At 50.6% G+C, this 57,671-nt stretch carries 57 protein-coding genes and 1 other annotated feature (2 of these 58 cut by a window edge); of the genes, 25 read left to right on the forward strand and 32 right to left on the reverse strand.

Going from position 1 to position 57,671, the window contains the following annotated elements:
* From OGX86_RS08350 to pspA, 12 genes are all read right to left on the reverse strand, one after another.
* Nucleotides 1–921 carry the start of a glycoside hydrolase family 65 protein gene (locus tag OGX86_RS08350; protein ID WP_286639798.1) on the reverse strand. It extends 1,356 nt beyond the left edge of the window, so the window shows 921 of its 2,277 coding nt (coding positions 1–921); it begins with the start codon at nucleotides 919–921; the stop codon falls past the left edge of the window.
* Nucleotides 918–1,973, reverse strand: coding sequence for a D-glucoside 3-dehydrogenase (ycjS, locus tag OGX86_RS08355; RefSeq protein WP_286639802.1), 1,056 nt, complete (start codon nucleotides 1,971–1,973; stop codon nucleotides 918–920). The genes OGX86_RS08350 and ycjS overlap by 4 nt, the downstream gene beginning before the upstream one ends.
* Nucleotides 1,974–1,983: 10 nt before the next feature.
* The gene (gene ycjR / locus OGX86_RS08360) at nucleotides 1,984–2,772 is read right to left on the reverse strand and encodes a 3-dehydro-D-guloside 4-epimerase (RefSeq protein ID WP_048216275.1); all 789 of its coding nucleotides are present in this window, start codon (nucleotides 2,770–2,772) and stop codon (nucleotides 1,984–1,986) included.
* 16 nt (nucleotides 2,773–2,788) lie between these two features.
* Nucleotides 2,789–3,841 carry a D-guloside 3-dehydrogenase gene (ycjQ, locus tag OGX86_RS08365; protein WP_048216274.1) on the reverse strand — a complete coding sequence of 351 codons (1,053 nt, stop codon included), beginning with the start codon at nucleotides 3,839–3,841 and terminating at the stop codon, nucleotides 2,789–2,791.
* Nucleotides 3,842–3,868: 27 nt separating this feature from the next.
* Nucleotides 3,869–4,711: a carbohydrate ABC transporter permease gene (locus OGX86_RS08370; protein WP_003020474.1), complete on the reverse strand. Its 843-nt coding sequence runs from the start codon at nucleotides 4,709–4,711 to the stop codon at nucleotides 3,869–3,871.
* Nucleotides 4,698–5,579, reverse strand: coding sequence for a carbohydrate ABC transporter permease (locus OGX86_RS08375; RefSeq protein ID WP_003840754.1), 882 nt, complete (start codon nucleotides 5,577–5,579; stop codon nucleotides 4,698–4,700). Before OGX86_RS08375 ends, OGX86_RS08370 begins: the two co-directional genes overlap by 14 nt.
* 20 nt (nucleotides 5,580–5,599) lie before the next feature.
* A complete protein-coding gene (locus OGX86_RS08380) occupies nucleotides 5,600–6,892 on the reverse strand; it encodes an ABC transporter substrate-binding protein (protein ID WP_286639805.1) in 1,293 nt (430 codons plus the stop codon).
* Nucleotides 6,893–6,908: 16 nt separating this feature from the next.
* On the reverse strand, nucleotides 6,909–8,615 hold the full coding sequence (locus OGX86_RS08385; protein WP_103015358.1) for a sugar phosphorylase: 1,707 nt from the start codon (nucleotides 8,613–8,615) through the stop codon (nucleotides 6,909–6,911).
* 163 nt (nucleotides 8,616–8,778) lie between these two features.
* On the reverse strand, nucleotides 8,779–9,009 hold the full coding sequence (gene pspD, locus OGX86_RS08390) for a phage shock protein PspD (protein WP_003833267.1): 231 nt from the start codon (nucleotides 9,007–9,009) through the stop codon (nucleotides 8,779–8,781).
* 8 nt (nucleotides 9,010–9,017) lie between these two features.
* Entirely contained in the window at nucleotides 9,018–9,377 is a 360-nt protein-coding gene (pspC, locus tag OGX86_RS08395; protein ID WP_040093158.1) for an envelope stress response membrane protein PspC, read from the reverse strand.
* Nucleotides 9,377–9,601, reverse strand: coding sequence for an envelope stress response membrane protein PspB (gene pspB, locus OGX86_RS08400; protein WP_003020509.1), 225 nt, complete (start codon nucleotides 9,599–9,601; stop codon nucleotides 9,377–9,379). Before pspB ends, pspC begins: the two co-directional genes overlap by 1 nt.
* Nucleotides 9,602–9,655: 54 nt before the next feature.
* Nucleotides 9,656–10,324 (reverse strand): phage shock protein PspA, encoded by a 669-nt coding sequence (pspA, locus tag OGX86_RS08405; RefSeq protein ID WP_003020532.1) that lies wholly within the window; start codon nucleotides 10,322–10,324, stop codon nucleotides 9,656–9,658.
* A gap of 155 nt (nucleotides 10,325–10,479) precedes the next feature.
* On the opposite strand from pspA, the gene pspF reads away from it, so the two are divergent.
* On the forward strand, nucleotides 10,480–11,469 hold the full coding sequence (pspF, locus tag OGX86_RS08410; protein ID WP_161495982.1) for a phage shock protein operon transcriptional activator: 990 nt from the start codon (nucleotides 10,480–10,482) through the stop codon (nucleotides 11,467–11,469).
* 94 nt (nucleotides 11,470–11,563) lie between these two features.
* Nucleotides 11,564–12,208 (forward strand): quinolone resistance pentapeptide repeat protein QnrB6, encoded by a 645-nt coding sequence (locus OGX86_RS08415; protein ID WP_001749994.1) that lies wholly within the window; start codon nucleotides 11,564–11,566, stop codon nucleotides 12,206–12,208.
* A gap of 91 nt (nucleotides 12,209–12,299) precedes the next feature.
* On the opposite strand, the gene OGX86_RS08420 is transcribed toward OGX86_RS08415, so the two are convergent.
* Nucleotides 12,300–13,208, reverse strand: a complete 909-nt coding sequence (locus tag OGX86_RS08420) for an SDR family oxidoreductase (RefSeq protein ID WP_087878576.1) — start codon at nucleotides 13,206–13,208, stop codon at nucleotides 12,300–12,302.
* Nucleotides 13,209–13,456: 248 nt separating this feature from the next.
* On the opposite strand from OGX86_RS08420, the gene OGX86_RS08425 reads away from it, so the two are divergent.
* The 6 genes from OGX86_RS08425 (at nucleotide 13,457) to sapF (ending at nucleotide 19,471) form a co-directional block, all read left to right on the forward strand.
* A complete protein-coding gene (locus tag OGX86_RS08425) occupies nucleotides 13,457–13,849 on the forward strand; it encodes a YdeI family stress tolerance OB fold protein (protein WP_286639809.1) in 393 nt (130 codons plus the stop codon).
* Nucleotides 13,850–14,188: 339 nt separating this feature from the next.
* Nucleotides 14,189–15,832, forward strand: a complete 1,644-nt coding sequence (gene sapA / locus OGX86_RS08430) for an ABC transporter substrate-binding protein SapA (protein WP_048223989.1) — start codon at nucleotides 14,189–14,191, stop codon at nucleotides 15,830–15,832.
* Nucleotides 15,829–16,794, forward strand: coding sequence for a peptide ABC transporter permease SapB (gene sapB / locus OGX86_RS08435; RefSeq protein ID WP_003020545.1), 966 nt, complete (start codon nucleotides 15,829–15,831; stop codon nucleotides 16,792–16,794). Before sapA ends, sapB begins: the two co-directional genes overlap by 4 nt.
* Entirely contained in the window at nucleotides 16,781–17,671 is an 891-nt protein-coding gene (sapC, locus tag OGX86_RS08440; RefSeq protein ID WP_003833291.1) for a peptide ABC transporter permease SapC, read from the forward strand. The genes sapB and sapC overlap by 14 nt, the downstream gene beginning before the upstream one ends.
* Nucleotides 17,671–18,663 (forward strand): peptide ABC transporter ATP-binding protein SapD, encoded by a 993-nt coding sequence (gene sapD / locus OGX86_RS08445; protein ID WP_003020556.1) that lies wholly within the window; start codon nucleotides 17,671–17,673, stop codon nucleotides 18,661–18,663. Before sapC ends, sapD begins: the two co-directional genes overlap by 1 nt.
* Before the next feature lies 1 nt (nucleotide 18,664).
* Nucleotides 18,665–19,471, forward strand: coding sequence for a peptide ABC transporter ATP-binding protein SapF (sapF, locus tag OGX86_RS08450; protein WP_003020558.1), 807 nt, complete (start codon nucleotides 18,665–18,667; stop codon nucleotides 19,469–19,471).
* A gap of 38 nt (nucleotides 19,472–19,509) precedes the next feature.
* On the opposite strand, the gene OGX86_RS08455 is transcribed toward sapF, so the two are convergent.
* Nucleotides 19,510–20,202 carry an EAL domain-containing protein gene (locus tag OGX86_RS08455; protein WP_032943595.1) on the reverse strand — a complete coding sequence of 231 codons (693 nt, stop codon included), beginning with the start codon at nucleotides 20,200–20,202 and terminating at the stop codon, nucleotides 19,510–19,512.
* A gap of 442 nt (nucleotides 20,203–20,644) precedes the next feature.
* Here OGX86_RS08455 and fabI point away from each other — a divergent pair, with 442 nt between their 5' ends.
* The 7 genes from fabI (at nucleotide 20,645) to osmB (ending at nucleotide 28,774) form a co-directional block, all read left to right on the forward strand.
* Nucleotides 20,645–21,433, forward strand: a complete 789-nt coding sequence (gene fabI / locus OGX86_RS08460) for an enoyl-ACP reductase FabI (RefSeq protein ID WP_020996373.1) — start codon at nucleotides 20,645–20,647, stop codon at nucleotides 21,431–21,433.
* 213 nt (nucleotides 21,434–21,646) lie between these two features.
* Complete coding sequence (locus tag OGX86_RS08465; protein ID WP_198802323.1) at nucleotides 21,647–22,792, forward strand: carboxymuconolactone decarboxylase family protein; 1,146 nt, start codon at nucleotides 21,647–21,649, stop codon at nucleotides 22,790–22,792.
* A gap of 89 nt (nucleotides 22,793–22,881) precedes the next feature.
* Complete coding sequence (locus tag OGX86_RS08470; protein WP_239605265.1) at nucleotides 22,882–24,816, forward strand: exoribonuclease II; 1,935 nt, start codon at nucleotides 22,882–22,884, stop codon at nucleotides 24,814–24,816.
* A 265-nt stretch (nucleotides 24,817–25,081) separates the two neighbouring features.
* Complete coding sequence (gene pdeR / locus OGX86_RS08475) at nucleotides 25,082–27,073, forward strand: cyclic di-GMP phosphodiesterase (RefSeq protein WP_048216266.1); 1,992 nt, start codon at nucleotides 25,082–25,084, stop codon at nucleotides 27,071–27,073.
* A gap of 183 nt (nucleotides 27,074–27,256) precedes the next feature.
* The gene (locus OGX86_RS08480; protein WP_003833313.1) at nucleotides 27,257–27,439 is read left to right on the forward strand and encodes a YciZ family protein; all 183 of its coding nucleotides are present in this window, start codon (nucleotides 27,257–27,259) and stop codon (nucleotides 27,437–27,439) included.
* A gap of 95 nt (nucleotides 27,440–27,534) precedes the next feature.
* Nucleotides 27,535–28,287, forward strand: a complete 753-nt coding sequence (gene yciT, locus OGX86_RS08485) for a DNA-binding transcriptional regulator YciT (protein WP_136391937.1) — start codon at nucleotides 27,535–27,537, stop codon at nucleotides 28,285–28,287.
* Nucleotides 28,288–28,555: 268 nt separating this feature from the next.
* Entirely contained in the window at nucleotides 28,556–28,774 is a 219-nt protein-coding gene (gene osmB, locus OGX86_RS08490; RefSeq protein ID WP_003020583.1) for an osmotically-inducible lipoprotein OsmB, read from the forward strand.
* Between the two features lie 90 nt (nucleotides 28,775–28,864).
* Here the strand turns inward: osmB and yciH are convergent, their stop codons facing one another.
* The 5 genes from yciH to pgpB all read right to left on the reverse strand — a co-directional run bounded on the left by yciH (nucleotide 28,865) and on the right by pgpB (nucleotide 32,518).
* Entirely contained in the window at nucleotides 28,865–29,191 is a 327-nt protein-coding gene (gene yciH / locus OGX86_RS08495) for a stress response translation initiation inhibitor YciH (RefSeq protein WP_003833315.1), read from the reverse strand.
* Nucleotides 29,192–29,929, reverse strand: a complete 738-nt coding sequence (gene pyrF, locus OGX86_RS08500) for an orotidine-5'-phosphate decarboxylase (RefSeq protein WP_003833316.1) — start codon at nucleotides 29,927–29,929, stop codon at nucleotides 29,192–29,194. It lies immediately after the preceding gene.
* Nucleotides 29,930–30,119: 190 nt separating this feature from the next.
* Nucleotides 30,120–31,289 carry a lipopolysaccharide assembly protein LapB gene (gene lapB / locus OGX86_RS08505; RefSeq protein ID WP_003833317.1) on the reverse strand — a complete coding sequence of 390 codons (1,170 nt, stop codon included), beginning with the start codon at nucleotides 31,287–31,289 and terminating at the stop codon, nucleotides 30,120–30,122.
* A 6-nt stretch (nucleotides 31,290–31,295) separates the two neighbouring features.
* Entirely contained in the window at nucleotides 31,296–31,604 is a 309-nt protein-coding gene (locus tag OGX86_RS08510) for a LapA family protein (protein WP_003020595.1), read from the reverse strand.
* Between the two features lie 149 nt (nucleotides 31,605–31,753).
* Nucleotides 31,754–32,518 (reverse strand): phosphatidylglycerophosphatase B, encoded by a 765-nt coding sequence (gene pgpB / locus OGX86_RS08515; RefSeq protein ID WP_286639814.1) that lies wholly within the window; start codon nucleotides 32,516–32,518, stop codon nucleotides 31,754–31,756.
* Nucleotides 32,519–32,719: 201 nt separating this feature from the next.
* On the opposite strand from pgpB, the gene ribA reads away from it, so the two are divergent.
* Nucleotides 32,720–33,310, forward strand: a complete 591-nt coding sequence (ribA, locus tag OGX86_RS08520) for a GTP cyclohydrolase II (protein ID WP_003020601.1) — start codon at nucleotides 32,720–32,722, stop codon at nucleotides 33,308–33,310.
* Between the two features lie 49 nt (nucleotides 33,311–33,359).
* Here the strand turns inward: ribA and acnA are convergent, their stop codons facing one another.
* The 5 genes from acnA to topA all read right to left on the reverse strand — a co-directional run bounded on the left by acnA (nucleotide 33,360) and on the right by topA (nucleotide 40,760).
* Nucleotides 33,360–36,035, reverse strand: a complete 2,676-nt coding sequence (acnA, locus tag OGX86_RS08525) for an aconitate hydratase AcnA (RefSeq protein ID WP_286639816.1) — start codon at nucleotides 36,033–36,035, stop codon at nucleotides 33,360–33,362.
* 308 nt (nucleotides 36,036–36,343) lie between these two features.
* Nucleotides 36,344–36,514: a YciX family protein gene (locus tag OGX86_RS08530; RefSeq protein ID WP_165612489.1), complete on the reverse strand. Its 171-nt coding sequence runs from the start codon at nucleotides 36,512–36,514 to the stop codon at nucleotides 36,344–36,346.
* 2 nt (nucleotides 36,515–36,516) lie between these two features.
* A complete protein-coding gene (locus OGX86_RS08535; RefSeq protein WP_213732144.1) occupies nucleotides 36,517–36,657 on the reverse strand; it encodes a YmiA family putative membrane protein in 141 nt (46 codons plus the stop codon).
* Between the two features lie 322 nt (nucleotides 36,658–36,979).
* The gene (cysB, locus tag OGX86_RS08540) at nucleotides 36,980–37,954 is read right to left on the reverse strand and encodes an HTH-type transcriptional regulator CysB (RefSeq protein ID WP_003020610.1); all 975 of its coding nucleotides are present in this window, start codon (nucleotides 37,952–37,954) and stop codon (nucleotides 36,980–36,982) included.
* Between the two features lie 208 nt (nucleotides 37,955–38,162).
* Complete coding sequence (gene topA, locus OGX86_RS08545) at nucleotides 38,163–40,760, reverse strand: type I DNA topoisomerase (protein WP_048224009.1); 2,598 nt, start codon at nucleotides 40,758–40,760, stop codon at nucleotides 38,163–38,165.
* A 398-nt stretch (nucleotides 40,761–41,158) separates the two neighbouring features.
* On the opposite strand from topA, the gene OGX86_RS08550 reads away from it, so the two are divergent.
* Nucleotides 41,159–41,410 (forward strand): YciN family protein, encoded by a 252-nt coding sequence (locus OGX86_RS08550; protein WP_003020616.1) that lies wholly within the window; start codon nucleotides 41,159–41,161, stop codon nucleotides 41,408–41,410.
* Nucleotides 41,411–41,518: 108 nt separating this feature from the next.
* On the opposite strand, the gene sohB is transcribed toward OGX86_RS08550, so the two are convergent.
* Nucleotides 41,519–42,565 carry a protease SohB gene (gene sohB, locus OGX86_RS08555; protein WP_032934465.1) on the reverse strand — a complete coding sequence of 349 codons (1,047 nt, stop codon included), beginning with the start codon at nucleotides 42,563–42,565 and terminating at the stop codon, nucleotides 41,519–41,521.
* 221 nt (nucleotides 42,566–42,786) lie between these two features.
* On the opposite strand from sohB, the gene OGX86_RS08560 reads away from it, so the two are divergent.
* Nucleotides 42,787–43,548, forward strand: a complete 762-nt coding sequence (locus OGX86_RS08560) for a YciK family oxidoreductase (protein ID WP_168978223.1) — start codon at nucleotides 42,787–42,789, stop codon at nucleotides 43,546–43,548.
* Nucleotides 43,545–44,135, forward strand: coding sequence for a cob(I)yrinic acid a,c-diamide adenosyltransferase (cobO, locus tag OGX86_RS08565; RefSeq protein ID WP_003833333.1), 591 nt, complete (start codon nucleotides 43,545–43,547; stop codon nucleotides 44,133–44,135). Before OGX86_RS08560 ends, cobO begins: the two co-directional genes overlap by 4 nt.
* Before the next feature lie 83 nt (nucleotides 44,136–44,218).
* Here the strand turns inward: cobO and rluB are convergent, their stop codons facing one another.
* From rluB to rnm, 3 genes are all read right to left on the reverse strand, one after another.
* Nucleotides 44,219–45,094, reverse strand: coding sequence for a 23S rRNA pseudouridine(2605) synthase RluB (gene rluB / locus OGX86_RS08570; RefSeq protein WP_003020625.1), 876 nt, complete (start codon nucleotides 45,092–45,094; stop codon nucleotides 44,219–44,221).
* A gap of 100 nt (nucleotides 45,095–45,194) precedes the next feature.
* A complete protein-coding gene (locus OGX86_RS08575) occupies nucleotides 45,195–45,815 on the reverse strand; it encodes an L-threonylcarbamoyladenylate synthase (protein ID WP_003833336.1) in 621 nt (206 codons plus the stop codon).
* Nucleotides 45,812–46,690 carry an RNase RNM gene (rnm, locus tag OGX86_RS08580; RefSeq protein ID WP_008784938.1) on the reverse strand — a complete coding sequence of 293 codons (879 nt, stop codon included), beginning with the start codon at nucleotides 46,688–46,690 and terminating at the stop codon, nucleotides 45,812–45,814. The genes OGX86_RS08575 and rnm overlap by 4 nt, the downstream gene beginning before the upstream one ends.
* A 135-nt stretch (nucleotides 46,691–46,825) precedes the next feature.
* On the opposite strand from rnm, the gene trpL reads away from it, so the two are divergent.
* The 6 genes from trpL to trpA all read left to right on the forward strand — a co-directional run bounded on the left by trpL (nucleotide 46,826) and on the right by trpA (nucleotide 53,494).
* Complete coding sequence (gene trpL / locus OGX86_RS08585; protein WP_012905981.1) at nucleotides 46,826–46,870, forward strand: trp operon leader peptide; 45 nt, start codon at nucleotides 46,826–46,828, stop codon at nucleotides 46,868–46,870.
* Nucleotides 46,847–46,941: a sequence feature (Trp leader region), on the forward strand. It overlaps the preceding gene by 24 nt.
* 23 nt (nucleotides 46,942–46,964) lie before the next feature.
* Entirely contained in the window at nucleotides 46,965–48,527 is a 1,563-nt protein-coding gene (gene trpE, locus OGX86_RS08590) for an anthranilate synthase component I (protein WP_048224015.1), read from the forward strand.
* Nucleotides 48,527–50,122, forward strand: coding sequence for a bifunctional anthranilate synthase glutamate amidotransferase component TrpG/anthranilate phosphoribosyltransferase TrpD (gene trpD / locus OGX86_RS08595; protein ID WP_003020639.1), 1,596 nt, complete (start codon nucleotides 48,527–48,529; stop codon nucleotides 50,120–50,122). The genes trpE and trpD overlap by 1 nt, the downstream gene beginning before the upstream one ends.
* Before the next feature lie 3 nt (nucleotides 50,123–50,125).
* Entirely contained in the window at nucleotides 50,126–51,484 is a 1,359-nt protein-coding gene (gene trpCF, locus OGX86_RS08600) for a bifunctional indole-3-glycerol-phosphate synthase TrpC/phosphoribosylanthranilate isomerase TrpF (protein ID WP_458793790.1), read from the forward strand.
* Nucleotides 51,485–51,494: 10 nt separating this feature from the next.
* A complete protein-coding gene (gene trpB, locus OGX86_RS08605) occupies nucleotides 51,495–52,688 on the forward strand; it encodes a tryptophan synthase subunit beta (RefSeq protein WP_003020645.1) in 1,194 nt (397 codons plus the stop codon).
* The gene (trpA, locus tag OGX86_RS08610; RefSeq protein WP_128317142.1) at nucleotides 52,688–53,494 is read left to right on the forward strand and encodes a tryptophan synthase subunit alpha; all 807 of its coding nucleotides are present in this window, start codon (nucleotides 52,688–52,690) and stop codon (nucleotides 53,492–53,494) included. Before trpB ends, trpA begins: the two co-directional genes overlap by 1 nt.
* A gap of 32 nt (nucleotides 53,495–53,526) precedes the next feature.
* On the opposite strand, the gene OGX86_RS08615 is transcribed toward trpA, so the two are convergent.
* The 4 genes from OGX86_RS08615 to ompW all read right to left on the reverse strand — a co-directional run.
* Nucleotides 53,527–54,999 carry a GGDEF domain-containing protein gene (locus tag OGX86_RS08615; RefSeq protein ID WP_286639823.1) on the reverse strand — a complete coding sequence of 491 codons (1,473 nt, stop codon included), beginning with the start codon at nucleotides 54,997–54,999 and terminating at the stop codon, nucleotides 53,527–53,529.
* 186 nt (nucleotides 55,000–55,185) lie between these two features.
* Nucleotides 55,186–55,461 (reverse strand): hypothetical protein, encoded by a 276-nt coding sequence (locus OGX86_RS08620; protein WP_048224021.1) that lies wholly within the window; start codon nucleotides 55,459–55,461, stop codon nucleotides 55,186–55,188.
* A 602-nt stretch (nucleotides 55,462–56,063) separates the two neighbouring features.
* Nucleotides 56,064–56,780: a YebC/PmpR family DNA-binding transcriptional regulator gene (locus OGX86_RS08625; protein WP_003020658.1), complete on the reverse strand. Its 717-nt coding sequence runs from the start codon at nucleotides 56,778–56,780 to the stop codon at nucleotides 56,064–56,066.
* Nucleotides 56,781–57,213: 433 nt separating this feature from the next.
* On the reverse strand, nucleotides 57,214–57,671 hold the 3' portion of the coding sequence (gene ompW / locus OGX86_RS08630) for an outer membrane protein OmpW (RefSeq protein ID WP_003833354.1). Its footprint extends 181 nt past the window's final position; only the last 458 of its 639 coding nucleotides appear in the window; the start codon falls outside the window, past its right edge; its stop codon occupies nucleotides 57,214–57,216.

Raw genomic sequence — 57,671 nt, forward strand, 5'->3', positions numbered from 1 at the left:
CAAATGATAGAGCGCATAATCCAGCGCTCGCTGATCGCTCATATCATTACTGGTGACCTGAACACGATGGCTTTGCCACCAGGCATGCCAGTTAGCGGTCGATTCCGCCAGCAGCGCGTCATATCCCTGCTGGGCGCACGCTTCCAGATTACGCAGCGACTGGCGTCCCCAGGTTTCCAGCGACAGGCTGCGCTCGCTCGCCCAGTCGATCCAGCTAATTTTCGTCAGCGTAACGCGTTGTCCAGTTTTCGCCTGCACGCTATTGTGTTGTAACAACCGACGTTCTTTCGCGGTGAAGCAGCGCTGCGCCGTACCGTCTACGTCGCAAAACGTCGTGATCGCGATATCGTTGCGATTGTCCTGGGTGGTGTAAATGCCTTGCAGCAGATGCTGACCAAATACCCGGACCTGCGTTTCATCCAGATGCTGACGTCCATGATTGGTGATCGTGGCATCAATCCCGGTTGAGATGCCAATGCTCGCATCACCATCCAGCGGGGTAACGGCAACTTCCATAGCAAACAGCGGCAGTTTTTGCGCCGAGACAAACCGCCGACTCTCAATAGCGAAACGTGCGCCGCCGGGCGCTCGCCAGACCAGGGTACGGCGTAATTCTCCGCTGGCAAAATCCAGTTCACGATACCAGCGCTCAATCACGCCGCTGGTTAGTGAGAAAATCTCGCCATTAAGCGCGATCTCCACGCCCACCACATCAGGCAGATTAACCAGTTCATTAATTTCACCTTTCCCCGCCCGGTGATACAGTCCCGCCAGATACATGCCGCGAGTTTGTAAGGTGTAGGCTTCTTCGTGGCTGGCGCGAATCCCCATATAGCCGTTGCCAAGCGTCATCAGCGACGCATATTTGTTGAGGCTGTGTGGGCAAAAAGCCGGTTCGGTTAGCATTACTGGCTTCGTCATAAGTCTACATATGTTCCTGTTTCAGCCGATTCATACAGTGCGGCAACCAGTTGTTGAATAACGACGCCCTGCTCTGCGTCTGCAATAGCGACAGGCTCGCCCTGAACGTGATTCACGAAGGCCTCCATGCTGCGAAAATGACGATTGTCATCGGCTATTTCGCGCTGGAACAGCACATCCAGCGTCCCGTCACGATCGGTATAGACCTGCGCCGGAAATAAGGTCGCCCCGGCAAGATCGCCACAGAAATTGACGTTCATAATCGATTGTTCAGGAATATTCAGCGCGAAAGAGGTCTCAAGGCGCAGGATCCCGCCGTTATGAAATTCGATCGTGCCGAACAGAGAATCCTCAACGGTGTACGTCGCGGGATCCCATTCCCCAAACTGGCCGCTGTTCTTACGCGTACCAATACGTTGATAGCTATGCGCGTTAACGCGCTTTACCGCCGGGAAGCCCAACACATACATCGCGGCATCAAGCATATGGATACCGATATCAATCAGCGGCCCGCCGCCCTGCAGTTCCTTGTTGGTAAAAACACCCCAGCCGGGTACGCCGCAGCGGCGCAAGGCGCGGACATTAGTGACATAGATTTCACCCAACACGCCGCTCATTACCTGTTCGCGAAGCAGTTGTGTATCCAGTGCGAAACGATGATGAAAATCATAAGCCAGTACCTTCCCCATACGCCGCGCCGTTTGACACATCTCCAGCGCCTCGTCTGGCGTCATTGCCGGAGGCTTCTCGCACATCACATGACAGCCGGCGTTCAGCGCCAACATGGTGTGTTCGTAATGAAAACGATTGGGCGAACAGATGCTGACGATATCTGGCTTAGCCTCGCGTAACATCGTCTGAGGATCGTCCCAAACCTGCGGATTACCGTATTTCTCTGCCAGCACCTGCGCCTGTGACAGGCGGCTGTCACAGAAAGCCACCAGTTCCAGATCGTTGCGGGTGCAGTAGTACGAAGCATGAACTTTATCCGCTACCTGCCCGGCGCCGATAATGGCGACACGTAGCGGAGCGCTTGTCAGTGCACTTTTCACGGAAATCCTCTTAGCAGGTACGCAGCCAGGCCAGCGACTGACGGTATGCTTCCGGCAGGTTCTCCGCCCGTACGCGCCCTTCATACACTACATAGCCCTGATAATTATCTTCACGCAGTTGGTCAAAAAGCGCAGAGAAATCCAGCGTACCGCTCCCCGGCTGATAACGATGGTTATCCGCAATATGCACGTGTCCCAACAGATCGCGATTGTCATGCAGCGCCTGTGCCATATCATCTTCTTCGATATTCATATGGTAAAAATCACCAATGATTTGCACATGCTTCAGGTTGTTTTCCACGATATAGCGGCGAGCATCCGCCAGGGTGTTGATCATATGATCCTGATAGCGGTTGAGCGGCTCGAGATACACCACCGTCCCCGTACGCTCGGCAACTTTATCGAGATAAATCAATGAATCACTGACGGCTTTGCGATCGCCTTCCAGACTACGCGGAGAGGTCATCGGCGGTAGGCGGAAGGTAAACATACCCCAGGCGGCAGGGACAATAATGCCTTGCCCGCCTACTTCGGACAGCGCTTCGAGAATGCGGGTAATCTGCTGTAAACCATTCAAACGTCGTTCTTCGATAAAATCACCGATCCAACCGTCATACCCCCCGCAGGCGGTGGTAACAGGCAGACCCGTTTCTTTGATCGCCGCTTTCACTTCCTCAAGATTGTTGACCAGCAGTTTGCCGTCAATTTCAAAACCATCAAAACCCATCTCTTTGATGTAACGGAATTTCTCGAGAATATTTTCCGGGAAAAAAGCCTGATTCTGTGTTCCGATTTTCATTTTCTGTATTCCTTAATTAAAACGTCACGCCCATTTTGATGCTCTGTTCTGGATGGCGATCGACATACTGCATATAGCTTTCCGGGCTGCTGGCGAAGGTGACTACCGGATCGATAAGCTCTTCACAGTTCAGATAACCGTTCATCAACAGTTCCCAGCAGGTCTCCTCAATGCGCTTGCGGCTCCAGCGCGGATAATCTGGATTTGGTTCACTGCAGGCCCGGGAGAAGACTATTTTGGCGTTGTTGAAGTGCGCTTCACGGCCCAGGTTAAACCCTTCAGCAAAAGGTTTTGCGAAGGCGACATAGGAGATGGTTCCGCCATAAGCCAGACCGCGTAGCGCCGATTGCAGCGCATCCGCATAGCCGCTGGTTTCGATAATCACATCCGCGCCCTGTTTGCCGGTCAGCTTTTTAATTTCCATGCCCACGTCGGTGCCAATCGGATCCAGACAGAAATCAGCCCCATGGCGACGCGCGATATCACAACGATGGGCAATCGGATCCACGCCAATAACCACTGACGCACCCGCTTTCTTAGCCAGTTGTACGGCGATTTGGCCAATTGCCCCTAACCCGACGATGACAACAAAGTCGCCGACGCGCACATTGGCATCGCGCACACCGCTCATGGCGAACTGTGCTGGGTCATAGCACACGGCATTTTTCCACGAACTGCCTTCAGGCATTTTGCGCAGTTTGTAGTTGTTCACCGCATTAAAAATAACCGTCTCTGCCAGAGGACCGTAGCCGCAAACTGAATCGCCAACGGCGTATTCGGTCACATCGCTACCACATTCAATGACATCGCCCACTACCATGTTGCCAAGCTGGAACTTACCGAATTCGATCCCGCGCGGTGCCCCTTCCGGACGTGGCATGAACATTTGCCATTCACCGTTAAAATCTTCGTCAATAAACGGGCTGGCAGCGCGAAAATCGACCACTTCCGTGCCATGTTTCGGTGCGCCAAAACGTACGCGGACTTTCACTTCATTGGCGGATACCGCTCTGTCTTCATATTCCACCAGCGCTGCAACACGCGGTTCGGTGGCAACTAACTTCTTCATTTACAACTCCTTAATTAAACTGGCCGCTTAGCCTTTCACGCCGCCTGCGGTCAAACCACTTTTAATAAAACGTTCGGAAAGCGCATACATAATGACAACCGGCAATGCGGTGACTAACGACGCGGCCATCATGCGTCCCCAGATATAGTCAGGCGTACTGAACAGCGCGTTCAGACCGACCGGTAAGGTAAAATTGCTGGCGCTGGAGAGGAAAATCGAGGCGAACAGATAGTCATTCCACGCAACCATAAAGCAGTACACAAAGACTGAAACCAGACCGGACATGGCCAACGGCACGGTGATGCGAAAGATAATTTGCAGACGATTTAAACCATCCATCATCGCGGCCTCTTCTATCTCATCCGGAATGGTGTCGAAGTAGCTTTTCAGCATAAACACGGCTGTCGGCAGCGTTTGTGTCACCATGGTGATAATCAACGCCATTTCGGTGTCATAAATGCCGAGGGCCGTAATGATTTTGAAAAGCGGCACCACCAGCAAAATCCCCGAAAACATGTACACCGTGTAAAAACTGGCATTGATGGTCATCCGTCCCTTAAAACGCAGACGGGAAAGCGCATACGCCCCGAGCACGCCGAGAAACACCGCCACCACCGATGACGTGACCGATACCACCAGGCTATTACGGAAGTAGTCAACAAACGGGAAGATCATCGGGTTAAAAATGTCGATGTAATGTTCCAGCGTCCATTGCTGAGGTAACAGCGTGGGATGCAGCGAGATCGCCTCTTTTGCGCTTTTGAATGAGGTCATCAGCATCACAAAAAACGGAAATAACGTGATGCCCAGGAAGACAATTAATCCACAGTAAAAGCCGATGCGGCCAAGCGTGCGTTTATTTGTTGCCATTGAGGTTCACCCGTTTTCTGGTCAGCAGGATAACAGCGAAAATAATGACGAAGAGGACGACGGAAATTGCGGCCGCTTTGCCTAAGTCATTAAATGCAAACGCTGTTTTATAGAGATAGACCCCGAGAATATCGACTTTAGTGGTCAGCAGATAAACATCGGCGAACATATAGAACATCCAGATCGTACGCAGCGTGACTACGGTCGCCAGCACCGGCATGATCGCTGGCAGCGTGACGATACGAAACCGTTGCCAGGCGTTTGCGCCGTCCATTTCTGCCGCCTCATACAACGATTTATCAATGGTCTGTAAAATCGCCAGAAACGAGATAAAGGCATACGGGAAGTAGCGCCAGATGGCGAACAACACGACCAGCGCGAAGCTGCTACCGGGATTGTCGAACCACAACGGCGCCTGATCGTAGAGATGCAACAGATCCACGCCGAGGTAGTTCACAATGCCGTAGCCATTGTTGAACATGTATTTCCAGGCAAACACCAGCGAAATTGATGGCGTTACGTAAGAGAGGATGACCAGTGAGCGCGCCGTTTTCCGCAGACGAAACTCACGGTTAAAAAACATCGCCACTCCCAGCCCCAGTACCGTGCTCCCTGCTACAACCAGCGCGGTATACCAGACCGTCATCCACAGCGAATGCCAGAATCCGGGATCGGATAAGATACGGATATAGTTGCTCAGCCCGACAAACGTAGACTCAATTTGCGGATTAAGCGGCAGACGCATAAAGCTGATTTCGATGTTAGATATCATCGGCCATGCAACTAACCCCCCCAACAAGAGTAAGCTAGGCGCCAGCAGCAACATGGCAAATGGCATGTCCGATCGACCTGAAAAGAACTTATTCATCACGGCTTTCCATTTCCCCATTAGCGCTGTTCAACAAGGTCATCCAGTTTGGTCTGGCTGGCCTTCATCGTCGTTGAAAGGTCAGCTTTTCCTACCGTGACGTTGTGCACCATGGTGCTTATGACGCCGGAACCCGTAACGTCACCCATGCGGGTAAAGTTCTTATCACCGACGGCGCCAAAGACCTGAATATTTGGCAGTTCGGCAATCAGTTGATTGGGTAACTCACCCAGCGCTTTAATGACGGCGTTATCTTTCCACGTCGAAGTATTCACCACCGCTTTGTTGACCGGCAGCGCCGCCCCTGGCGACATCATGACCCAGTCCGCAATGTTGTCTGCCTGCTCCATAAAGGTGACAAATTTCTGTGCCGCTTCTGTTTCTTCGGTTTTTTGACCTGCGGTAATGGTTAGCGACGTCAGCATGCCGTAAACAGCGGAATCTTTTTCCGTCGGCACCATAAAGCCAACATTTTTAGGATCGCCCTCTTTGATCACCGCCGGGAGGATATAGGTGGAATAAATCGCCATTGGCGCCGTGCCGTTCATGAAAGCATCTTTGACTTCCATGATGTCGTTCGAGCCAGGCATGGTGTTCATGGCAAGTTGGCGGTAATACTGCAACGCCTGCGCCATTTCAGGTGTGTCGAGCGTAATCTTTCCCTGCGCATCAAAAACGTTGGCCTGGTTAGAGAGCGCGAACTGGGAGAATGACTGTTCGGTCAGAACGCTTTCTGCCGTAGGTAGCGCAATGCCGTATTTCTTACTGCCAGGATTGTTGAGCTTCTGCGCCACGTTCAGCAATTGCTGCCAGTCTTTTGGCTCTTCCAGTCCCGCTTTTGCCAGCACATCTTTGCGGTACCAGATCCCGCCAATCCAGGCGCTGACCGGAACCCCGGTCCATGCACTACCGTCTTCAGTGCGTACAATACGCAGGATGCCATCATAAAAAGTACCCTCACCTACGCCGTTGATGACCTGCGCTACCGCTTTACGGTCGATGAGGGACTCTTTGTCCATAACTTTCGCGTAGTCATGGCTGGTTTCAATGATTTCAGGCAGAGAACCACTGCGCGCCAGGGTGATGACCTTGGTGTTGTAAGCATCTTCTTCCACAGGGACCTGTTTGACGCTGATGCCCGGGTTTTCTTTTTCAAAACGCTCAATCAGTTTTGCGATAACCGCTTGCCGCTCCTGCTCAACAGAAGAGTGCATAAATTCAATCGCGACAGAGGACTTTTTATCATCCTTACACCCGGAAACCAGAGCGCAGGAAACCAGTGCTGAAATCAGCACAATTTTAGCTTTAAGCATGAAATGTTCCTTTTTATTACTTAACCCACATGACCTGCCAGGCGTACAACGTTAATTCCTTACCTGAAATAGTTTTACCGCTAATCAAATCAACTCCATTTTCAATGTCAATACGAATGGTTTGAGTATGACCGCTGACATTAAATAATCCGATAACTTGCTCACCTGTTTCCGCCATACGTTTAATTTGCATTACGGCCGGTGTAATACTGCTAATTTGAAAATCACTATCAGGATGAAATGCTTTATTATTGCGACGTATTACAATTAGTCGGGATAACTCATGATAAATAGCGTGACGCAAACTGGTTTCATCTTTCAGCTCCGTTTCTATTTGTCTTACCTGATATTTTTTGCGGTTAATCGCACGGTTATAACCGAACGTCTCAACACCTTTATAATCATTGCGTGACCCAAGGATGCTTTGAATGTAAACCGCCGGCACTCCTGGAAAACTCAGCAAAATGGCATGTGCGAGAATAAAGCGAGAAAACCGTTCGGCATCGCTACAATTACCAGGCGTTAGCGCATCCATATATGTCACGTTAATTTCATACGGACTGCGACTGCCATCAGGGTTATTTTTCCAGTTAACCAGCGCGCCTTCCTGTTGTAGTTCCGTCACCAGCCGCATGATCTCGTCTTCAGGCAACAAACCGCGTAATGGGTTGAGACCAATGCCGTCATGCGATGCGAGAAAATTAAACCAGGTCGTCTCACCAGACGGCAGCTGCAGTGATTGCGCCCACTGGCACAATGTCGACGTATCCTGGCGTTGTACCGCATGCAGCACCAGCGGCGGCAGCGAAAACTGGTACACCATATGCGCTTCATCATGGCCATTACCGTAGTAGGACACGTTATCCTTATGCGGGACGTTGGTTTCGGTAATAATCGCCGTACCAGGCGCCGCGCAGTCAGCAATAGCGCGTAATAGTTTGATAAGCTGATGCGTTTTTTCCAGATGAATACAGCTCGTTCCAGGCTCTTTCCACATAAAGCCAACCGCATCCAGGCGAACATAATCTGCGCCCTGCTCAAGATAACTTAGCAGCACATCAACCATCGCCAGTAATACCACCGGGTTGGCATAGTTGAGATCGATCTGGTCATCGCTGAACGTCGTCCATAAGTGACGCACGGTGTTATCTTTTAGCGTAAAAGGTGTCAGTAACGGTAATGCGCGTGGACGTGTGACGTTGCTCAGGTCCGTATCAGGATCCATTGCAATAAAGAAATTTTCATAACCGTCAAGCTGTTGCAAATAATTATTAAACCACTCGCTTTTAGCTGACATATGGTTACAAACAAAATCAAACATCAGTCGACTGGATTCACCTAATTCCTTAATATCATTCCAGTCACCGGTTTCTTTGGCAACCTGATGGTAATTAATCACGGAAAAACCATCATCCGATGACCACGGATAAAATGGCAGCAGATGCACATGAGAAAATGTCGACTTAAGCCATTCATTATAAAACTGATTAAACGTCGGTAGCGGTTTTTTACCAGCCCCGTGGAATTGATCGGCGTAGGTAATAAGCACCACATCGCCCTCGTCCCAATGCGCTTTACGGATTTTTTTAATTAATCCCTGTGATTTCTCTAAACGTGCAAACAGCGCTTCATAGTGGCATGAAGTAAATGTATGACCATAAACTTCTGTCAGGCATTTTTGGATTTTTTGGTTCACCTTCGATTCTCGTGGTAGCGGTCCCATGAATCAAGAGACTACTCTGCGGGAAATAAGCTGTCAATCAGCTAAGGTGGTCTTGAGGGGGGTAAAAAAAGAATTTTGGCAGCCAAAAATCGTATTTGTGAGCTGCCGCAAATTAACTGAGGGAATGTTGATTAATTGTTGCTTGCTTTTGCTGATTCAAATATCAGGGTTGATTACCTGAATAACGTTTCGACAATTTTGCCGCAGCCCGACTCAACACCGGTTCCAGAACCAACGCCAGCAGCATTTTTAGCGGGCGTCGGGCGACGGACTTCACCGCCCACCCTGCTACACCCGCCGGGCCGTAGCGCAGCGCGGTCAGAAGCACCAGCTTACCTGCTATTTTAAAGCCCGGCTTAACCCTTTGCCCGGCACGTTGCCAGCGATTGTTCATTTCTGTCCTCACAATTGACGGAAGCGACTACGTAAGGAAAAAGTATCGGACGTCACATAACGTTCCATTTCACGTAAACGCTTTTCACTTGCCGCCAGCTCGCGATCGACGGCATCCAACAGCTCACCGCTTGATGGCTGCTGCTCGCCGGAAACCACGTTGTCCGGCATCGGATCCAACACAAACGTCAGCACGATGTAGGCGACAAAGGTGAAAAAGGCCAGACCAAAAAAGATGGACAGTACCACCAGGATCCGCACCAGTTTCACAGGCACATCGAGATAATGCGCAATACCCGCGCAAACCCCTTTCACCATGCCCTGCTGCGGTATACGCCACAGTTTTTTATTCAGATTAACGCCTCCCATTAGCGGTCCCTCCAGTTTGGATGTTCAGCATCAAGAATGTCTTCCAGCGCCTGAATGCGCTCGCGCATCCGCTGTGCGTCATCGTTGAGTTCGACCAGACGTTGCTGTTCACTTTGCGACAGTTCACCACGACTGGAACGGTTGCTGTAATGCAGCCAGAGCCAAATCGGTAAAACGAACAACACAAAGATGGTTAACGGGATGGCCAGAAATAGCGCGCTCATGAGTACTCCTTACAGGTGATGAGCGGCGGCGCGTTCGGGCGCCGCCAGATGTTATTATTGCTTGTCTTGCTGCATTTTGGCTTTAAGTTGCGCCAGCTGCTCGCTGATTTCATCATCTGCTTTCAGGTCAGCAAATTGCTGATCCAGGGATTTCTGTTTACCGAAGTTATGGCTTTCAGCCTCGGCTTCCATCTGATCGATTCGACGCTCGAAAGATTCAAAACGCGCCATCGCTTCATCAAGTTTACCGCTGTCCAGTTGACGACGAACATCACGCGAAGAACTCGCTGCCTGATGACGCAGCATCAGCGCCTGCTGACGAGCACGGGTTTCACTGAGTTTATTTTCCAGCTCACCGATCTCTTTTTTCATACGCGCCAGCGTATCGTCAACCAGTGTCACCTCATGCTCCAGAGAGGCAATTAAATCGGTCAGTTTCTGCTTTTCAATTAACGCAGAACGCGCCAAATCTTCTTTCTCTTTACGCAGCGCCAGTTCAGCTTTTTCCTGCCACTCTGCCTGTTGCGCGCTGGCCTGTTCAATACGGCGAGATAATTGTTTCTTTTCTGCCAGCGCACGCGCTGAGTTGGAACGTACCTCAACCAGCGTGTCTTCCATTTCCTGGATCATCAACCGCACCAGCTTCTGCGGATCTTCAGCCTTTTCCAGCAACGCGTTAATGTTGGCGTTCACGATGTCGGCAAAACGAGAAAAAATACCCATAATGTAATCCTCACTTACTGTTCTGATATCGGGCAATGCCCTGCTGTTTTCGTAATGCACGGGGCGTGCCAACTTTTTATCTAATTGATTCTAATAATTATATCTAATTTTACCTGTTGCGAAAATTAGGGTAAATTGGTGAATAACACTAACAAATGGTGAATTTCATCATGGCAGGATACAAAGATAATCTTCTGGGCGAAGCGAACAGCTTTATTGAAGTGCTGGAGCAGGTTTCTCATCTCGCGCCGCTGGATAAACCAGTACTGGTTATAGGTGAGCGCGGGACCGGGAAAGAACTTATCGCCAACCGCCTGCACTACCTCTCCACCCGCTGGCAAGGCCCGTTTATTTCGCTTAACTGCGCGGCGCTAAACGAAAATTTGCTTGATTCCGAACTGTTTGGTCACGAAGCGGGTGCCTTTACCGGCGCGCAAAAACGCCATCCAGGACGTTTCGAACGCGCCGACGGCGGTACGCTGTTTCTCGATGAACTGGCAACTGCCCCGATGTTGGTACAGGAAAAATTGCTGCGCGTTATTGAATATGGCGAGCTGGAGCGCGTAGGTGGTAGCCAACCATTACAGGTTAACGTACGACTTGTTTGTGCGACCAATGCTGACTTACCTCGCATGGTTAGCGAAGGCACTTTCCGCGCGGACCTGCTGGATCGCCTGGCCTTTGACGTGGTGCAACTCCCACCGTTACGCGAGCGTCAAAGTGACATTATGTTAATGGCCGAACATTTTGCCATTCAGATGTGCCGCGAGATCGGATTACCTCTGTTTCCGGGTTTTAGTGCCGAGGCCAGAGAAACGCTCCTCCACTACCGTTGGCCGGGCAATATTCGTGAACTGAAAAACGTCGTGGAGCGATCCGTTTACCGGCATGGAACCAGTGATTACCCGCTGGATGAGATAATCATTGACCCCTTCCGCCGCCACACTACGCAGCCGCAGGCGCCGGAAACTAAACCGATGTCTGTAGGGTTACCGCTGGATCTGCGTGAATTCCAGCAGCAGCAAGAGAAAGACTTTCTACAAACCAGCTTACAGCAGGCAAAATTTAACCAGAAAAAAGCCGCTGAATTACTGGGGCTGACTTACCATCAGCTTCGCGCTTTGCTGAAAAAACACCAGATTTAACGCACATTTGCAGATGTCATATTGGCGGATTTGACGCATAACCCCATCAGGGTTTACCATGACGCCATTACTGTATAAAAAAACAGGTACAAATATGGCTCTGGCACTCGTTGGCGAAAAAATTGACAGAAACCGTTTCACCGGTGAGAAAATTGAAAATAGTACATTTTTTAACTGTGATTTTTCAGGTGCCGACCTGAGCGGCACTGAATTTATCGGCTGTCAGTTCTATGATCGTGAAAGCCAGAAAGGGTGCAATTTTAGTCGTGCGATGCTGAAAGATGCCATTTTTAAAAGCTGTGATTTATCCATGGCGGATTTTCGCAATGCCAGTGCGCTGGGCATTGAAATTCGCCACTGCCGCGCACAAGGCGCAGATTTCCGCGGCGCAAGCTTTATGAATATGATCACCACGCGCACCTGGTTTTGTAGCGCATATATCACGAATACCAATCTAAGCTACGCCAATTTTTCGAAAGTCGTGTTGGAAAAGTGTGAGCTGTGGGAAAACCGTTGGATGGGTGCCCAGGTACTGGGCGCGACGTTCAGTGGTTCAGATCTCTCCGGCGGCGAGTTTTCGACTTTCGACTGGCGAGCAGCGAACTTCACACATTGCGATCTGACCAATTCGGAGTTGGGTGACTTAGATATTCGGGGCGTTGATTTACAAGGCGTTAAGCTGGACAACTACCAGGCGTCGTTGCTCATGGAGCGGCTTGGCATCGCGGTGATTGGTTAGCATTCACGGAGCGGTAAGTACCGCTCCCGCCCTTATACAATAGTGTCCGCCCTTGCCTTAAAAGTCACTTTCGACGCACAGAGCGTAAACGTTAGAGGGTTCCGGTCCCCCCATCAGAACACCAGACCTGACCAGACGTATAGCTGTTCTCCCGAGCGGCCAGGGTGACATAAAGCGGCGCGATTTCCACCGGTTGACCAGGGCGTCCCAGCGGCGCATTTGCCCCAAATTTCTCCACCTTTTCCTGCGGTTGACCACCACAGCACTGCAGTACAGTCCAGTATGGACCCGGCGCGACGGCATTGACACGGATCCCTTTCGGGGCCAGCTGTTTCGCCAGCGATTTAGTAAATGCCACGATAGCTGCTTTAGTCTGAGCATAATCAAGCAAGATTTCACTTGGCTCATAAGCCTGTACGGAGGAGGTATTAATTATCACGCTGTCTGGTGAAAGATGGGGTATGGCCGCTTTGGTGATCCAAAACATAGCGTAAACATTGGTTTTGAATGTTGCGTCGAAGTCTTCTGTGGTGAGTTCCTCAATTGACTCACAAAATTGCTGACGACCCGCATTATTGACGAGGATATCCAACCCTCCCAGTCCTTTTACCGCCTGTGTTACCAGATGACCGCAAAAAGCCTCATCACGGATATCTCCGGGGATGGCCAAAACATTTCTGCCTGCTTTTTTTATCAGATCGACCACTTCACGTGCATCGTCTTCTTCTTCAGGTAAATAGTTAATCGCAACATCAGCGCCTTCACGAGCATAGGCAATAGCAACAGCACGACCAATCCCTGAATCCCCACCGGTAATTAATACCTTGCGCCCATTCAGGCGACCGCTTCCCTGATAGCTGTCTTCTCCATGATCGGGGCGCGGTTGCATTTTCCCCGCCAGCCCGGGAAAGGGCTGCTGCTGCTGTTGAAAAGGCGGCGCCGGAAAACGCGCAGAATTGCTTTTATTGATGGTCTTTTTTTCCTTGTTTAAGCCAGCCATTCAATTACCTCTCATTATTTATCACAAAGACTAATAAGCGTAGACCAAAATGAATGGCATGACCTATATTATCCAGCTACACTTAATTTTCTCGGAATATTACCCTCCCTACTTTCCTCTACCGTTGCGCTTATATCCACACCAACGTTAGATTTAATTTAAAAAATATTATTTGAGACTTATCCAGTTCGCAGTGTTAATAAATAGCAACCACACTTAACATCTCAATCTGGGCAAAAGGAGAACGTATGAAATTATCCATAACGCCATTATTATGTTGTTTTTTATTGTCGCCAGCGCTTGCTGATGATAATGGCGGGTTGAAAAATGATACAGCTCCACCGCCAGCCCACGCTCTGGATGAAGGTTATCGTGGGACTGAAGATGCAAGAATCATGACTGTCGAACAGGCCAAAACGATGCATGACGGTGCGACCATTTCTCTGCGAGGTAATCTCATCGAGGATCAAGACGGAGACAAATTTGTCTTTCGTGATAAAACCGGCAGTATCATGACTTTAATTCCACACGCGGTTTTCGATGGTCGAACGGTTAAACCCGATCAAATGATCAGTATTAACGGTAGCCTCGACGCTAAAATGCAACCACCAGTAGTACGCGTAAATAAGATCCAGAAGTAACGCAATAACCGGGAAGAAAGCCGCTCTTCCCGGTCGATTTTCTTTATTCCCACGATTTTGCGAATGCTCTCTTCTGCCCGTCATGGTCATTTCCTCCCTCTTTCCCCTCACATTTTTCTTTCTACCCGCGAATCACGCGTTTATAGCAAGTCAGATGGGCCATGAAAATGCTAAGATAGTTAACAGAGTAGATTCAAAGTGGATAGCGGGTATAAATTTTGACCATGTCGCGGTGTTGAACTCGCGCTTATCGAGCCTGTTACTCCCCAAAAACAAACGGTAATGGCAAATGTCATTAAGTATTAGTAAGATAGCCTCTTTATATAATCCATTAAAATTATGCGCCTGGTTTTATCATCTCTGATCGTGATGGCTGGATTTCTGAGTGGTCAGGCTGCTGCTGCGCCTGAGCAACCTCCGCACGCTGATATTCGTGACAGTGGGTTTGTCTATTGCGTCAGCGGGCAGGTCAATACGTTCAACCCACAAAAAACGAGCAGCGGTCTCATCGTCGACACGTTAGCGGCCCAATTGTATGACCGACTGCTTGATGTAGATCCCTACACCTATCGGCTGGTGCCTGAGCTGGCTGAAAGCTGGGAGGTGCTTGATAACGGCGCAACCTACCGCTTCCATCTGCGTCGTGACGTTCAGTTTCAGAAGACTGCCTGGTTCACCCCCACCCGCAAACTAAATGCAGACGATGTGGTGTTTACCTTCCAGCGCATCTTTGATCGCCACCATCCGTGGCACAATGTGAACGGCAGCAGTTTCCCCTACTTCGACAGCCTGCAGTTTGCCGATAACGTCCAAAGTGTGCGCAAACTGGACAACAACACCGTTGAATTCCGCTTAACGCAACCGGATGCCTCCTTTATGTGGCACCTTGCCACACACTATGCCTCCGTAATGTCGGCCGAATATGCCGCTAACCTGGCAAAACAGGATCGCCAGGAGTTGCTCGACAGACAACCCGTCGGCACAGGCCCGTACCAGCTTTCGGAGAATCGTGCTGGCCAATATATTCGGTTGCAGCGACATGAAAAATTCTGGCGTGGTACCCCCCTGATGCCGCAGGTCGTAGTGGATCTCGGCTCTGGTGGAACCGGACGATTATCTAAATTACTCACTGGCGAGTGCGACGTCCTGGCCTGGCCTGCCGCCAGCCAGCTCAGCATATTGCGTGATGACCCTCGCCTGCGTCTGACGCTGCGCCCGGGGATGAACATTGCCTATCTGGCGTTCAACACCAATAAACCGCCGTTGAATAATCCTGCCGTGCGGCATGCGCTGGCGCTAGCGATCAACAACCAGCGCTTAATGCAGTCTATCTACTACGGGACGGCAGAAACCGCGGCATCTATTTTGCCTCGCGCCTCGTGGGCTTATGATAACGAAGCTAAAATTACAGAATACAACCCGGCAAAATCGCGCGAGCAGCTAAAAGCGCTGGGTTTGGAGAATCTGACGTTACAACTTTGGGTCCCTACCAGCTCTCAGGCCTGGAACCCCAGTCCGCTGAAAACTGCCGAGCTGATTCAGGCAGATATGGCTCAGGTGGGTGTGAAAGTGAAGATCATCCCGGTAGAAGGTCGTTTTCAGGAGGCGAGATTAATGGATATGAACCATGATCTGACGTTATCCGGCTGGGCGACGGACAGTAACGATCCTGACAGTTTTTTCCGGCCGTTGCTCAGCTGTGCCGCCATCAATTCGCAGACCAACTTTGCCCACTGGTGTAATCCGCAGTTTGACAGCATTCTTCGCAAGGCCCTCTCTTCACAGCAGCTTTCATCGCGAATTGATGCCTATGACGAAGCGCAAAATATTCTTGCACAAGAGTTACCGATTCTGCCGTTGGCCTCTTCACTACGTCTGCAGGCTTATCGTTACGACATCAAAGGGTTGGTGCTCAGCCCATTCGGTAATGCCTCTTTTGCCGGCGTTTCCAGGGAAAAGAAAGATGAGGTGAAAAAACCATGATTATCTTCACCTTGCGTCGATTTTTATTGCTATTGGTAACCCTGTTCTTCCTGACCTTTATTGGCTTCAGCCTGAGCTACTTCACGCCTCATGCGCCGTTACAGGGTGCATCGCTGTGGAACGCCTGGGTATTCTGGTTCAATGGTCTCATTCACTGGGATTTCGGCGTATCCAGTATCAACGGTCAGTTAATCTCAGAGCAGTTGAAAGAGGTGTTCCCGGCCACAATGGAACTGTGCATTCTTGCCTTTGGTTTTGCACTAATGGTTGGGATCCCCGTTGGTATGCTGGCCGGTATCACGCGGAACAAATGGCAGGACCGCTGCATCAGCGCATTGGCTCTGATGGGATTTTCTATCCCCGTTTTTTGGCTGGCGCTGCTGCTGACATTGCTCTTCTCGCTGACCCTCGGCTGGTTACCCGTTTCCGGGCGTTTTGATCTTCTCTACGAGGTGAAACCCGTTACCGGTTTTGCCATTATTGATGCGTGGATCTCCGACTCGCCCTGGCGCGATGAAATGCTGGTCAGCGCTATCCGTCATATGGTGCTCCCGGTGCTGACACTCTCCGTTGCGCCCACCACCGAAGTCATCCGCCTGATGCGTATCAGCACCATTGAGGTCTTTGATCAGAACTACGTCAAAGCGGCGGCCACGCGCGGTTTGTCACGATTAACAATTCTGCGTCGTCACGTCCTGCACAATGCCCTTCCGCCGGTGATCCCGCGTCTGGGCTTACAGTTTTCCACCATGCTGACATTGGCGATGATCACCGAGATGGTCTTTAGCTGGCCAGGTCTTGGTCGTTGGCTGATTAACGCGATTCGCCAGCAGGATTACGCGGCGATTTCAGCGGGCGTGATGGTGATTGGTTCACTGGTTATCATCGTTAACGTCATCTCTGATATTCTGGGTGCTATGGCTAACCCTCTGAAACATAAGGAATGGTATGCCTTACGATAGCGTCTATAGCGAAAAACGCCCGCCAGGTACGTTGCGCACCGCATGGCGCAATTTCTATGGTGATGCGACTGCGATGATTGGCCTGTACGGCTGTGCGGGACTGGCTATTCTGTGTATTTTTGGTGGTTGGTTTGCCCCTTACGGCATCGATCAGCAATTTCTCGGCTATCAGCTTTTACCGCCGTCATGGTCGCGCTATGGCGAAGTCTCATTCTTCCTCGGGACTGACGATCTGGGACGTGACGTTTTAAGTCGTCTGCTCAGCGGCGCGGCCCCGACCGTTGGCGGCGCGTTTGTCGTTACTCTTGCCGCCACGCTGTGTGGCCTGGTATTGGGCGTAGTTGCCGGTGCGACGCACGGCTTGCGCTCTGCGGTGCTGAACCACATTCTGGACACCCTGCTGTCGATCCCTTCTCTGCTGCTGGCGATTATTGTGGTGGCCTTTGCCGGGCCGCATCTGACACACGCCATGTTTGCCGTCTGGCTGGCGCTGCTGCCGCGCATGGTGCGCTCCGTTTACAGCATGGTGCATGACGAGCTGGAGAAAGAGTACGTCATTGCCGCTCGCCTGGACGGTGCAACCACACTGAATATTCTGTGGTTCGCCGTTCTGCCCAATATTACCGCTGGCCTTATTACTGAAATCACCCGCGCACTGTCGATGGCGATTCTGGATATCGCCGCGCTGGGTTTTCTCGACCTTGGCGCACAGCTGCCGTCCCCGGAATGGGGAGCCATGCTCGGCGACGCGCTGGAGCTGATTTATGTCGCACCGTGGACGGTGATGCTGCCAGGCGCGGCAATTATGATAAGCGTGTTGCTGGTTAACCTACTGGGTGACGGCGTGCGCCGCGCAATTATTGCGGGGGTGGAGTAATGCCATTACTGGATATCCGCAACCTGACCATTGAATTCAGAACCGGTGACGACTGGGTTAAGGCTGTTGATCGTGTCAGCATGACCTTGAATGAGGGTGAAATCCGCGGGCTGGTCGGTGAATCTGGATCAGGCAAAAGTCTGATCGCTAAGGCCATTTGCGGGGTTGCTAAAGATAACTGGCGCGTAACCGCAGACCGTATGCGTTTTGATGATATCGATCTGCTACGCCTTTCGGCGCGTGAACGACGCAAATTGGTCGGTCATAACGTCTCCATGATCTTTCAGGAGCCGCAGTCATGTCTCGATCCGTCCGAGCGTATCGGACGTCAACTGATGCAAAATATTCCGGCATGGACCTACAAAGGTCGCTGGTGGCAGCGCATCGGTTGGCGCAAACGCCGTGCGATTGAACTCTTGCACCGCGTCGGGATAAAAGACCATAAAGACGCCATGCGCAGCTTTCCATATGAGCTGACCGATGGCGAATGTCAGAAGGTCATGATCGCTATCGCATTAGCGAATCAGCCGCGTTTGCTGATTGCCGATGAACCAACGAACGCGATGGAGCCAACCACCCAGGCGCAAATTTTCCGTCTGCTAACCCGTCTGAATCAAAACAGTAATACTACCATTTTGTTGATTAGCCATGACCTGCAAATGCTCAGCCAGTGGGCTGACAAAATCAACGTGATGTACTGCGGACAAACGGTCGAAACCGCGCCAAGTAAAGATTTGGTGACAATTCCGCATCATCCTTATACTCAAGCGTTGATTCGCGCTATTCCGGATTTTGGTAGCGCAATGCCGCACAAAAGCCGCCTGAATACCATGCCAGGAGCTATTCCATTGCTGGAGCAATTACCCATCGGCTGCCGTCTGGGGCCACGCTGTCCTTATGCACAACGCGAATGTATTGAAACCCCAAGACTGACCGGAGCAAAAAATCATCTCTACGCCTGTCATTTCCCGCTGAACATGGAGAGAGAGTGAGATGGTAGAAACCCTGCTCGAAGTTCGTAATCTGAGCAAAACCTTTCGCTACCGGACAGGTTTATTTCGCCGCCAGACCGTTGAGGCCGTTAAGCCCCTGAGTTTCACCCTGCGTGAACGTCAGACGCTCGCCGTCATTGGTGAAAACGGTTCGGGGAAATCTACGCTGGCTAAAATGTTGGCGGGTATGATTGAACCCACCAGCGGTGAGCTGCTGATTGACGATCATCCGTTAAAATATGGCGATTATTCATTTCGTAGTCAGCGGATCCGTATGATTTTCCAGGATCCGTCAACATCGCTTAATCCGCGGCAACGTATCTCGCAAATCCTCGATTTTCCGCTACGTCTGAATACCGACCTCGAGCCTGAGCAGCGTCGTAAACAGATCGTGGAGACCATGCGCATGGTCGGGCTGCTGCCCGATCACGTAAGCTATTACCCACATATGTTGGCCCCAGGGCAAAAACAGCGTCTGGGCCTTGCCCGTGCGCTCATTTTACGCCCCAAAGTCATTATCGCCGACGAAGCCCTGGCCTCTCTGGACATGTCGATGCGTTCGCAGCTCATCAATCTGATGCTGGAATTGCAGGAAAAACAGGGGATTTCGTATATCTATGTGACCCAACATATTGGCATGATGAAGCACATCAGCGATCAGGTATTAGTCATGCACCAGGGCGAAGTGGTAGAACGCGGCAGTACAGCGGATGTTCTGGCGTCCCCGCTTCATGAGCTTACCCGCCGCCTGATTGCAGGTCATTTCGGCGAAGCGCTTACCGCTGATGCCTGGCGAAAAGATCGTTAGCAAACGGCTGCCCTCCTCAACCGGGGGGCAATCTGCCATCAGTGACACAACGTAGGTAAGAGCAGCGTATCAACTTCAGTAAACGCGACTGACGGGTAAAGGGCACCACCCTGCATTGCCCAGACACCTGCGGTACTGGCCTCGTCGATAAGTCGTACTGTTTCTACTCCCTTCACCACAACACGGTCGCAATATTCCCTGATATTTTTGATCAGCACCGGGAACATCGGTTTTTCTACCTGTTCCAGGAAGAAACCGCGATCCAGTTTCACAACGTCAAAATGACCGCAAACCAGCGGACTGGCCCCTACGCTGCCGGAGCCAAGATCGCCCAACCACAATGCGTTTGGGCCGTCGCGAAGTGAATTAATCAGCAAATTATTCAGGCACACGGTATTCGACAGAAAACGTTCTGAAAGTTCCAGTGCAATAAATGGTAGAGCATGTAAGGCTGACTTAATGGCTGGATCACCAATCGCCAGCAGTGCCATTTCGTCAATGAGGTTCAGGGTGCAAATAAGGCTGTTGCGCTCAAACCAGTCACGCTTTTCGGCAATTAGTCGAATTTGCTCGAGCATGAAATTACGCTTTTGTTCGCTATCCCACGCTGAAATGATGAAATCTGGATGCAACGGGTGAACCGTATCTGAAGTAAACCGGGCATTAATCTCTACACCCAGTAATTTATCTGTTGTGTCTCTCATCGGTTCCGCGATGAAATGATAGTGCATAAGACCACTCCAATTGATCATAACATCCTGATAATGCACTTCTAATCACAATCAATCAATAATATCGATCAATGAATCGATATTGATCGATAAAAACAATATATCATAACAAGCTGAATATTGTCATATTTTTTGTTTTAAGAAAGTTCCTACCTTGCTATGTTTATTAACATCAGCTAGCAATGAAATAATACCATTTCAATGCCTTTGAAACCTCGTATTTTCTCTGATTCACCGACGTTAGATGCCTGAACGAAGCATAAGCGGAGGGGGATGATATACTCCTCACATGTAATGAAGTGACAGGTCACGTGAGGCGGATAACCATTCTCCAGGGAAAAAGCGTGGGATATAATTTCAGGCCAATTTCGAGTGTGTTTAATGTGTCAATCATAACTCATTGATTGATAAAAGATAAGTGTTAACCAAAAGGATTAAAGCCATGGGTTTTTTATCAGGTAAGCGCATTCTGGTGACAGGCCTTGCCAGTAAATTGTCTATCGCATGGGGAATCGCTCAGGCGATGCATCGCGAAGGTGCCGAACTGGCGTTCACCTACCAGAACGACAAGCTGAAAGGTCGTGTGGAAGAATTTGCAGCGCAGTTAGGCTCCAACATTGTTTTGCAGTGTGATGTAGCTGAAGATGCCAGCATTGACGCCATGTTTGCTGAACTGAGCAAAGCCTGGCCGAAATTCGACGGTTTCGTACACTCCATCGGCTTCGCACCTGCTGACCAACTGGATGGCGATTATGTGAACGCAGTTACCCGCGAAGGATTTAAAATTGCGCATGACATTAGCGCTTATAGCTTTGTTGCAATGGCAAAAGCATGTCGTTCCATGCTAAACCCTGGTTCTGCACTACTGACGTTGTCCTATCTGGGCGCAGAGCGTGCAATCCCTAACTATAACGTGATGGGCCTGGCGAAAGCCTCATTGGAAGCAAACGTCCGTTATATGGCTAACGCAATGGGGCCTGAAGGCGTACGCGTAAACGCAATTTCCGCAGGTCCAATCCGCACCCTCGCCGCTTCCGGTATCAAAGATTTCCGTAAAATGCTGGCCCATTGCGAAGCTGTTACGCCGATTCGCCGCACTGTTACCATTGAAGATGTGGGCAACTCTGCGGCATTCCTGTGTTCCGATCTTTCTGCCGGTATCTCTGGTGAAGTCGTACACGTTGACGGTGGTTTCAGCATCGCTGCAATGAATGAACTAGAACTGAAATAATCTTCCACTCTTTCTGGGCGGCCCACTGTCGCCCATGATGCTCGTTTTTAATTCCCCTCTACCCTGTCCCATATATGCTTTTCTGATATTTATTATCACGTAACAATCTTTCATCCCCTCTTCTGCTTACGTCAGGATATTGCAGCGCAAACGATCCGGCGTAGTGGTATGACGACGTGTCCGGGTCGCCACTTTTTAGACCAAGGACCGCCCATGGAACAACGCCGAATTGAAGGCAAAAGCCACTGGTATCATGAGACGCAATCCAGCATGTATCCACAAGATGTTCTGCCGCTGGTGCCGGAAGCCGCTCATGTCGACGACTGCTTTTTACTGGATCTGGCGATATCTGATGACGCCCTTTTACCTTTTCAATCTTGGTTAATCCCTGCCCGTAAACTTGCACAGATCCTCTTCCCGACCCACGTAAATCTGAGTCAGATGCACACATTCAGTGCCTATGAACGGATGAGTACGGCGTTAACCGTCGCTCAGGTATATGGCGTCCAGCGATTATGTAATCACTATGCCGCGCGTCTAACACCGCTTCCTGGGCCGGACTCCTCGCGGGAAAGTAACCATCGACTGGCGCAAATCACCCAATATGCTCGTCAACTTGCCAGCTCTCCAGCCGTGATAGGCGCGCGCGATCGCCAGCATCTGGATGCAGTCGGGCTAACCACCAGCGATAGCATTCTGATGAATCAAATTATCGGATTCGTCGGTTTTCAGGCCCGTATCGTGGCCCTGTTTCAGGCCTGGTGTGGACATCCGGTGCGCCGAATTCCGGGTCTCGATATACAACAATTCGCTCACGCTGCGCCATTTAATGCAACAAACACAACCTGGCACGCTGCGCCATTCCCGATAGAAAAACATCTTAATCATGATGAGTCGATAGACAGACGTTATCCCGAGGAACTGCAAGCGTTACTGCCATTACTGATACATTCCCCCGTCATTTTGGATTTACTCGGGTCACTCATTTCCAGCACGCAACATAGCGGAATACCAGTGCAGGCATTTTCATTGGCGACGCTGATGACTTCACGGATTAATGGCAGCGTGGCCTGTTTTAATGAACATGCGTATTCAGCTCATGAATTAACCGAGGCCATTACCTTTCTTCGTCAGGATGAACGTGAATTACAACGTTGGGAACAACGACATCCGGTTGAGCGCGTCACCCTACAGGCGGTACAATGGCTGACCCGGGCGCCCGACCGCTTTAGCACCGCACTGTTAACGCCTTTGTTCGATCAGGGAATCTCTTCAGAGCAGGCCATTAACCTGCTAGCCTGGAGTGGATTGTGCGGATGGTTGAATCGCTTGAAAATCGCGCTGGGCGACACTGATTAACCGATCCACTTACTGAAAGAGCGCTTGCTGCCACTGGCAGAATCGCGTAAAACTGTCAGCCGCTCTTTTAGCCACGAAAATAGACAATTATGCTTCAGGACAACCCGCTGCTAGCGCAGCTTAAACAGCAACTACATTCCCAGACGCCACGTGCTGAAGGGGTGGTAAAAGCCACGGAAAAAGGCTTTGGCTTCCTGGAAGTCGATGCACAAAAAAGCTATTTCATTCCACCGCCGCAGATGAAAAAAGTGATGCATGGCGACCGTATTGTTGCGGTTATCCATACAGAAAAAGATCGTGAGTCTGCTGAGCCGGAAGAACTGATCGAACCCTTCCTGACGCGCTTCGTGGGTAAAGTTCAGGGCAAAAATGACCGTCTGTCCATTGTGCCGGATCATCCGTTACTGAAAGATGCTATTCCTTGTCGTGCAGCCCGCGGCGTTGAACATGAATTTAAAGAAGGCGACTGGGCTGTTGCAGAAATGCGCCGCCATCCGCTGAAAGGCGATCGCACCTTCTACGCCGAGTTAACTCAATTTATCACTTTTGCTGATGACCACTTTGTCCCGTGGTGGGTCACACTGGCACGCCATAATCTGGAAAAAGAAGCCCCAGACGGTGTAGCAACCGAAATGCTGGACGAAGGCCTGGTTCGTGAAGATTTAACCGCCCTCAATTTCGTCACAATCGACAGCGCCAGCACCGAAGATATGGACGATGCGCTGTATGCTGAAGAACAAGCTGACGGCACGCTACAATTAACCGTCGCCATTGCCGACCCAACAGCCTGGATTGCAGAAGGCAGCAAGCTGGATAAAACGGCAAAAATTCGCGCGTTCACCAATTATTTACCGGGGTTCAATATCCCGATGTTACCACGTGAATTGTCTGACGATCTCTGCTCTCTGCGCGCGAACGAAGTGCGCCCGGTTTTAGCTTGTCGTATGAGCATTACCGCCGATGGCACGATTGAAGACAACATCACCTTCTTCGCCGCAACCATCGAGTCTAAAGCGAAGCTGGCCTATGACAATGTTTCCGACTGGCTGGAAGGTACTGGCGAGTGGCAACCAGAAAACGACGCGATTGCGGAACAAATCCGTCTGCTACACCGTATTTGCCTGAGCCGAGGAGAGTGGCGTCATAACCACGCGCTGGTCTTTAAAGATCGCCCGGATTACCGTTTCGTTCTCGGTGAAAAAGGTGAAGTACTGGACATCGTCGCTGAGCCACGCCGCATCGCAAACCGTATCGTGGAAGAATCCATGATTGCGGCAAATATTTGCGCCGCCCGTGTGCTTCGCGACAAGCTGGGCTTCGGTATTTATAACGTCCATATGGGATTCGACCCGGCCAACGCCGACGCTCTGGCCTCGCTGCTGAAAACCCACGGTATGCACGTCGATGCCGAAGAAGTACTAACACTGGAAGGTTTCTGCAAACTGCGCCGCGAACTAGATGCTCAGCCATCCGGTTTCCTCGACAGCCGAATTCGCCGCTTCCAGTCTTACGCTGAAATTAGTATTGAGCCAGGTCCACACTTTGGGCTGGGTCTGGAGGCATATGCCACCTGGACTTCCCCAATCCGTAAGTACGGCGATATGATCAACCACCGTCTGCTTAAGGCTGTCATCAAAGGCGAAACCGTCGCTCGACCTCAGGATGATACCACTGTGCAAATGGCGGAACGTCGTCGCCTGAACCGGATGGCTGAGCGTGACGTGGGTGACTGGCTATACGCCCGTTTTCTGAGTGATAAAGCCGGAACCGACACCCGCTTTGCGGCCGAGATCATCGACGTCAGCCGCGGCGGCATGCGCGTACGTTTGGTTGATAATGGCGCTGTTGCCTTTATTCCTGCCCCCTTCCTGCACGCCGTGCGTGACGAACTGGTCTGCAGCCAGGAAAGTGGTACCGTACAAATCAAAGGTGAAGTGGTTTACAAAGTCACAGATGTGATTGACGTAACTATCGCCGAAGTTCGCATGGAAACCCGCAGCGTTATCGCACGTCCCGCTATGTAAAATGTCGTAACCCAGCGACCTTTCTCATTTTGTGAAAGGTCGTTTTCTTTTTTCCGCCCAAATTCCCACCAGGCACTACACTTCTTTCAATCGGTCAAAATTATTTTTTTACTATTTTCAGTTCCGTTTGCTTTGCTTTTTACGGATTCTGGATTACACATAAATATATAAAAAAAACAATACGTTCAGCCATAATCACCCTGAATGAATCATGGTTACCCTTACTTTTGAGGCTCTATGCGCTTTAAACGGGATAGTACACATCATGAAAGACGTCCGGGAGCTGGTTACGTTGTATAGCTATGTGGGCACTCATAACCCCTACTGGCGTTTGTCAGAGGATTGCAACATCCTGCATTTCTCTATTGATGAAACAGCAGAAGCTGAGCAGACCATCGAATTATCACCCGAGCAGGCCGACCGCATTCGCGAGATGACGGTGATTACGTCAAGTCTGTTAATGACGTTACCCATTGAAGATGACGACATATCTGTGCATCTGGTCGGTCGAAAAATCAATAAACGCGAATGGGCCGGTAGCGCATCCGCCTGGGATGACACCCCTTCCGTCGCCCGCGACCTGGCTCACGGGCTCTCTTTTGCCGAACAGGTAGTTTCTGAAGCCAATTCCGTTATTGTCATTCTTGACCGCATGGGCAACATTCAGCGTTTTAATCGCCTGTGTGAAGAGTACACCGGCCTCAAAGAACGTGAAGTTATTGGCCAAAGTGTATTCACATTATTTATGAGTCGACGTGAAGCCGCAGCCTCCAGACGCAACATCGAGGTCTTTTTTCGCGAAGGTAACTCATATGAGGTCGAACGATGGGTGAAGACCTGCAAAGGTCAGCGCCTGTTTCTTTTTCGCAATAAGTTTGTACATAACGGTAGCGGCAAGAACGAAATATTTCTGATCTGTTCCGGCACCGATATCACTGAAGAACGTCGCGCGCAGGAACGCCTGCGGATGTTGGCTAATACCGACTCCATCACCGGATTACCGAACCGCAACGCCATTCATGAGCTGATAAGCGATGCGATTGAGAACGCAGGTGATACTCAGGTTGGGATTGTATATCTCGATCTGGATAACTTCAAAAAGGTGAACGATGCCTACGGGCACATGTTTGGCGATCAGCTGTTGCAGAGCGTGTCGCTGGCAATTCTCAGTTGTCTTGACGACAACCAGCTATTGGCTCGGTTTGGCGGTGATGAATTTATCGTCCTTGCCACCGAAACGTCCCAGAGCACTCTGGAAGCTACCGCATCGCGCATTCTGACACGCCTGCGTCAACCCTTTCGCATTGGCCTGATTGAAGTCTATACCGGCTGCTCTATTGGTATTTCCCTCGCTCCACAGCATGGTCAGGACTGCGAGAGCGTCATTCGTAACGCCGATACGGCCATGTACACCGCGAAAGAAGGCGGCCGCGGACAGTTTTGTGTTTTCTCTCCGGAAATGAATCAGCGGGTATTTGAATACCTGTGGCTGGATACTAACCTGCGCAAGGCGCTGGAAAACGATCAACTGGTTATCCATTATCAGCCAAAGATAACCTGGCGAGGCGAAGTGCGCAGCCTGGAGGCGCTGGTACGCTGGCAGTCTCCGGAACGCGGCCTCATTCCACCACTGGAATTTATCTCCTACGCCGAAGAATCAGGGCTTATTGTTCCGCTGGGTCGCTGGGTTATTCTGGACGTTGTGCGTCAGGTCGCAAAATGGCGCGCCAAGGGAATCAATCTGCGCGTGGCGGTAAACGTTTCTGCCCGCCAGCTCGCCGATCAGACACTATTTACCGATCTCAAACAGGTGCTTCATGAACTCGACTTTGAATATTGCCCCATTGATGTCGAGTTAACGGAAAGCAGTTTGATTGAAAATGAGCAGTTGGCACTGTCCGTCATTCAGCAGTTTAGCCAGTTGGGGGCGCAAATCCATTTGGATGATTTTGGTACTGGATATTCGTCACTGTCTCAACTGGCCCGCTTCCCGCTTGATGCAATTAAATTGGATCAAACCTTTGTCAGGGATGTACACAAACAACCTATTTCGCAGTCGCTGGTACGTGCCATTGTTGCGGTCGCACAAGCACTCAATCTGCAGGTCATCGCCGAAGGTGTTGAAAGCGCGAAAGAGGATGCCTTTTTAACCAAAAATGGCGTCAACGAACGTCAGGGTTTTTTGTTTGCCAAACCAATGCCAGCGGCTGCATTTGAACGTTGGTATCGACGACATCTGAATAAAAAAACGCGCTAACGCAGTGGGATCAAACGTCGTTAATAGCCATAAATGGACATAACGTAACGATCCTATCTGCATGTAATCACGGAATATATAATATTCTTCTATCATTGATAGTTAATACTATTTTTCCCTTCTCTTTTGCCATGAAATTCTGCATCATGAAATTCAAACTCGATTGCCATTAGGATGATAACCATGTCTGATATCGACGCTCAGCGTCTGGCCGAACGCATTGATACCGTGCTGGATATCCTCGTTGCAGGTGATTACCACTCAGCCATCCACAATCTCGAAATTCTGAAGGCTGAGCTGCTAGACACGGCCAAAGAAGATGCCGAGTCTTTGCCCAAAAAGCACAAGGCTCCCTGGGAGATCTGATGACATTAACCCTTTAATGTCGCTGCTATCAGCAAACTGCATATGAGGCAGTTTCCGTTTAATTTCCGATACGATATCGCAATAAAATTAATATTATGAATTCCCGACAACAATCTATTTTGCAGATGGTGACTGATAAAGGTCAGATGAGCGTTGCCGAACTGGCAAAAATCACCGGTGTCTCAGAAGTGACGATTCGACAGGATCTGAACACACTGGAGAAACAGAGCTATTTACGCCGTGCGCACGGTTTTGCTGTTTCATTGAACAGTGATGATGTGGAAACGCGCATGATGACTAATTTTACGCTGAAGCGTGAGCTGGCCGAATTTGCCGCATCTTTGGTAAGCCCTGGCGAGTCCGTATTCATTGAAAACGGCAGCAGCAATGCGCTCTTGGCCAGAACGCTGGCGGAGCAAAAAGATGTCACCATCATTACCGTCAGCAGCTATATAGCCCATCTGCTGAAAGAAACCTCCTGCGAAGTGATTCTCCTTGGCGGCATCTATCAGAAAAAAAGCGAAAGCATGGTGGGGCCCTTAACTCGCCAGTTCATCCAGCAGGTACACTTCAGCAAGGCCTTTATCGGCATTGATGGCTGGCAGGCTGACACCGGCTTCACCGGACGCGACATGATGCGTTCTGATGTGGTTAACGCGGTGCTGGAAAAAGGTGCAGAAGTTATTGTACTTACTGACAGCTCAAAATTCGAAGCCATTCACCCTTACACACTGGGTCCATTAGAGCGATTCAGCCGCGTAGTCACGGATTCCAGACTCAGCGCCAGCGTACAAATGCAGCTCGAGCATTCAGGATTAACCGTCAATATCATTGATGCGCACGCATAAAATCTTCAGCAGATGATTTGTCAGTCGGCAAATCATCTCCTCTCTGAGAGTTATCTGACAGTCCAATTAAGACTTTTTACCTGTCGTTAACAGGATTAAGTCGTAAAATTAATGTTAGCGATATAACAGGAACGAACCTCCAATCTCAGGATAGTGTTTGTCATGCCTTCGCTAAACGGTTTCACGGAAATATCTTCGTTAGCCTAAATTTAGCGCTATTCTTAAAGAAAACTGGATTCCGTGAATCAATAATTCAGGAGAAAGTATTATGTTAGTAACGAGCAAAAAAATGACCGCTGCCATTTTGGCGATTACTCTGGCAATGTCGCTGAGTGCCTGCTCTAACTGGTCCAAACGTGACCGTAACACCGCAATTGGTGCTGGTGCTGGTGCAATCGGTGGTGCAGTCCTGACTGACGGCAGCACGCTGGGCACGCTGGGTGGTGCTGCAGTAGGTGGTATTATTGGCCACCAGGTGGGTAAATAATTTACGGTTAAACGGCTCGATATAATAATACGTTTACTTTTTCAGGTCTGTATTATTAAAAAGCCACGGAAAATTCCGTGGCTTTTTTTATTAACCGCCAGCCAATTTAACTTTCATTCCTTTGGCTTCCAGCAGCGATTTAATCAGATCGCGTTTATCACCCTGTATCTCAATCACGCCATCCTTCACTGCCCCGCCGCAACCACATTTTTTCTTCAGTTCCGCAGCTAATTTGGTCAGTTCAGCATCGTCCTGATCTATTCCAGTAATCAGGCACACGCCCTTACCTTTGCGGCCACTGGTCTGTCGCTGGATACGGACAATGCCGTCGCCTTTGGGACGCTCTGGGACGGCTTTCGGTTCATCAATACGCCCGGTGTCAGTTGAGTAGACCAGACGAGAATTTGAGTCGTTCATTTACGCACCTCGTTTCAGGGAGGCATTGATCATCTTCAGCGTCTGCGCCGGATCTGCCGACTGCGTAACTGGACGACCAATAACCATATAATCCACGCCAGCTGACTGTGCCTGTTCCGGCGTCATAATGCGACGCTGGTCGCCTGCCTCGCTACCTTCAGGGCGAATACCCGGCGTTACCAGTTTAAATGCCTGGCCAAATGCCTGCTTGAATCGCACTGCTTCCTGCGCGGAGCATACGACGCCATCCAAACCACAATGTTGGGTTAAGCGCGCCAGCCTTTCCGCATGCTCCGCAGGTGACAACGTCACGCCAAGGTCGGCAAGATCGCTGGCTTCCATACTGGTCAGAACTGTTACTGCAATCAGCAGCGGCGCATCCTTACCAAAAGGCACCAGGGCTTCACGTGCAGCGGTCATCATACGCGCCCCACCTGAAGCATGAACGTTAACCATCCACACGCCAAGCTCGGCAGCTGCCGCAACGGCATGCGCGGTAGTGTTGGGAATATCATGAAATTTCAAATCAAGAAAGACGTCAAAGCCACGCTGTTGTAGATCGCGAACCAACTGAGGTCCAAAAAGCGTGAACATCTCTTTGCCCACTTTCAAACGGCAATCACGAGGATCAATTCTGTCGACAAAAGCTAATGCTTTATCACGATTGGAATAATCGAGAGCGACAACGACAGGAGAATCAGTAACAGCACGAGAAGAAGATGAAGCAGTAAACGTCATGACCAGACCTTCCTGAGGATGGGCGCCATCAGCGGCGCAAAATGGGTAAACGGCGTGCATTCTACCTGCGGCAATAGAAAATTAACAGGCGCGATTACATTTCTGCCAGGCGAATTTGGCAACGGAGGTTGAGGATGGATTGGTTACACATCATTAGTATGTTGTAACTAAAGTGAAGTTTTTTTAAAAATTACAGCCCATCAAGTCCGCGAATAGGCTTAATGGTTGACCATGAGCGACAGGATGGGCAGTGCCAGTACAGTGTATATGCGGTAAATCCGCACTTCTGGCAACGGTAGCGCGGCTTGCTGCGCACCTGCTCCCCAACCATATCGCGCAGAACCATCAGGCTCTCTTTCGCGCGCCCTTCTTCTGCTTCGTTAAGATGGTAATCCATCAACTTGTGGAACACGCGCATCGTAGGATGGCGTTGTAGCTGGCGGGTAATATAAACCTGAGCGGTATCAGTCCCCTCACGCGCTTCAAGAATATCGGCCAGCATCAGCTCGGCGGCGGCGCCAGTATTCTCCTCAACAGCCCGACGTAAAAACTCGGCCCACTCATCGTTTTTCCCAAGATGCTGGTAACAGCTTTGCAGCATTTCCAGCGTTTCGCTGACCAGTTCTTTATCCTGAGAAATCACGCGTTGTAGACATTCAACGGCCTTCGCATAATCGCCTTTCACCATGTACACCCGACCCATCATGATGGAAACCCGTGCACTATTTTTGTCTGCCGCAGCCCCTTTTTTCAACAGCGTCATGGCGCGATCCATATCGTCGCTGCCCATCTGCTGTAAGGCCAGTTCGCAGTAGAAGTGGGCGATCTCAATACGCTGTTTATCTTTACCGAGCTTCACCAGGCGTTCTGCGACATCAATCGCTTTCTGCCATTCGCTGGTCGCCTGATAAATTTGCAGCAGTTGCTGTAATGCACCGACGCGAAAATCTGTTTCATCGGTAAGCTGATTAAACATGTCTTCCGCGCGGTCGTACAGACCTGCGGCCATGTAGTCGCGCCCCAGCTGTTGTACGGCCAACAAACGCTGCTCGTAGGTCAGCGAAGCACTTTCCATTAACGTTTGATGGATGCGGATTGCGCGGTCGACTTCACCGCGCGAGCGAAACAGGTTTCCGAGGGTGAGATGAGCCTCAACGGTGCCCGTATCCTCTTTTAGCATATCGAGGAACAGATCCACCGCTTTGTCTTGTTGGTTGCTCAGGAGGAAGTTAACCCCGGCGACATAGTCACGGGAAAGACGGTTAGCTTCATCCTGCTTGGTTTGTTGCGCACTTCTGCGACCCATATACCACCCATAGGCAGCGGCTACAGGCAAAAGCAGAAACAACAACTCCAACATAAATAATTATTCCTTCACAACCGACGAATCGGCAGAAACCGCAACGTCGGTCGCAGGCGTAAGCTGGTTTTCCAGTCGTTTGATTTTACGTTCGGCACGCGCAAGAGACACACGAACCTTCAGCCAGAAAAGGCCGCAAATTAACCAACCAATCGCAAAACCTGCGGCAAACAATACAGCAAGCAGCGTAGAGATACGATACTCACCCTGAGCCAGCAGGTAATTAAACGTAACCTGTTGATCGTTTTGCGCACCTAATGTCACCGAAATAACAAAAATCGCCAACACCAGTAAGAAAATGAGTAAATATTTCACATTACTTCCCGTTATGTGGTTTGAGCGAATAAATCGTGTACAACTTACCGCGTTGAGCCCTTTAAATTACCATTTTCACAACGAGTGCGAAACGGAAAAGCGCTTTCCCCTTTCTGATTTAAGGGCAAAATTCGAAAAATCAATCATGGCTAACTTTCTTGTTCACGCTGAGCGATTTCTTTTTCCTCCTGCACAGGCGGCGTTAATGGTCCGCATACCCGCTGCGCAAGCCATGTCGCCAGCGTTACCAGCAACCATGAAATCAGCGTTGCAACAACCAAATCACGGGGCCAGTGCATGCCTAATAGCAAGCGACTGCCCATAACGCCCGTAGCCCAGATAAGTAAAAACACAATTGTCAGCGTACGTCGGCGTGGCCATAACAGCCCTACGGCCAGTAAAGCCCAACTGGCGGCAAACATCGTATGCCCTGACGGAAAGGCAAACCCTGTTTCTTTTTGCCAGTGCTTACGTAGAAACGTCGGAATATCCTGTTGTTCGGCCAATTGCTCTTTAACTAAGTGACCACGTTCTTTACGTTTTAAAGTGTAGAACTCATCAACCGGAATATGGTGCGTTTTTTCCAGCCACACGACAAAGGGCCGAGGTTCCTGCACCCTGTCTTTAACCCAGGACTTCACGCCCTGACCGACTAAAATGGCCGCAGCCAGGATCGCAAACAGCATTACCGCAGCATTCAGACGAAAACGCAGACACCACAGAAACCATGCACAGAGAACAACGTGAGTGATAATGCCCCACGGCTGCGTCACCGTTTCCGTTATCCAGTACAGAGATTTTAGCCACCAAACGTTATGTCCCGGCTGCCAGCTCCAGCCCGATACCCATACGGCAACCGGCATAATAAGTAGCAGCCCGGCCCCGACCGCAGTGCGCTTTGCAATTGACAGCATTGCCTCTCCTTTCGTCGATAAGTCTCACAATCATAACTGAAAAAAGCGCATGCCGGGGAAATTGACAATTTTGTGCCATTCCAAAAGCGAATCCGTTGTCGCGACTAGGTGAACATCGTTGCCTTATGGCAAAATAGTGCAATATAGAACAGAAGCCAACAGGCGACGGCACGACAGTGCCAGCATAATCTGGAGAATTACATGCAGCTTAAACGTGTGGCAGAAGCCAAACTGCCAACCCCCTGGGGTGATTTCCTGATGGTGGGATTTGAAGAACTGGCAACCGGACACGATCACGTCGCACTGGTTTTTGGCGATATCACAGGCCAAACGCCTGTCCTGGCCCGTGTCCACTCCGAATGTCTGACTGGCGATGCATTGTTTAGCCTGCGTTGCGATTGCGGTTTCCAGCTCGAAGCGGCTCTCACCCATATTGCTGAAGAAGGGCGCGGTATCCTGCTTTATCATCGTCAGGAAGGACGCAATATCGGCCTGCTCAATAAAATCCGCGCCTACGCGTTGCAGGACCAGGGTTATGATACCGTTGAAGCTAACCATCAGTTGGGCTTTGCGGCAGATGAGCGTGATTTCACGCTGTGTGCGGATATGTTCAAGCTGCTTGGTGTGGACGAAGTTCGTTTGCTGACCAATAACCCGAAAAAAGTGGAAATTCTGACCGAAGCGGGAATCAATATTGTTGAACGCGTGCCGCTGATTGTGGGTCGTAACCCGAACAATGAACATTACCTGGACACCAAAGCCGCCAAGATGGGACATTTGCTGGGCAAGTAATAGTTGTTACCGCCGATAATAAAGCCTGCTCTCGCAGGCTTTTTACATTCTAGCTCAACATATTACGAATCACGTAGTGCAGAATGCCATCGTTTTGGTAGTACGTTAGCTCCGTCGCGGTATCGATACGGCAGCGGCATAAAACAACTTCTTTACGTCCATCCGAGCGAACCATACTCACCGGCACTGTTGCACCCGGTTTGATGTTTTGCAGATCCGTAATATCGATCGCTTCCTCACCGGTTAGTCCCAGCGTTTTACGCGTGACGCCCTGTGGGAATTCCAGCGGCAAAATCCCCATACCAATCAGGTTAGAACGGTGAATTCGCTCAAAGGATTCAGCGATAACCACGCGAATCCCCAGCAAGCGCGGGCCTTTTGCCGCCCAGTCGCGACTGGAGCCAGAGCCATACTCTTTCCCGGCAATAACCGCCAAGGGAATATTCTCCTGTTGATATTGCATAGCCGCATCATAGATAGCCACTACCTCAGTTCCCGGCAAATGACGCGTCATCCCACCTTCCACGCCGGGCACCATCTCATTGCGAATACGAATATTGGCAAAGGTACCGCGCATCATTACTTCATGATTCCCGCGCCGCGAACCGTAGGAGTTAAAATCTTTACGCTCTACGCCGTGGCTTTGCAGATAACGCCCCGCCGGGCTGTCCGGCTTAATACTACCTGCAGGAGAAATATGGTCGGTGGTGACGGAATCTCCAAGCATTGCAAGGATACGCGCACCATGAATGTCCTGGACCGGATCCGGCGTCGCCTGCATACCATCGAAGAACGGCGACAAGCGGATATAGGTTGAGTCAGACTGCCAGCCATAGGTATCAGCCCGATCTACCTGGATTGCTTTCCATTCTGGCGTGCCTTCAAACACTTCAGCATACTCTTTATGGAACATGGCGGTAGAAACCTGCTCCACGGCACGGGCAATTTCCTGAGCCGTCGGCCAGATATCTTTCAGATATACGGGATCGCCCTTTCTGTCATGCCCTAACGGATCTTTAGTCAGATTGATATTCATATTCCCCGCCAGCGCATAGGCCACCACCAGCGGCGGAGACGCCAACCAGTTGGTCTTCACGAGCGGATGGATACGCCCCTCAAAGTTTCGGTTGCCGGAAAGCACAGCACCAACGGTGAGGTCGCCTTTTTTGATAGCAGTCTCGATAGGATCGGGTAACGGACCCGAGTTACCGATACAGGTGGTACAGCCATAACCTACAAGGTTAAATCCCAGCTCATCAAGGTACGGCGTGAACCCTGCCTGCGCCAGATAATCAGACACCACCTTCGATCCTGGCGCCAGCGAGGCTTTCACCCATGGCTGACGTTTCAGACCAAGCGTCACTGCTTTTTTCGCCAGCAGCCCCGCCGCCATCAATACGCTTGGGTTAGAGGTGTTGGTACAGGAAGTGATCGCTGCAATAACCACAGCACCATCCGGCAGCTGGTACTGGTGACCGTTCATTGTATAGTCCACTGGTTGGCGATCTTTCAGCGAGCTATTCACTTCGAGTTCATTACTCGCCGAAAACGCTTTCGGGACATCAGCCAGTGCCACCCGATCCTGCGGACGCTTCGGTCCGGCAAGGCTAGCTTCTACACTGCCCATATCCAGCTCCAGTGAACTGGTAAATACGGGTTCATCCCCAGGATTACGCCACATTCCCTGCGCTTTGGCATAGGCGCTGACCAGCTCAACCTGCTCCTCACTGCGCCCACTCAGACGCATATATTCAAGAGTGATGCTATCGATCGGGAAGAAACCGCAGGTTGCGCCGTATTCCGGTGACATGTTCGCAATGGTTGCCCGATCGGCCAGCGGTAAGGTGTCCAGCCCATCACCGTAGAATTCAACGAATTTACCGACCACGCCGTGCTTACGCAGCATCTGGGTGACGGTTAAAACCAGGTCAGTAGCGGTGATGCCTTCCCGCAGTTTTCCCACCAGTTTGAAGCCCACAACATCCGGGATAAGCATAGAGACCGGTTGACCCAGCATTGCTGCTTCGGCCTCAATGCCTCCAACGCCCCATCCCAGCACACCGAGACCATTAATCATTGTCGTATGGGAATCGGTTCCGACCAACGTGTCAGGGTAAGCCACCCACTCACCGTCCTGTAACTCGCTCCAGACGGCTTTGCCGAGGTATTCAAGGTTAACCTGGTGGCAAATCCCCGTTCCTGGTGGTACAACGCTGAAGCGACTAAATGCCTGCTGTCCCCATTTCAGGAACACATAACGCTCATGGTTACGTTCCATTTCCAGGCGTACGTTTTCTTCGAAAGCATCATCATCACCAAAACGGTCCACCGTTACCGAGTGGTCAATGACAAGGTCCACTGGCGAAAGCGGATTCACCTTTGCTGTATCTCCGCCCAAACGTTTCACCGCTTCGCGCATGGCGGCCAGATCGACCACCGCCGGCACGCCGGTAAAATCCTGCATCAGAACTCGAGCGGGTCGATAGGCAATTTCACGATCGGCATGGGCAGTCTTCAGCCAATGCGCGAGCGCATGAATATCATCTTCGGTTACGGAATTACCATCCTGCCAACGAAGCAGGTTTTCCAGTAACACTTTCAGCGATTTGGGTAGTCGGGTGATATCACCCAGTGATTTAGCGGCCAGAGGTAAACTGTAGTAGCGGTAGGTTTTATCTTTAACCTGCAATGTGTCCTTACTGGCTTCTCGTAGGGTCGACGACATAGCTCCTCCTTAAATGACAGGGTTGGATCCCCTGATTTCCTCAGGGTTAGTATTAAAGATAACACAAACAAAATGTAACGCTTTGATAACAACTCAAATTGATAAAAGTAGCGCGCGATACAAAAGCGCGAAGTGAGGTCAATGGTAGGGAGTAAGGTCTAGCCGTGTAGATGAATAGGATGAATATTCAGCAGGCAATAGCGCAATCGATAATACGTTGATTAGGTGGCTGATGGTGAATACATGGGATAAACGATTCGATATTTAAGGCCACGAGGTAATCGTTATTATTATAAAATACGTACGAATTATTGTTTCTGTTTATCATCATCGGTTAACAGATCAATAAACGCCCGTTGTTCAGGAGAAAGATTCCAGGATTCGGGTATCTTTGGATCTTTCTCGGCTACGGTTTTGCTCTCTTGCTCATGGTCATGAGACGCTGGCGTCACGGTAGAGTGCTGCTCCGGTGCGGACATACTTACCCCCACACGTTCCAGGCCACGAGTGCGACAATAATCCAGAATATCGCAGAGCCAAGAAACACGGCGAACCAGGCTTTACGTTTCATCGCGGGATCCCGGCGTGCAGGCTGGTTTCCTGAAGGCATCGCTAACCTCATACTATCGAAATCACTTATCATTTAGGCACCAAACAATTGGTACAATTAATCATCAGATAGGAGGAATCCTAATAAAAAAGGCGAAAAAAAGCCAGTTAATTTTCGGACTCGATCTGATAAATAAATCAATTGTTTGATCAATTATGAATATTTGAGAGTGATTTTTGGCAAGCTGACTAATTTGAAACTACTTTAGAGAACTTTTTCCATAAATAATATATGGTTAATATATAGGAGGAGAAATAATGAATAAATTAAGACTCTCCCGTCGGTATCACTTTATGCTTACGGCTTACGGATACCGACAAGGTAACAACCGTTATTATTTCTCAGGCAATTTAATATCTTTAAACATGGCTTCAATATCATCGTTGGAACGTAGAGCCACCGCCGTGTCCACCACATCACGCGTCAGATGCGGCGCGAAACGTTGAATGAAATCATACATGTAACTGCGTAAGAAGGTGCTGCGACGAAAACCAATTTTGGTGGTGCTATGGCTGAAGATATCGTGCGCATCCACACGTACCAGGTCAGGATCGGAAACAGGATCAACCGCCATACTGGCAATTACACCCACGCCGAGCCCCAGACGGACATAGGTTTTAATAACATCGGCATCGGTCGCGGTAAAAACAATACGCGGCTCCAGACCCGCACGGTTAAACGCGGTGTCCAGCTCCGAACGCCCGGTAAATCCAAAGGTGTAGGTTACCAGTGGATACTGTGCCAGTTCCTCAATAGAAACCGAGGATTTTCCCGCCAGCGGATGATCCGGCGTGACGACAATCGAACGGTTCCAGTGGTAGCAAGGTAACATCACCAGATCGTCATACAGATGCAGGGCTTCCGTCGCGATGGCAAAATCCGCATTCCCTTTCGAGACGGCTTCGGCAATTTGCGTCGGCGATCCCTGATGCATATGCAATGAAACACGAGGATATCGCTCAATAAAACCTTTAATCACGTTCGGCAAAGCGTAACGTGCCTGGGTGTGCGTGGTGGCGATATACAGCGAGCCTTTATCCGGCCAGGTATGTTCGCCAGCAACGGACTTAATAGCATCTACCTTAGACAGTACTTCGCGCGCAATACGGATAACTTCCTGCCCCGCAGGCGTAACCTGGGTCAGATGCTTACCGCTACGGGCGAAAATCTGGATGCCAAGTTCATCTTCCAGCATACGAACTTGCTTACTGATACCGGGCTGAGAGGTATAAAGCCCTTCCGCCGTTGAGGAGACATTAAGGTTGTGGTTCACCACCTCAACAATGTAGCGAAGCTGCTGTAATTTCATGTTATGCCATCCCGATTCGCGCCATCAAGTCATCGTTTCAGTGCAGGCTCGTGGGCGCTGCTAATACGATTTAATAATAAAAAGTCTGTTAACTATAACCACTATATCATTTATATGTACGCTGTATAGGTATGACAAAAAATAATATGCCAGAAACAAAAAGGGCCGCTTACGCGACCCTTTGAGGAGAAATTCAGCCGAAACGCTGTTATTTCTTCCCTTCTACCCATTTACCGTCAACGAAGAACGCGGACCAGCCAGTCGCCTTACCGTCTTTCTCAGCGGTAACGTATTGCTGCTTGGTTTTACGGCTGAAACGAACCATAGACTTGTTACCATCCGGGTCAGTTTGCGGCGCATCTGCCAGATAACGCAGTTTTTCCGGCAGGCGATCGCGGAAGCGGTACAACTCTTCCACCAACGGCGCACGAGTCTCACGTGATTTCGGGAACGTATTGGCCGCCAGGAAGATACCTGCAGCACCATCACGTAACACGAAATACGCGTCAGATTTTTCACACGGCAGTTCCGGTAGCGGAACCGGATCTTCTTTCGGCGGAGCAACTTCACCGTTACGCAGGATCTTACGGGTATTTTTACACTCGTCGTTGGTACACGCCATGTATTTGCCGAAACGTCCCATTTTCAGGTGCATTTCAGAACCACATTTTTCGCACTCTACGATAGGACCGTCATAACCCTTGATACGGAATTCACCCTCTTCGATCTCGTAGCCGTCGCAGGTTGGGTTATTACCACACACATGCAATTTACGCTTAGGATCGATGAGATAACTGTCCATTGCCGTACCGCACTTCTGGCAGCGGCGTTTGGCGCGCAATGCGTTCGTTTCCGCGTCATCGCCTTCCAGCACGTTCAATACTTCGTTTTCCGGCACCAGGTTAATGGTGGTTTTGCAACGCTCTTTCGGGGAAAGTGCGTAGCCGGAGCAACCAAGGAAAACGCCGGTACTGGCGGTACGAATACCCATCTTGCGTCCGCAGGTCGGGCAATCAATGCTGGTCAGCACCATCTGGTTCGGACGCATACCGCCTTCTTCAGGATCTTTCTCGGCTTTATCTAACTGCTGAGTAAAATCAGTGAAGAAGTTGTCGAGTACGCCCTTCCATTCGGCTTCGTGATTCGCCACCTGGTCGAGGCTGTCTTCCATCTGCGCGGTAAAATCGTAGTTCATCAGCTCGCGGAAGTTTTCTTCCAGACGATCGGTGACGATTTCACCCATTTTTTCAGCGTAGAAGCGACGGTTTTCAACGCGAACATAACCGCGATCCTGAATCGTAGAGATGATCGACGCATAGGTGGATGGACGACCAATGCCACGCTTTTCAAGCTCTTTAACCAGCGAAGCTTCACTGAAGCGTGCAGGCGGCTTGGTGAAGTGCTGCGCAGGTGTCAGCTCGATAAGCGTCAAGGTATCGCCTTTGTCCACCGCCGGTAAGATGCGATCTTCATCGCCCTTACGCAGTGCTGGCATCACTTTGGTCCAACCATCGAAGCGCAGAATACGACCACGCGCTTTCAGACGGAAATCACCCGCACCCACGGTCAGGGTGGTAGAGTCATATTTCGCTGGCGTCATCTGACAAGCTACAAACTGGCGCCAGATCAGCTGATACAGTTTTTGCGCATCGGCTTCCATATCTTTCAGCGACTCCGCCAGTACGGCGACATCGGAAGGACGGATAGCTTCGTGTGCTTCCTGCGAGTTCTCTTTGCTGGCGTACTGGTTCGCGCTCTCCGGCAAATATTTTTTGCCAAAATTATCACTGATGTAATCGCGAACCATGGTGACAGCATCCTGGCTCAGGTTGGTTGAGTCAGTACGCATGTAAGTGATGTAACCCGCTTCATACAAGCGCTGCGCCATCATCATGGTTTTCTTCACACCAAAGCCCAGACGCGTGCTCGCAGCCTGCTGTAGCGTGGAGGTAATGAACGGTGCGCTCGGCTTGCTGCTTGTCGGTTTATCTTCACGTTCCAGGACGCTATAGCGCGCTTTTTCCAACAGGCTAACGGCGGCAAGCGTTTGTTCCCGATTTACAGGGCGGAACGGTTTGTCATTTTGATGCGTCACCTCAAGCGGCAACGCGTCGCCGCCCGGCGTGGTCGTGTTAGCATCAATTTCCCAGAACTCTTCTGGAACAAATGCTTTGATTTCGCGTTCACGCTCAACCACCAGACGCACAGCCACAGACTGTACGCGACCGGCAGACAGACCACGCGCAATTTTTTTCCACAGCAGTGGCGACACCATATAGCCCACAACACGGTCCATAAAGCGGCGCGCCTGTTGCGCATTAACACGATCGATGTTCAACTCGCCCGGTTTTTCAAACGCCTGGCGAATAGCATTTTTGGTAATTTCGTTAAACACCACGCGGCTGTAGCGGGTGTCGTCGCCACCGATGACTTCCCGCAGGTGCCATGCAATGGCTTCCCCTTCGCGGTCAAGGTCGGTTGCGAGATAGATGTGGTCGGCTTTTTCAGCCAGTTGCTTCAGTTCAGAAACAACTTTCTCTTTACCAGGCAGCACTTCATAGCGCGCATCCCAGTTGTGCCACGGGTCAACACCCATACGGTTGACGAGAGCGCCACGTTCATCCTTTTTGGGCTTTTTAGCCGTTTTGGTGGAGGTTGAGTCGGCGCTCTTTTTAGTTGCTGAGCCACTGGTCGGCAAATCACGGATATGACCGACGCTGGATTTCACCACGTAGTCATTACCCAGATACTTGTTGATCGTTTTGGCTTTTGCCGGGGACTCAACGATGACAAGAGCTTTACCCATATTCACCTTTACCTAATTTGATTCTTCCAGAATGCGTCGCACGTTGATTCACCTTCCACTGGCGACGAGACATCGATATGGTCTCTGCGTCGGCGGATATCAACCCCTTAAACTGTTTCGCGCTTGTAATGTAACTCTCATGTGACTGAGTTAACAGGCTTTTTTTCTCACAAACGCTCTAGCACGACGAAGTATTGGTCGAATGTCAAGCAAATCTGTTGCCAGATTGACGAAAGCGTCACACTGTACCTGATAAAATGCGTTACGCAACTTTATTAGCATGCAAAAACAAATCTCGCCAGTTGTAACACTGTCGTAAAACCTTCATTTATGTCAGGGAATATTTGCCCATAAGGCGGGCTCAGCGTAGACTAATGTCCTTGTTTAAGGAGTAAATCATGCATAAAGACACTCAACCCATCGATCGCGAAACACTGCTGATTGAAGCCAACAAAATCATTCGTGAGCATGAGGACACGCTGGCGGGGATTGTCGCCACCGGCGTTACGCAGCGAAACGGCGTGCTGGTTTTCAGCGGAGATTACTTTTTAGACGAGCAAGGGCTACCAACGCCCAAAAGTACGGCTGTGTTTAATATGTTTAAACACCTGGCGCACGTACTTTCTGAAAAGTATCACTTGATCGATTAACTCGAGGAATAATTTGCCGGATGGCGGCAACGCCTTATCCAGCCTACATTGATGCATATTTGTAGGCCGGATAGGATATGTGAGCATCGCTATCCGGCAATGACAATTTTACATCAGTGGCTTCTGTCCCCGCTGCCACCAGCGCATCAGCAAACGATCGGCGCTCTCCGCCGCACTACCGGTAAAACGATCCATCAGCTTTTTACGCTGCAGATAGCGAACGTTCAACACTTCACGACCTTCCATCAGCCCGAGGATCACCTCATCGCTGGTATTGATCTCATCCACCAGCCCATTTGCCAGCGCCTGTTGACCAAACCAGTGTTCACCCGTGGCAACCTGCTCAATGTCCAGAGTCGGGCGCATACGATGGACAAAATCTTTAAACAAATGATGTGTTTCGTTCAGATCTTCACGGAATTTCTGCCGCCCTTCTTCCGTGTTCTCGCCAAGCAACGTCAGCGTACGCTTGTACTGTCCGGCGGTGTGCAGTTCGATATCAATATCTTTCCCTTTCAGGAAGCGGTTAAAGTTCGGGATCTGCGCCACCACGCCAATTGAGCCGACGATAGCAAACGGCGCCGAAACAATTTTATCTGCCACGCAGGCCATCATATATCCGCCGCTCGCAGCGACTTTATCTACCGTGACGGTCAGTGGGATCTGCTTATCGCGCAGGCGTTGTAACTGGGACGCAGCCAGGCCATAACCATGTACCACACCGCCCGGGCTTTCCAGACGAACCACCACCTGATCCTGAGGTTTAACAACCGCCAGCACCGCCGTCACCTCTTCGCGTAATGCGCTGACCTCATGGGCATCCATACTGCCTTTAAAATCCAGCACCCATACACGAGGTTTATCTGATGACGTACTGTCACCCAGTTTCGCTTTTGCCTTGGCGGCCTTCGCCTCCAGCTTCTGTTTCTTTTTCTGCGCCTTATGCCAGAATTTTTGCTGATGCCCATCCAATAAGGCCAGCGACAGATCTTCCTTCATCTCTTTATATTGATCGCTGAGGTTAATAACCCGCAATTCCCCACGCTGACGTTTGCGTTGTGTCGCGTTTACGATCAGCATCACCACCACTGCAATAGCCACCACGACAGTGACAATTTTTGCCAAAAACAGCCCATATTCAGACAACAATTCCACAAGACCCACCTTGGTTAAACAACGCGACTTCCGCTCAGTGTACAACAGGTGTGTCACCTCGTCTTGCTTCATACATCCAGTGCTGAATCAGTAAAAAGCATGACAAAGCGTTCATTTTGCGGTGTTATTGCCTTTGGCTGATTGAAAAAGAACAGGGTTTAAGGCATAAAGCCCAAAAGTTATTGCGAACGAGATGGCCAGGGCGTCGCCGAGGAGTAGCCGTGCATTACCAACCTAAACAAGACCTTTTACAGGGCCGCATTATTCTTGTCACCGGTGCCAGCGATGGTATCGGACGCGAAGCCACGCAGACCTATGCACGCTATGGCGCGACCGTTATCCTGCTTGGGCGTAACGAAGAAAAACTGCGTCAGGTTGCCCGCACTATCGCCGATGAAAACGGAACACAACCACAGTGGTTTACACTGGATTTACTGACCTGTACCTCTGAAGAATGTCACCAGCTTGCGCAACGCATTGCCGCACATTTCCCGCGTCTGGATGGCGTACTGCATAACGCCGGATTACTCGGCGATATTTGCCCAATGAGTGAACAAAACCCGCTGGTCTGGCAGGATGTGATGCAGGTAAATGTGAATGCCACTTTTATGCTGACTCAGGCATTGCTGCCGTTGTTACTCAAATCCGATGCCGGATCGCTGGTCTTTACCTCTTCCAGCGTTGGCCGCCAGGGACGCGCCAATTGGGGTGCATATGCCACCTCAAAATTTGCAACCGAAGGGATGATGCAGGTTCTGGCTGATGAGTATCAAAACCGTCATCTGCGCGTAAACTGTATCAATCCTGGTGGAACACGAACAGGTATGCGAGCCAGTGCATTCCCCACGGAAGATCCACAAAAATTGAAAACTCCCGCCGATATTATGCCGCTCTACCTGTGGCTGATGGGCGATGACAGCCGCCGTAAAACCGGTATGACTTTTGACGCCCAGCCGGGCCGTAAACCAGGAATTGCCCAATGAGTGAAGAACGCTATCAGCAACGTCAACAGCGCGTAAAAGATCGGGTTGACGCACGCGTTGCCGCCGCTACGGACGAGCGCGGGATCATCATCGTATTCACCGGAAATGGTAAGGGTAAAACCACCGCCGCATTCGGTACCGCCACGCGCGCGGTGGGCCACGGTAAAAAAGTCGGCGTCGTACAATTTATTAAAGGTACGTGGCCAAATGGAGAACGTAACTTACTTGAACCCCACGGCGTAGAGTTTCAGGTTATGGCGACAGGATTTACCTGGGAAACGCAAAACCGTGAGTCCGACACCGCGGCCTGTATGGCCGTGTGGGAACACGGCAAGCGGATGCTAGCCGACGATGAACTGGATATGGTGGTGCTGGACGAGCTGACCTATATGGTGGCATACGACTATCTGCCGCTTGAAGAGGTCATCACTGCCCTAAACGCGCGCCCTGCCCATCAAACGGTGATTATCACCGGCCGTGGATGTCATCGCGATATTCTGGAGTTAGCGGATACAGTCAGCGAGCTGCGCCCGGTCAAGCATGCGTTTGAAGCGGGCGTGAAGGCCCAGATAGGGATTGATTACTGACAGTAGGCCGGATAAGGCGCTTGCGCCGCATCCGGCTCCACGCTAACGCCTGATGGCGCTTTGCTTATCAGGCCTACTCATAATTAACCGTTGTTGCTACGACCACCCGGACGACGGCTGCTACCGACCTGTGAGTGGCGCTTCACCGCACGACGGATCTGATTTGCCTTCATGCGACGACGATCTTTCTCGACGGCAACTTTAGAGGTCGTTTCCGGCTTCAGTTCCACCAGTTCACGCAGATAGTTGGTCTGCGCGAGGTCAAGCTCGGTCCAGCCACCACGCGGCAGGCCTTTCGGCAGCGGGATATCACCGTAACGAACACGAATAAGACGGCTTACCTGTACACCTACAGCTTCCCACAGGCGACGGACTTCACGGTTACGCCCTTCGGTCAGCGTGACGTTATACCACTGGTTGATCCCTTCACCACCGCTGAACTTGATCGTTTTAAATGCCGCCGGACCATCTTCCAGCTGTACACCACGACTCAGATCGCGCAGTTTTGCATCATCAACCTGACCAAACACACGTACCGCATATTCACGTTCAACTTCACGGCTTGGGTGCATCAGACGGTTAGCCAGTTCACCATCGGTGGTAAACAGCAGTAAACCGCAGGTATTCACGTCCAGACGCCCTACGGCAATCCAGCGCGCATCACGCAGTTTTGGCAAACGATCGAACACGGTCGGACGACCTTCCGGGTCGTTGCGGGTACACAGTTCACCCTCTGGTTTGTAATAGGCCAGAACGCGGCAGATTTGCTCTGCAGACTCTTTAACCGAAATCAGATGACCGTCGATACGGATTTTCAGACCCGGAGTGACTTCAACGCGATCGCCGAGCGTGGCAATTTTGCCATCAACGCTCACGCGACCCGCGGCAATAATAGATTCGATTTCACGGCGAGAACCGTGGCCAGCGCGTGCCAGCACTTTTTGTAACTTTTCGCTCATAGAGCTTCCTTTAGATGTCGCCTTCACAGGCGTCGAACAGGAGAATCAACGGCGCCAGTCAGCGCCATTTTAAGGCCGCGTAGTATAGCGGTTCGCGCCCTTATAAGAAAGGTTTAACGTCGCCGACGCCTTCACGCAACACCACCGGGGAATCGTCGGTTAAATCGATGACCGTGGTCGGCTGCTGACCGAGATAGCCACCGTGGATAATCAAATCCACCAGTTTTTCCAGACGATCTTTAATCTCTTCCGGGTCTGACTCAGTAAATTCACTGCCCGGCAGCATCAGCGATGTAGACAGCATCGGCTCGCCCAGTGCTTCCAGCAGCGCCAGCGCAATCGGATTCGATGGCACACGCAGGCCGATGGTCTTACGTTTTTCCTGCAACAAACGGCGCGGAACTTCTTTCGTCCCTTTCAGGATGAAGGTGTAGTTACCCGGCGTGTTGTTTTTAATTAAACGGAATGCCACGTTGTCGACAAACGAATAGGTCGACAGTTCGGACAGGTCACGACACATCAGCGTAAAGTTGTGCCCGTCCGGCAGATGACGGATGCGGCAAATGCGCTCCATGGCGCCTTTATCTTCAATTTTGCAGCCCAACGCATAGCCGGAATCGGTTGGATAGACGATCACCCCACCTTTACGCACGATTTCAACGGCCTGATTGATCAGTCGCTGCTGCGGGTTTTCGGGATGAATATAAAAAAACTGACTCATACTTTCCTCTCTGTGATCTCGGGCTGCTCCCAAAGTTGCCAGACGCCTTCTACGCCTGCGGGCAACCAAAGTTTACGACCCAACTCAATCCATGGGCAGGGTAGATGAAAATCAGACCCTTGCGATGCCCACAGTTGATGCGAACGCGCAAGCGTCGCCAGATGGGTGCGTTCATTGGGCGACTGCTGGCACTGTGCTACTTCCATCGCGTCGCCGCGATGTTCAGCAAAATGCGCAACCAGTCTTTTCAGCCACTTAGCGCTAAGATCGTACCGCCCAGGATGAGCCAGAACAGCCTTACCGCCAGAATGATGAATGACATCAATAGCTTGTTCTATTGTACACCACTGTGGCGGAACGTAACCGGTTTTCCCACGGGCAAGATATTTTTTAAAGACATCCGCCATGGTTGTGGCTTTTCCGCATTCCATCAGGAAACGCGCAAAATGGCCCCGCGTAACCGCCCCGCCATCAGCCAGGCGTAACGCCCCTTCCCACGCGCCGGGGATATGCGCTTTGTCGAGTCGTTCGGCAATCAGGCGCGCACGCTGCTGACGACGTTCCGTTTGTTGCGCCAGAAACTCACACATCATGGGATGGGCGATATCAATGTTCAGACCCACTATATGGATCTCATGGTTTTCCCAGACCGTTGATATCTCTACGCCAGGGATCAAATTTAAGGCTAAACCTGAACGTGAAATTTCTTCTCTTGCCGCCGCAATGCCGGCCGTGGTGTCATGATCGGTGATCGCCAGTGTACCGACTCGCATCTCTACCGCACGGTGTACTAAGGCTTCTGGCGTTAACCGCCCATCGGAGGCTGTAGTATGACTGTGCAGGTCATAAATCACTGCGTAATTCGTGTCGCTCAAGGCGGCTCCCGTTTCAATAAATGTCGTATCACGCCCATCATAGCGGTTTCGACAAATATACTGAAATCAGGTGTTGACTTTATTCCATCGAACTAGTTAACTAGTACGCAAGTTCACATGAAGAAGGTATCTGAGATGAAAGCAACATTTGTTCTGCACGGTTGGTGGCGCACTTCCTGATTTCGGGCAGTGTCTTACGTCTGCAATATGCAACCAGATACCCGGCCCGCCAAATGAGCGGGCTTTTTTTTGAACAAAATTAATGAGAATAACGATGCAAACTCAAAAACCGACACTCGAACTGCTTGCCTGCGATGCCGCCTACCGTGAGAATCCGACGGCGTTGTTTCATCAGGTGTGTGGCGCACGTCCAGCAACACTGCTGCTGGAATCTGCAGACATCGACAGCAAAGACGATCTGAAGAGCCTGCTGCTGGTTGACAGCGCATTACGCATTACCGCTCTCGGTGACACTGTCACTATTCAGGCTTTGTCCGCAAACGGCGCATCGCTGCTGCCCCTGCTGGATGCTGCCCTGCCCGCTGGCGTTGAGAACGAACAACAGCCGAATGGTCGTCATCTGCGATTCCCTGTCGTCAGCCCACTGCTCGATGAAGACGCCCGCTTATGCTCCCTGTCCGTATTTGATGCATTCCGTTTATTGCAGGAGCTGGTGAATGTTCCTGTGCAAGAACGTGAAGCGATGTTCTTCGGCGGTCTTTTTTCCTACGACCTGGTTGCCGGTTTTGAAGATTTACCTCAGCTTGAAGCGGGCAACCGTTGTCCTGACTACTGCTTCTATCTGGCAGAAACGCTGATGGTTATCGACCACCAGAAAAAAAGCACCCGTATTCAGTCCAGTATTTTTACCCCCAATGATGCGGAAAAACAGCGTCTTAACGCTCGGCTGGCGCAGTTGAGCCAGCAGCTTACCGAGCCTGCGCCGCCGTTGCCGGTCACTGAAGTCCCGCAGATGCGCTGCGAGTGCAATCAGAGCGATGAAGAGTTTGGCGCCGTAGTTCGTGGCATGCAAAAAGCGATTCGCGCGGGCGAAATTTTCCAGGTGGTGCCATCCCGCCGTTTCTCGCTGCCCTGCCCATCTCCGCTGGCGGCCTACTATGTGCTGAAGAAAAGTAACCCCAGCCCATACATGTTTTTCATGCAGGACAACGATTTCACGCTGTTTGGCGCCTCCCCGGAAAGCTCGCTGAAATATGATGCCACCAGCCGCCAGATAGAGATCTACCCGATTGCTGGTACTCGCCCGCGCGGTCGTCGTGCGGACGGTTCGCTTGATCGCGATCTCGACAGCCGTATCGAGCTGGAGATGCGTACCGACCATAAAGAGCTTTCTGAGCACCTGATGCTGGTTGACCTTGCGCGTAACGACCTGGCGCGCATCTGTACGCCTGGCAGCCGCTATGTTGCTGACCTCACAAAAGTCGATCGTTACTCCTTCGTTATGCACCTGGTTTCGCGCGTGGTCGGCGAATTGCGTAGCGATCTGGATGTTCTGCATGCTTACCGCGCCTGTATGAATATGGGCACGTTAAGCGGAGCGCCAAAAGTTCGCGCCATGCAGCTTATCGCCGAGGCAGAGGGTCGTCGCCGTGGCAGCTACGGCGGTGCGGTAGGTTACTTCACGGCGCATGGCGATCTGGATACCTGTATTGTCATTCGCTCCGCCCTCGTGGAAGACGGTATTGCCACCGTACAAGCCGGTGCCGGGATTGTTCTGGATTCGGTACCGCAGTCTGAAGCCGATGAAACCCGTAATAAAGCGCGCGCGGTTCTGCGTGCTATCGCTACCGCGCACCACGCACAGGAGACCTTCTAATGGCTGACATTCTGCTGCTTGATAACATCGATTCTTTTACCTACAACCTGGCGGATCAGCTGCGTACTAATGGTCACAACGTGGTGATTTACCGCAACCATATTCCGGCCCAGACGTTGATTGATCGCTTAGCAACCATGAAAAATCCGGTGCTGATGCTTTCTCCAGGACCAGGTGCGCCAAGCGAGGCAGGTTGCATGCCGGAGCTGTTAACCCGTTTGCGCGGCAAGCTGCCAATCATCGGTATTTGTCTGGGACACCAGGCCATTGTTGAAGCCTATGGTGGATATGTGGGCCAGGCAGGAGAGATCCTGCACGGCAAAGCGTCCAGCATTGAACACGACGGTCAGGCGATGTTTGCTGGTCTGGCGAATCCGCTGCCGGTGGCACGCTATCATTCGCTGGTTGGCAGCAACGTACCTGCTGGATTGACCATTAACGCCCACTTTAACGGCATGGTGATGGCGGTGCGTCACGATACCGATCGTGTCTGCGGCTTCCAGTTCCATCCGGAATCAATTCTGACCACCCAAGGCGCGCGTTTGCTGGAACAAACGCTGGCCTGGGCGCAACAGAAGCTTGAACAAACTAATACGCTGCAACCCATTCTGGAGAAACTGTATCAGGCCCAGACGCTGTCCCAGCAGGAAAGCCACCAGCTGTTTTCCGCAGTCGTTCGCGGTGAACTGAAGCCGGAACAACTGGCTGCGGCGCTGGTGAGCATGAAAATTCGTGGCGAACACCCGAATGAAATTGCCGGTGCGGCAACCGCGCTGCTGGAAAACGCCGCCCCGTTCCCGCGCCCTGATTATCTGTTTGCCGATATTGTCGGTACCGGCGGCGACGGCAGCAACAGCATCAATATTTCTACCGCCAGCGCCTTTGTTGCAGCGGCTTGCGGACTGAAAGTTGCCAAACACGGCAACCGCAGCGTCTCCAGCAAGTCTGGCTCTTCGGATCTGTTAGCGGCATTTGGCATCAATCTGGATATGAACGCTGATAAATCCCGTCAGGCTCTAGATGACCTCGGGGTGTGCTTCCTGTTTGCGCCGAAATATCACACCGGTTTTCGCCATGCCATGCCGGTACGCCAGCAGTTGAAAACCCGCACGCTGTTTAACGTGCTCGGCCCGTTGATTAACCCGGCACATCCGCCGCTGGCGCTGATCGGCGTTTACAGCCCGGAACTGGTGCTACCGATTGCTGAAACGCTGCGTGTGCTGGGATATCAACGAGCAGCCGTGGTGCACAGTGGTGGCATGGACGAAGTTTCGCTGCATGCGCCGACCATTGTGGCAGAGCTGCACGATGGGGAAATCAAGAGTTATCAACTGACGGCAGAAGACTTTGGTTTGACGCCTTACCACCAGGAACAGCTGGCTGGCGGCACGCCGGAAGAAAACCGTGACATTCTTAGTCGCTTGTTACAAGGTAAAGGTGAAGCCGCTCATGAAGCTGCTGTTGCCGCGAATGTCGCCATGTTAATGCGCCTGCACGGTGAAGAAGATTTAAAAGCCAATGCGCAAACCGTGATTAATGTACTGCGTAGCGGTGCGGCCTATGACCGCGTCACTGCACTGGCAGCAAGAGGGTAAATGATGCAAACCGTTTTAGCGAAAATTGTCGCAGACAAGGCGATTTGGGTAGAAGCCCGCAAACAGCAACAACCGCTGGCCAGCTTTCAAAATGATGTTCAGCCTGGCTCACGTGATTTCTACGATGCGCTGCAAGGTGCACGCACCGCCTTTATTCTGGAATGCAAAAAAGCATCTCCATCAAAAGGCGTGATCCGTGATGACTTCGATCCGGCACAGATTGCGAGCATCTATAAACATTATGCTTCCGCGATCTCCGTACTGACCGATGAGAAGTATTTCCAGGGGAGCTTTGATTTCCTGCCTATCGTCAGCCGCATCGCACCGCAGCCGATTCTGTGCAAGGACTTTATTATCGATCCTTACCAGATTTACCTGGCGCGTTTCTACCAGGCGGACGCCTGTTTGCTGATGCTGTCGGTGCTCGATGATGAGCAATATCGTCAACTCGCCGCCGTCGCCCACAGCCTGAAAATGGGCGTACTGACCGAAGTCAGTAACGAAGAAGAGCTGGAGCGTGCTATCGCACTGGGCGCCAAAGTCGTTGGTATCAACAACCGTGATTTACGCGACCTGTCGATTGATCTGAATCGCACTCGTCAACTGGCACCGCGACTGGGTCACGGTGTGACCGTCATCAGCGAGTCCGGCATCAATACTTACGGTCAGGTGCGCGAGCTCAGCCACTTCGCCAACGGTTTTCTGATTGGCTCTGCGCTGATGTCGCATGACGATCTGCACGCCGCCGTGCGTCGCGTACTGCTCGGTGAGAATAAAGTTTGCGGTTTAACCCGGGCTCAGGATGCAAATGCGGCATACGAAGCGGGCGCCATTTACGGCGGCTTGATTTTTGTCCCCACATCACCGCGCGCGGTCAACGTTGCACAGGCGCGAGAGGCCATGACCGGCGCGCCGCTGCAATACGTCGGGGTGTTTCGCAACTCAGATATTGCCGACGTGAGCGCAACAGCGGCGGAGCTGGGACTAACTGCCGTGCAACTGCACGGTAACGAAGACCAGTCCTATGTTGACGCCCTGCGCGACTTACTGCCCGCACAGGTGCAAATCTGGAAGGCACTCAGCGTCAGCGAGACGTTGCCAGCCCGTGATTATCAGCATGTCGATAAATACGTCTTCGACAACGGCCAGGGCGGCAGCGGTCAACGCTTCGACTGGTCACTTTTAGGCGGACAATCGCTGGATAACGTTTTACTGGCTGGCGGACTCGGCGCAGATAACTGCGTTGACGCGGCAAAAACCGGCTGTGCCGGTCTCGATTTCAATTCTGGCGTAGAGTCACAGCCGGGCATCAAAGATGCACGTCTTCTGGCTTCGGTCTTTCAGACGCTGCGCGCATATTAAGGAAAAGGACATGACAACATTACTCAATCCGTACTTTGGTGAATTTGGCGGTATGTATGTGCCACAGATTCTGATGCCTGCCCTGCGCCAGCTGGAAGAAGCTTTTGTCAGCGCACAAAAGGATCCTGAATTTCAGGCGCAGTTTACAGATCTGCTGAAAAACTATGCGGGTCGCCCAACCGCACTGACCAAGTGCCAGAACATTACTCAAGGCACCAACACAACGCTGTATCTCAAGCGTGAAGACTTACTGCACGGCGGCGCGCACAAAACCAACCAGGTGCTGGGTCAGGCGTTGCTGGCGAAGCGCATGGGTAAAACGGAAATCATCGCCGAAACCGGCGCGGGTCAGCACGGTGTTGCATCTGCTCTCGCCAGCGCACTGCTGGGGTTGAAATGCCGTATTTATATGGGCGCAAAAGATGTTGAACGTCAGTCGCCTAACGTTTTCCGTATGCGTTTGATGGGCGCTGAAGTTATCCCCGTTCACAGCGGTTCCGCAACGCTGAAAGATGCCTGTAACGAAGCGCTTCGCGACTGGTCTGGCAGCTACGATACCGCGCACTACATGCTCGGTACGGCGGCTGGTCCGCACCCCTTCCCGACCATTGTGCGTGAGTTCCAGCGCATGATCGGTGAAGAAACCAAGGCGCAGATTCTGGAAAAAGAAGGTCGTCTGCCGGACGCCGTTATCGCCTGCGTGGGTGGCGGTTCTAACGCCATCGGTATGTTCGCCGACTTTATTAATGAAACCAGCGTCGGTCTGATTGGCGTAGAGCCAGGCGGTCATGGGATTGAGTCTGGAGAACACGGCGCGCCGTTGAAGCATGGTCGTGTCGGGATTTACTTCGGCATGAAGTCCCCGATGATGCAGACCGAAGAAGGACAGATTGAAGAGTCTTACTCTATTTCTGCAGGACTGGACTTCCCGTCAGTTGGGCCACAGCATGCGTACCTGAACAGCATTGGTCGCGCTGATTATGTTTCAATCACCGATGATGAAGCACTGGAAGCCTTCAAAACGCTGTGTCTGCACGAGGGAATTATTCCGGCACTGGAGTCCTCCCATGCCCTGGCGCACGCGTTGAAAATGATGCGTGAGAATCCGGAAAAAGAGCAGTTACTGGTGGTTAATCTCTCCGGTCGCGGAGACAAAGACATTTTCACCGTACACGATATTCTGAAAGCGCGAGGGGAAATCTGATGGAACGTTACGAAAACCTGTTTGCACAGCTGAAGGACCGCAAAGAAGGCGCTTTTGTCCCCTTCGTAACCCTGGGCGATCCGTCTGTTGAGCAGTCACTGAAAATCATTGATACGCTGATTGAAGCCGGTGCCGACGCGCTTGAGCTCGGCATTCCGTTCTCCGATCCGCTGGCAGACGGTCCGACCATACAGGAAGCCACCCTGCGAGCGTTTGCCGCCGGCGTTACACCGTCGCAATGCTTTGAAATGCTGGCGCTGATTCGCCAGAAGCATCCGACGATTCCCATTGGGTTGCTGATGTATGCCAACCTGGTCTTTAGTAAGGGCATTGATGAATTTTACGCCCATTGTGAGAAAGTCGGTGTGGATTCTGTGTTGGTAGCCGATGTGCCGGTTGAGGAGTCAGCTCCGTTCAGAACTGCAGCGCTGCGCCACAACATCGCGCCGATTTTCATCTGCCCGCCGAACGCTGATGAAGAACTGCTACGCCAGATTGCCTCTTATGGTCGTGGCTACACTTATCTGCTTTCACGTGCAGGTGTGACCGGTGCCGAAAATCGTGCGGCATTACCGCTGCATCATCTGGTCGAAAAGCTGAAAGAATATGGTGCGCCACCTTCTTTACAGGGCTTTGGTATTTCTGCGCCTGAACAGGTCGCTGGTGCTATTGAAGCCGGTGCCGCCGGTGCAATTTCCGGCTCGGCAATTGTGAAAATCATTGAGAAAAATGTTGCGGCACCGGAACAGATGCTGGCTGAGCTGAAAGCGTTTGTCAGCGCGATGAAAGCCGCCACCCACCAGTAAGTTAAATCAACCGCCAGAGACAGCTGGCGGTTTCACCCTTCTTTCGTGTGCTTCATTCTATACATAGCGCTATCCGCATTCTGAATGGCCACATCCAGTTCATCGTTCACCTCTGCAATTCCCCACGATACTGACAATGGCACGGTATGGCCGTCCACCACAAACACATGACTGGTCACCTGCCCGCTAATACGTTGCGCAATTGCTATGGCGTCAGTTGCCTGCGATCGAAACAGCAGGATCATAAATTCATCCCCGCCGGTACGAATCACAATATCGTGGCTGGTACGGGTGTTTGACAGCATCCTGTTGGCGATAATTTGCAGCGCGCGATCTCCTGCCGCGTGGCCCCAGGTATCATTGACGGCCTTGAATTTATTGCAATCCAGTAGCACCACCGAACAGTGTGATAAATCCCGACGCTTGATAATGTCGAGTATTCGGCGGTTAAAACAGCCGGTCAGAGTATCGATATAAACCTTGAGGTCGCTTTCATTCAGCCATGATTTGAGTGAGAAACTGATCATGATGAAAAAGAACGGCGCCAGCAGAATCACGATCCCAGCATGAGTATCGCGTACCATAAAACGACCTAATGATAGCGAATAGTGCAGCGCATATTTCTCCGAAAAATTGCGCACGATAAAGCGGGATTGACTTGTACATTTGCCGGATAAACACAGACTCTCATGGTTTGTTAAATTCACCAACTCCACATTCAGCTCCGGTGGAATTTGGTTGTCAAATGCCTGGGCTAACGCCTCTTGCAATTCGGGCTTTGAATGGTCATAGACCAGATAGGCTACGATTTGGTCTGATATCTCTTTGCCAGACAGATCGTAGATATAACTCACCACGCTGTAAGCTTTTTCACCGGTAATTTTATCGGTATAAAAATTCGTCGAACTAAGGGCTTTGTTTTTGACGTTTTTTTGCAGTAATCGGGTATAGAAATCGACGGGCGGGTAGAAAAATTGAGTGATATCCCGTGCCATTTCAGAATTAGAGAAACTGAAATTGCGCGAATCGGAAGCCATAAACCAGTAAAAATAATCTGAATTTTTGGCGATGATATAACGATGTGCATCGAAGCTGCCGGGGTTTAGCTCATTGACCATACCACGAATAAATTCAGCCGCTGTATACATACACAGCGCTTCGTGGCTGGTTTGCTGGGCAACCATTGTCCCGGTCGCCGAATGCAGCCGCTTTGGGTCGGCGTTAATTCCCCATTCATCCTCATCCCGGAGAACAAATTTTGAAATATCGCCGCATTGTTCCCCCGTTTTGATATGGTGATAGCGCTCGCCAATCGCATCGGCGATCAGCTCGTTATCGTTAAAAATGTCCATCATGCGCGCTTGCAGGCGGTTGACACCTTCGCTGGCAGCGGCCATTCGCTGTTCATAAATAATAAACAGAAACAACGACGTAAATACCAACGTAATGAGCCCTGATACCAGCAGTGCCTGCCTGTTTCTGAGCTTATCCTGCACAATCTTCACGAGTCCACCCTGATAGTTAACAGTATTGCCAAATCGGTTACCCGTTTATGTTGTTGCATAACAGCGTTGTACGTTGATAGAGAATGTTCGCCACCCCGAAGCAGGTAAGTTGATGTAGCCCACAGCCGCGCGCTTAGGTTACAGTTTTATACAATAAAAGCACATATTTGTTAACATAATCGCAAACTAATCATCACCTACAATAGGATACCCTGCCCGTCGAATGGCCTCGCGGCAGTCGTTTACGCCTGCGGCATAGCCCGCCTCAATCTCACAAACCGGACTGGCGCTGCAATAAGGTAGTGTAACCGGAGTCGCAATAAGTTTCTCCAGCGCCTCAATTTTATCCATGTAAAGCAATAACTCACGTGCAGCACTCACGGCAAACGCTGCCGTTTGATCTTCGGAGAACGGTTCCAGAAGTGTGATTTTTTGCTGTAGCAGATGGCGGGTCAACATCATCAGCAATACCCTCAATGTTGTTTTGCTTAAAGAGTAGCACTACATCAAAGGGAGAAAGGTAGGATGGGATTGTTTAAACGATGGGTCGAGGTAAGGATATTGTCTGAAAACGGTAACAGACAGCTCCGTGCTAATCTCTGGCGAAGATCAGATAATTTAGTTGATGACGATGGAAAATATCCGAGTTTGTAATACTAGTACACTCATTGTTTCCATACTGCCTGAGCCTGTCAATCATTGGACTATTCTGAGCAAGAAGCGGACCACATTATCTAATGAAAAGCTTCACTGATAATGTCGGGACAGTGATGAGTGAGAAACTCACGTTGTGCTTACACCAGGATTATCTGGAATGATGGAGTTAACATCTCAATTGTTCATAGCGGCGCTGAGTAGATGCAGGATATCGCGGGGCATATTGGACGTATAACGTTTATCGCGTACCTAATAAGTTAAGACCATAGGTTTTAATTATTACATTTTTTAAGATAGTGGTTTTTATCTGTTTTTTAGAATTGCCATGCCTGGCTAGACATTCTTATTCATAACAACTTTATGAGTTAAAAAAATCTGCCATAATGACAGATTCTTTTAATCTATCATTAGAGATTAGCAACGTTATGATATACTTTTTGAACATCATCGTCATCTTCAAGGGCATCAACAAGCCCTGCAAAGACTTCTAAATCTTCTGGTGAAAGTTCAATTTCTGATTGAGCAATCATCTCTAATTCTGTGGTAGAGAATTCAGTAATCCCTGCGGCTTTTAAAGCTGCAATGCCTTTGTGAAGATCTGTAGATTCTGTATAAATAACGATGTTTCCTTCTTCTTCGGTTACATCACGAACATCTACTTCAGCATTAAGCAAAATTTCAAAAATGTGGTCAGGATCTGTCCCTTCAAATACAATCACTCCGGTATTATCAAACATATAGCTGACAGAACCAGCCGCTCCGATATTCCCGCCTTTTTTATTAAAAATTGAGCGGACATTAGCAATCGTACGGTTAACATTTGAAGTCAATGTTTCAGCGATAATCAGTGAGCCACTGGGACCAAAACCTTCATAACGCCCTTGCACGAACGTTTCATCGCTGCCGCCTTTGGCTTTATCAATGGCTTTATCAATAACGTGTTTTGGAACCTGCGCTTGTTTAGCACGTTCAATAACGAATTTTAAAGATGTATTTAATTCTGGGTCTGGTTCGCCTTGTTTAGCAGCAGCATAAATTTCGACACCAAATTTTGCATATACATTAGACGTTGCACCGTCTTTAGCTGTTTTTTTAGCAACAATATTTGCCCACTTACGTCCCACTGGAATGATCTCCTCAAAAATTCATTTACATAGCCGACAGGTATATAACCTAGCATTACATTATATCATGACGTATAAATCCTCGTCTATTAAAAATGAAAATATTAGAATTTTACGATATGTTACTTTAATTTTATCAATAGTTAACATTGTTGATAAATTATCCTCTGGTTCTTTTTTGTTCTTAATAAATGGTCCGCAGCAATAATGCATAAGAGAAGAGAAACAAAAGTAATATTCCAGACAAACACTTCTACTATTAAAGTTGCTGCTGCACTGCTTATAGCGAGGTATCGACACACAAATTTTGTCAGGCCAGAGGCGCAAAATAATGGCCGATCAAGACAACGACACGCGCGGAAAAGAATGAAAAAAACTGGTCATTTGATGACCAGTTTTGCAGAAAGGTTTTGCAGGGGTTTTGCAGAAGAACTTAAAAACGATAACCCGCAGAGAACATAAACACCCACGGGTCAAGGCGTACGCTGTCTCGCTGCTGGACGCCACCCATTTTATAGCTTGCGGTGGTGTCTATATCCATGTACCAGACCGACATGTTAATCAGCCAGTCGCGGTTAATCAGATAGTCCATACCGACTTGCCCTGCTGCACCCCAGGAATCTTTCAGGCTCAGATCCGATAACCCCGTTTCTTTACCGTTATCGTTAAAGCCTTCATCGAAGAAGGTCGTGTAGTTCACCCCAACACCTACGTACGGACGCAGTTTACTGCTGGAGTCACCGAAGTACCACTGCGCCATTAACGTCGGCGGTAGATGATGTACGGTGGCAATATCACCCGTTGCAGCAGTGCCGATTTTATGGCGGAACGGCGTAGCTGCCAGTAATTCAACACCGATATTGTCGGTTGCCATGTAGGTAAATGTCAGAC

Source organism: Citrobacter sp. Cpo040, from assembly GCF_030332915.1.
Classification (GTDB): Bacteria; Pseudomonadota; Gammaproteobacteria; order Enterobacterales; family Enterobacteriaceae; genus Citrobacter; species Citrobacter portucalensis.

Excerpts from the sequence above, each read along its gene's own strand:
- ycjR (WP_048216275.1), bottom strand. The coding sequence starts at position 2,772 with ATGAAAATCGGAACACAGAATCAGGCTTTTTTCCCGGAAAATATTCTC.
- ycjQ (WP_048216274.1), bottom strand. The coding sequence starts at position 3,841 with ATGAAGAAGTTAGTTGCCACCGAACCGCGTGTTGCAGCGCTGGTGGAA.
- OGX86_RS08370 (WP_003020474.1), bottom strand. The coding sequence starts at position 4,711 with ATGGCAACAAATAAACGCACGCTTGGCCGCATCGGCTTTTACTGTGGA.
- OGX86_RS08375 (WP_003840754.1), bottom strand. The coding sequence starts at position 5,579 with ATGAATAAGTTCTTTTCAGGTCGATCGGACATGCCATTTGCCATGTTG.
- OGX86_RS08380 (WP_286639805.1), bottom strand. The coding sequence starts at position 6,892 with ATGCTTAAAGCTAAAATTGTGCTGATTTCAGCACTGGTTTCCTGCGCT.
- OGX86_RS08385 (WP_103015358.1), bottom strand. The coding sequence starts at position 8,615 with ATGGGACCGCTACCACGAGAATCGAAGGTGAACCAAAAAATCCAAAAA.
- pspD (WP_003833267.1), bottom strand. The coding sequence starts at position 9,009 with ATGAACAATCGCTGGCAACGTGCCGGGCAAAGGGTTAAGCCGGGCTTT.
- pspC (WP_040093158.1), bottom strand. The coding sequence starts at position 9,377 with ATGGGAGGCGTTAATCTGAATAAAAAACTGTGGCGTATACCGCAGCAG.
- pspB (WP_003020509.1), bottom strand. The coding sequence starts at position 9,601 with ATGAGCGCGCTATTTCTGGCCATCCCGTTAACCATCTTTGTGTTGTTC.
- pspA (WP_003020532.1), bottom strand. The coding sequence starts at position 10,324 with ATGGGTATTTTTTCTCGTTTTGCCGACATCGTGAACGCCAACATTAAC.
- pspF (WP_161495982.1), top strand. The coding sequence starts at position 10,480 with ATGGTGAATTTCATCATGGCAGGATACAAAGATAATCTTCTGGGCGAA.
- OGX86_RS08415 (WP_001749994.1), top strand. The coding sequence starts at position 11,564 with ATGGCTCTGGCACTCGTTGGCGAAAAAATTGACAGAAACCGTTTCACC.
- OGX86_RS08420 (WP_087878576.1), bottom strand. The coding sequence starts at position 13,208 with ATGGCTGGCTTAAACAAGGAAAAAAAGACCATCAATAAAAGCAATTCT.
- OGX86_RS08425 (WP_286639809.1), top strand. The coding sequence starts at position 13,457 with ATGAAATTATCCATAACGCCATTATTATGTTGTTTTTTATTGTCGCCA.
- sapA (WP_048223989.1), top strand. The coding sequence starts at position 14,189 with ATGCGCCTGGTTTTATCATCTCTGATCGTGATGGCTGGATTTCTGAGT.
- sapB (WP_003020545.1), top strand. The coding sequence starts at position 15,829 with ATGATTATCTTCACCTTGCGTCGATTTTTATTGCTATTGGTAACCCTG.
- sapC (WP_003833291.1), top strand. The coding sequence starts at position 16,781 with ATGCCTTACGATAGCGTCTATAGCGAAAAACGCCCGCCAGGTACGTTG.
- sapD (WP_003020556.1), top strand. The coding sequence starts at position 17,671 with ATGCCATTACTGGATATCCGCAACCTGACCATTGAATTCAGAACCGGT.
- sapF (WP_003020558.1), top strand. The coding sequence starts at position 18,665 with ATGGTAGAAACCCTGCTCGAAGTTCGTAATCTGAGCAAAACCTTTCGC.
- OGX86_RS08455 (WP_032943595.1), bottom strand. The coding sequence starts at position 20,202 with ATGCACTATCATTTCATCGCGGAACCGATGAGAGACACAACAGATAAA.
- fabI (WP_020996373.1), top strand. The coding sequence starts at position 20,645 with ATGGGTTTTTTATCAGGTAAGCGCATTCTGGTGACAGGCCTTGCCAGT.
- OGX86_RS08465 (WP_198802323.1), top strand. The coding sequence starts at position 21,647 with ATGGAACAACGCCGAATTGAAGGCAAAAGCCACTGGTATCATGAGACG.
- OGX86_RS08470 (WP_239605265.1), top strand. The coding sequence starts at position 22,882 with ATGCTTCAGGACAACCCGCTGCTAGCGCAGCTTAAACAGCAACTACAT.
- pdeR (WP_048216266.1), top strand. The coding sequence starts at position 25,082 with ATGAAAGACGTCCGGGAGCTGGTTACGTTGTATAGCTATGTGGGCACT.
- OGX86_RS08480 (WP_003833313.1), top strand. The coding sequence starts at position 27,257 with ATGTCTGATATCGACGCTCAGCGTCTGGCCGAACGCATTGATACCGTG.
- yciT (WP_136391937.1), top strand. The coding sequence starts at position 27,535 with ATGAATTCCCGACAACAATCTATTTTGCAGATGGTGACTGATAAAGGT.
- osmB (WP_003020583.1), top strand. The coding sequence starts at position 28,556 with ATGTTAGTAACGAGCAAAAAAATGACCGCTGCCATTTTGGCGATTACT.
- yciH (WP_003833315.1), bottom strand. The coding sequence starts at position 29,191 with ATGAACGACTCAAATTCTCGTCTGGTCTACTCAACTGACACCGGGCGT.
- pyrF (WP_003833316.1), bottom strand. The coding sequence starts at position 29,929 with ATGACGTTTACTGCTTCATCTTCTTCTCGTGCTGTTACTGATTCTCCT.
- lapB (WP_003833317.1), bottom strand. The coding sequence starts at position 31,289 with ATGTTGGAGTTGTTGTTTCTGCTTTTGCCTGTAGCCGCTGCCTATGGG.
- pgpB (WP_286639814.1), bottom strand. The coding sequence starts at position 32,518 with ATGCTGTCAATTGCAAAGCGCACTGCGGTCGGGGCCGGGCTGCTACTT.
- ribA (WP_003020601.1), top strand. The coding sequence starts at position 32,720 with ATGCAGCTTAAACGTGTGGCAGAAGCCAAACTGCCAACCCCCTGGGGT.
- acnA (WP_286639816.1), bottom strand. The coding sequence starts at position 36,035 with ATGTCGTCGACCCTACGAGAAGCCAGTAAGGACACATTGCAGGTTAAA.
- OGX86_RS08530 (WP_165612489.1), bottom strand. The coding sequence starts at position 36,514 with ATGTCCGCACCGGAGCAGCACTCTACCGTGACGCCAGCGTCTCATGAC.
- OGX86_RS08535 (WP_213732144.1), bottom strand. The coding sequence starts at position 36,657 with ATGAGGTTAGCGATGCCTTCAGGAAACCAGCCTGCACGCCGGGATCCC.
- cysB (WP_003020610.1), bottom strand. The coding sequence starts at position 37,954 with ATGAAATTACAGCAGCTTCGCTACATTGTTGAGGTGGTGAACCACAAC.
- topA (WP_048224009.1), bottom strand. The coding sequence starts at position 40,760 with ATGGGTAAAGCTCTTGTCATCGTTGAGTCCCCGGCAAAAGCCAAAACG.
- OGX86_RS08550 (WP_003020616.1), top strand. The coding sequence starts at position 41,159 with ATGCATAAAGACACTCAACCCATCGATCGCGAAACACTGCTGATTGAA.
- cobO (WP_003833333.1), top strand. The coding sequence starts at position 43,545 with ATGAGTGAAGAACGCTATCAGCAACGTCAACAGCGCGTAAAAGATCGG.
- rluB (WP_003020625.1), bottom strand. The coding sequence starts at position 45,094 with ATGAGCGAAAAGTTACAAAAAGTGCTGGCACGCGCTGGCCACGGTTCT.
- OGX86_RS08575 (WP_003833336.1), bottom strand. The coding sequence starts at position 45,815 with ATGAGTCAGTTTTTTTATATTCATCCCGAAAACCCGCAGCAGCGACTG.
- trpE (WP_048224015.1), top strand. The coding sequence starts at position 46,965 with ATGCAAACTCAAAAACCGACACTCGAACTGCTTGCCTGCGATGCCGCC.
- trpD (WP_003020639.1), top strand. The coding sequence starts at position 48,527 with ATGGCTGACATTCTGCTGCTTGATAACATCGATTCTTTTACCTACAAC.
- trpCF (WP_458793790.1), top strand. The coding sequence starts at position 50,126 with ATGCAAACCGTTTTAGCGAAAATTGTCGCAGACAAGGCGATTTGGGTA.
- trpB (WP_003020645.1), top strand. The coding sequence starts at position 51,495 with ATGACAACATTACTCAATCCGTACTTTGGTGAATTTGGCGGTATGTAT.
- trpA (WP_128317142.1), top strand. The coding sequence starts at position 52,688 with ATGGAACGTTACGAAAACCTGTTTGCACAGCTGAAGGACCGCAAAGAA.
- OGX86_RS08620 (WP_048224021.1), bottom strand. The coding sequence starts at position 55,461 with ATGATGTTGACCCGCCATCTGCTACAGCAAAAAATCACACTTCTGGAA.